Genomic DNA, 41519 nt, shown 5'->3' with positions numbered 1-41519 from the left:
GCGGGGATTGCCGCGATCATCTCTTCGATTCGGGTGCTCAGATGTTCGATCTGGCCGGTCAGGGTGTCGACCTGGTCCAGCAGGACCCGGGCCAGTTCGCCGTGGTGGTCGTCGAACCGGCCGGTGAGGGCCTGAACCAGCGCGGCGTGTTTGACCCGCAGCCGGCCCCTGGCCAGGTCCGCCGGGACGAGGGGGTCAGGTTGCCCGGCGAGCTGTCATGACCGTGACCCTGGCAGGTGCCTTTGCATTTTGCGCTGGCGTGGCCGGTGTTCGGCGCCGGCACAGAGAGTGCCTCGACCGTCTGCTCCTCAGCTGGCTTAAGTGGCAAGCCAGCCGCCGAGGAGGTCGGCGGCCTGAGCATCCGCGATGGCGGCCAGTCACCGGGCAATCTGACCGCGCGGCAGTTGAGCGTGGCTGGCGATTACATTTCAGTAGGGAAGCAGCAGGGGGTGCTTCGAGATGGCCAGATCATCGCGATAATGATTGCGCTGCAGGAATCCAGCCTCAGGGTTCTGGCCAACACGAGCGTCTCTGCATCGCTTGGCTAACCGCATGACGGTGTCGGGAGCGATCACGATTCCCTGGGTACCGCTCAGCACCGTCCGGCTGCCGGCTGGGGGAGCGTTGAACAGCTGATGGACCCCATCTATAAGGTGCGGGCCTTCTACGGCAGGACTGCCGGTCCCAACCACGGAAGCCCGCGCGGGTTGCTGGACATCCCAGGATGGGAAACTATGAGCAAAGGCCAAGCGGCGCAGGCTGTTCAGGTGTCGGCGTTTCCCGAGCTGTATGCGCGATGGGAGTCCGAGGCGACTGCCATTGTTGATGCGATCAACGGCGGGACAGCGCCGGCTGCCCTATCGAACGTGTTCAGGTCAGCCAACCCGGACTTTTTAAACACCTGGAGTGTCAGTCCACCTGTGCCGTCAGGCCGGCGGCAGTGATCGCCGTCGATGCCGCGGTCTCGTCGTTGTCCGAGCTGTCGCCGCTGATGCCCACGGCGCCCACGATGGCGCCATCGGAATCCCGGACCAGCACGCCGCCGGGGACCGGGATCAGCCGGCCACCCAGCGCAGCGGTGGCCGCGGCGATGAAGTAGGCCTGCTGCTCGGCGCGCTCCATGATGGCACGCGATCCCATCCCGAGGGCCAGTGCCCCGTAGGCTTTGCCTTGGGCGATCTCGAAGCGGTTGTTCGAGGCTCCGTCCTGGCGGGCCGCGGCGCTGACGTGCCCGCCGGCGTCAAGCACGACGACGGTGAGGGGTTTGAAGCCGTGCTCCTGGCCCGCGGCGACGGCTTTGTCGATGATGGTCCGGGCTGATTCCAGTGTCAGGTTCATGGTGCGTTCCTTGCCCGGTTGCCGGCGTTTTTGTGCGCGGCCCGGCGCCGGTGAAGCACGAGCTCGGTGTAGCCGGACGGCTGGGCCGCGCCCTCGAGGACGAGTTCACGGGCGGCGAGGAACGCCTCGCCGTCGAACGCGGGGGACATTGGTGTGTAGCTCGGGTCGGAGGCGTTTTGTTCGTCGACGACGTTGGCCATCCTCCGAAGCGATGCCTCCACATCCTCCTGGGTCACTATGCCGTGCAGCAGCCAGTTCGCGACGTGCTGGGAGCTGATGCGGCAGGTGGCGCGGTCCTCCATCAGGGCGGTGCCGTGGATATCGGGCACCTTGGAGCACCCGACGCCGTCGTTCACCCAGCGCACGACGTACCCCAGCGTGCTTTGGATGTTGTTATCCAGTTCGTTGCGCCGGTCCTCCTCCGACCAGCCCGTAGGGTCGCCCACCGGGATGGTGAGCAGCTGGCGGAGGGTGGAGCGGCGCTTTCCGGCGAGTTCGGCCTGCCGGGCGTCGACGTCTACCTGGTGGTAGTGGATGGCGTGGAGAGTGGCGGCGGTGGGTGAGGGGACCCAGGCGCAGTCCGCGCCCGCGAGCGGGTGGCCTGCCTTCTGGGCCAGCATGTCTGCCATGTTGTCCGGTGCGGCCCACATGCCCTTGCCGATCTGGGCGCGGCCGCTGAACCCGCAGGCAAGTCCGATATCGACGTTGGCGTCCTCGTAGGACTTGATCCAGCTGGAGTTACGCATGTCCGCTTTGCGGACCATCGGTCCGGCGAGCATGGAGGTGTGGATCTCATCGCCGGTGCGGTCCAGGAACCCGGTGTTGATGAATGCAACCCGTTCGCGGGCCTCGCGGATGCAGGCCTTCAAATTGGCCGATGTGCGGCGTTCCTCATCCATGATCCCGATTTTGAGGGTGAGCGGGTCGAGGCCCAGCACTTTCTCGGTGCCGGCCAGGAGCTCGCAGGCGACGGCGACTTCGGCGGGGCCGTGCATCTTCGGCTTGACGATGTAGACCGAGCCGGCGCGGGAGTTGTGCCCGGCGTGGGGGCCGCGCAGGTCGTGCACCGAGCCGAGTCCCGTGAACAGGGCGTCGAGGATTTCCTCGGGCACCGGAGCGCCGGCGGCGTCCAGGACGGCGTCGCTGGTCATCAGGTGGCCGACCTGGCGGATCAGCAGCAGTGAGCGCCCGGGCAGGGTCAGCTCTGAGCCGTCGGCTGCGGTGTAGGTCCGGTCGGGGTTGAGCCGCCGGGTGTGCATGCGGCCGCCCTTGGTTACTTCGGCTGTCAGGGTGCCCTGCATCAGCCGGAGCCAGTTGCGGTAGCCCTCCACCTTGTCCCTGCCGTCGACGGCGGCGACCGAGTCCTCCAGGTCCATGATCGTGGTCAGCGCGGCTTCCAGCACGATGTCCTTTACCCCGGCCGGGTCGCCGGAGCCGATCGAGTGGTTGCGGTCGATCTGGATTTCCACGTGCAGGCCGTGGTGGACCAGCAGCACGGCCTCGGGCTGGCCGGCCTCGCCCCGGTAGCCGGCGAACTGGGTCGGGTCTGCCAAGCCCAGTTCGCCGTCCGGTGCTTCGGCGACGAGGGCGCCGTCCGTGATCCGGTAGGCGGTGACTGCGGTGTGGGATCCGCCGGCCAGGGGAGTGTGTTCGTCCAGGAAGCAGCGTCCGAACGCAACGACGGCGGCGCCCCTGACCGGGTTGTATCCGCCCGTGCGCCCGCGGCCCTCCGCATCGTCGATGGCGTCGGTGCCGTATAGCGCGTCGTAGAGCGAGCCCCACCGGGCGTTGGCCGCGTTAGCGGCGAACCGGGCATTCAGCAGCGGGACCACCAGTTGGGGTCCGGAGACGGTGGCGATCTCGGTGTCCACGCCGTCGGTGCTGATGTTGAAATCGGCCGGTTCCTCGACCAGGTACCCGATGGACCGCAGGAAGTCCTCGTAGGCCTCCGGATCCAGGGGCATCGAGCCCTGCGAGCGGTGGTACTCGTCAATCTGGCTTTGCAGCAGCTTCCTGACATTCAGTAGTTCCAGAACCCGTGGCGAAAAGTCGGAAATCAGGGCGGCGGCGCCGGCCCAGAACTGCTCGGCGTCGAGGCCAATCCCCGGCAACGCCTCGTCCCGGACGAAGGAGAAGAGCTCCTCCGCGACGTGGAGTCCGTTCGTCTCCAAGTGATTCGGCATTCCGGTCACGCTCCGTTCAACTTTCATAATGCGAAAGAAAAATATCGATCTATAAAGGTAGCCAGGGGCTCCATGGCTGTCAACGCCGTTCCGCGGGTTCATTGGCGGCAGCCCGAATGGCTGACATCAACCATTGACTGTGATCTAAATCTCACATATGGTCTATCCACAAAACAAGAGACAACCTTCACCATGTGGAATTTGTGCCGTTGTTGGATTCTCACCTCGGGCCGCCCGGCCCACTGTTGCCCAAAAACAAAAGGAGTTTTTGTGAGTCCAAGGTTTGAGTCTTTTCAGCAGGTCGTCGATCCGATTGCCGGGTCTCTTGCTGTCTCGGCGGTGGTTGCCGCGCTTCCGCTGCTCCTGCTTTTCGTCCTCCTCGGCGCCTTCCGGGTCAAAGCGCACAAGGCCGCCATCGCCAGCCTGTTGCTCTCCATCGTGCTGGCCATCGTGGGCTGGCGGATGCCGTTCGGCCAAGTGCTCAGCGCCACCGCCCAGGGCGCCTTCTACGCCATCTTTCCGATTCTCTGGATCCTCATCAACGCCTTGTGGGTCTACAAGCTGACGGTTGCCACGGCATGGTTCGAGGTTCTGGGCCGGACCATCCGCTCCATCTCCAACGACCTGCGCATCCTCGCGATCCTGGTTGCATTCTGCTTCGGCGCGTTGCTGGAGGCGCTGGCCGGTTTCGGCGCGCCGGTGGCCATTTCCGCTGCCATGCTCGTAGCCGCCGGCATGAAGCCGCTGAAATCGGCCATCGTGGCACTCCTTGCCAACACCGCCCCCGTCGCGTTCGGAGCGATGGCAGCTCCGATCATTGCCCTCAACGGCGTGACAAACATCCCGTTGCATGACCTCGGCTCCATGGCCGGCCGCCAAACCCCCTTCGTCGCGGTGCTGGTCCCGCTGATCCTCGTCTTTATCGTCGACGGCAAACGCGGCCTGCGGCAGACCTGGCCGGTGGCGCTGGTATCCGGAATAGTGTTCGCTGTGGCGCAGTTCCTCGCCTCGAACTTCCTGGTCGTCGAACTCACCGACGTCGTCGCCGCCATCGCGACGGTTGCAGCGGTGCTGCTGATGCTCAGGTTTTGGCAGCCGGCCGAAATCGTCGGAATGCACAACGTCAAAGGCAGCGGCCCCGCAGAGGTGTCGCTGGTCAGCGCCGGCCCTCCCGCCCGCACCGGCTACGGCACGTCCTCCGGCCTGGGCGGTGTCAGCCGCAACGGCGAACCCGTCGGCGCCGGCCGTGCGGACACGCCAGCGGGCGCCGCCGTCAGGCCGCCGAACCGGGAGGTATGGATGGCAGTCGCCCCGTACCTGATCATCATGGCCGTGTTCTCCATCGCCCAGTTGCCGGATGTGAAGACCTGGCTGACCGCCGTCGGCTCCGTCACCTTCGAATGGCCCGGCATTGACGCAGTGGACTCCGCCGGGCACCCGGTCGCGGCCCACAAGTTTAAACTGGACCACCTGAAGGCCACAGGCACGTTGCTGCTGATCTCGGGCATTATCACCATGGCCCTTTACAAGCTCAAGCCGCTGCAGGGATTCCGTACCTACCGCGACACGCTGTTCCAGCTGCGCTGGACCATCGTCTCGGTCACGTCCGTCCTGGCGCTGGCGTTCGTCATGAACGTGTCAGGCCAGACGAACTCGCTCGGCATCGCGCTGGCCTCCGCGGGCGGGTTCTTCGCCTTCCTCTCGCCGCTGCTCGGCTGGATCGGCGTGGCACTCACCGGCTCGGACACTTCCTCGAATTCACTCTTCGGGCAGCTTCAGGTCACCGCCGCGCAGCAGACCGGCCTGTCGCCAACGCTGATGGCAGCCTCGAACTCCTCAGCCGGGGTGCTGGGGAAGATGCTTTCGCTGCAGAACCTGGCCGTCGCGTCGGCCGCCGTCGTCCTGGACGGGGCCGAAAGTGTCCTGTTCCGCAAGCTGCTGGGCTGGAGTCTGGGGCTGTTGGCCTTCATCACCATCCTCATCCTCCTGCAGTCCACCCCCATTCTGGGCTGGATGGTTCCGTAGGAAACGGCCTTTCCCTTTACGCCGGCGTCCCGGCCGCGGACAGCCTGCCCGGCGGAGCCGGGAGGAGAGCGCCAAGCAACCATAAAGACCTGCAAACGATAGAGAGCAGACCCTGTGAGCACTACCGCTAACCACACGAAGGCCCAGGCAGGCGCGGAGCTTCTCGCCGCGGCCCGGCACGGCACCGCCGACGAAGCCGACCGGATGAGCGTAAATACCGACCGGTCCGGGTACACGCCCGGGACGCTGCCGGACGGCGTTGTGTACGCCACCAGCGTCGACGACGTCGTCGAGACCATGGTCCATGCGACAGCGGGACGCATCCCCATCGTCGCCCGGGGCGCCGGGACCGGCCTCGCCGCCGGTTCCTCCGCCCAGGCTGGCGAGATCGTCCTGGACCTTTCCAAAATGAACCGTATCCTGCGTCTGGATCCGCTGGAACAGATCATCGTCGTCGAACCCGGTGTCCTCAACGCCGAGGTCAACGCCGCCGCGGGCGAGCATGGACTGTTCTACGCCCCGGATCCCGCCAGTACCGCCATCTGTTCCATCGGCGGAAACATCGCCACCAACGCCGGAGGCATGCGGTGCGCCAAGTACGGCGTCACCCGTGAGTCCGTCCTGGCCCTGAAAGTTGTCCTACCCGACGGGCGGCTCCTCGTGACTGGCCGCGCAACGATCAAGGGCGTCACCGGCTACGACCTCAACGCCCTAATGATCGGGTCCGAAGGGACACTGGGTGTGGTGGTTGAAGCAACTCTTCGCCTCCGGCCGCTCCCCGTGGCGACGGCAACCGTCGCAGCGTTCTTCCCGGACATCGTTACCGCCGCCCAGGCCGCCTCGGCTGTCATATCCGCGCGCATCACGCCTTCGGTGCTCGAACTCATGGACGGGCCGACCCTGGCCGCAGTCGACGCCGCCCTGGGCACGGACTATCGAAGCCGCGGCGGCGCATTCCTTTTGGCCCAGACGGACGGATACGGGGCCTTCCTAGAACAGGAGGTGCTGATTCAGGCCATTGAGCCTTTCGCTTCGTCCTACGAAAAAGCCACAGACCCGCAAAGGACGTCGGAACTCCTGACTCTGCGCCGCGAGGCCATTCCTTCGTTGGAACTGCTGGGCAACGTCTGCATCGGTGACGTCGGAGTTCCACGCGGACGTCTCGCCGAGATGGTCACCGGGATCGAGGAAATTTCCCGCCGCACCGGTGTCCGGATCTTCACCGTCGCGCACGCCGCCGACGGCAACCTGCACCCTATGATCGTGCTGGACGAGGGCCAGCCCTCCACGGAAGGACCGGCGAAGGACGCGCTTGGTCAAATGTTTCATTTGGCCCGCGGCCTCGGCGGCACACTGACGGGAGAACACGGAGTAGGAATCCTCAAGCGCGACTGGCTGCGAGACGAACTGGGCAGCGACTCCCTCGAACTGCAGCACGCCATAAAGAATGTATTTGACCCGCTCGGCATCCTCAACCCAGGCAAGGCAATCTAGCCGGCGTCAAGGAGGAGCTGGCCGCCGCACGCACCGGGGAAAACCAACTGGCCCGGGACCTGGAGCGAGCCCAAGTATCGGCTGCCACTGCACAGCAAGAAGCGGAAACAGAGATTGTCGGTCTACGGGTCGACGTGGAGGCTGTCCGCGTGCGACTGAACCATGGGGAGCAACGAGTCACAGACCTCCACGACACCTACAAAGGCCTAATCACCCAGTTACGCGATGAACTAACCCAGGCCCGCGCGGCGGAGACCAAATAACCGAGGCCGCGACCACGATCTGACGCAGAGAGCTAACGGGCAGGTAGCGCAAGCGGGAAACTGACAAAAGTTGCCAGGTACGCGAGACCGGCACGACCGGATGCACGGAGACGGGGTATTACTGCGACGGCCATCCTCAGAAGTCGTCTGCTGTGAATCCAGTGGGAAGCCTCGGGCATGTCCAGTTCCAAAATGGCCTTGCTGAACCGCCACGCGGCCCCGCCGGGGAGAGAACAGCACCAGAAGCACCAGTGAGTGTCCGACAACGATTGTTACCGTACATGGCCCGGTACTCCTGAGCGTGTCCCCAGGGGCAATCTAGGTGCGTCCGGGTTCCGGCCCCGGAAACGGTAGAGTCGCCGGCATGCGGGATCTGTTTGAGGATGAAGAGAACGACGTCGAGATCAAGCACGAATTTGAGACCCGGGATCTGCTTGCCGCGGTTGATGTCTTCGATGAGATGCGCACGCACCTGAACGACATGGGTATCGCCAGGCCGCCGCAGATGCGCGGTGAGCTCCTTGACCTGCATCAACTGGCAATGGAGGCTTATCCGAATGGTTCCAAGGAAGACCTCATCAAGCTCTACGAAGACGCCGAAAACCTCGAAAGCGCGGCTTTTGAGCTGATGGAACAGGCCGAAAAGCTCCATCAACTTCTGGAATCCCTCATGGCCACCGAACCTGAAGACCTCCGCGGCTACTGAACGGACCGGTTCAGCAGGGTGTCATACACTTCAACATCCAAGGGTAGGCCTGTGATCTGGTGGCCGCGAAGCAATAACCACCCCACGACGATCGCAGCAGCTGTTCCCTGGGAGCCCAGCCTTCGTGTACGTTCTGCCCTGAGATAATGGCCACCGTACCGGCGGATGCTCAATCAGTCGGTACGGTGGCCATTATTCCAAGGAGAGGAGCTGTATCCCCTGGTCCCGCGCCGGCAAGCCCTTATGAAGACGCCAGCGATTAGAGTTCGCTGATGTGTCGGAGCTGGTTGTCGTCAAAGCCCTCCGGTCCGGCCATTGGCTTGCCGGGTTGGGGGTTGTAGCTTCCGTACAGCCGTTGGCGCTAAGGATGTTCCGGCATGGGTTTGGCGGTCTGGATGTTGCGATAGATGGTCATGGGGGTGACGGCGCAGGAAGCTGCGATTTCGGCCATGGTGAATTGTCGGGCGTCGTACATGCGCTGGGCTTTGTTGATGAGCTCTGGGGTCATTTTGGGTTTGCGTCCGCCTTTGCGTCCTCTGCTCCGGGCTGCGATGAGTCCGGCCTGGGTGCGTTCGCGGATGAGGGCGGCTTCGTATTCGGCCATGAGCGCGAACATGCCGAAGACGAGTTTGCCGTGTGCGGTGGTGGTGTCCACGATGCCGTTGGTCAGTGATTGGACGCCGATGCCGCGTTCGTCGAGGGTGGCGACGATGTCGATGAGGTTGCGCAGGTTCCGTCCGAGTCTGTCGATTTTCCAGACGACCAGGGTGTCGCCGGGGCGCAAGTCGTCCAGACACAGTGCCCACTGTGGCCGGTCAGCTTTGGTGCCGGTCGCCGTGTCTTTGTAGATCTTCAGGCAGCCTTCGGCGTTGAGTGCATCGAGCTGCAGCTGCGGGTCCTGGTCGGTGGTGCTGACCCTCGCGTACCCGATTTTGTGTCCCATGCCTGCCAATCTAACAAAATCCATGAATCCTGGCCTGTTTAGTTATCTAGATTTCGTTGCGGGTTTTGTGAGCCTGCAACCGCTGGTTGGGTATCGAGATGGCGGATCGGTGTGGGGTCTACCGCAGACGACCGTTTGTGATAGCCGGCAGACGCATCGTGGACGAGCCCGATCCGGCCCAGGTCTAATGGCGATTACTTCCGAAAGACCTGCCCATTAAACAGGTCACAGGAATGATTTATCCAACGATTGTAAAATCGCATACCTTTTGCTAGCGTTTGGGTCGAAGTTGCCCGGTGCAACCATTGTGCGGGCGGCTTGGGTGGTGGGGGACCTGACAGGGCGACTGCAAAGTCGTTGGTGAGTGGCCAGCGTCTTAAATGGTGAGACGATCCGGTGGTGGCTGTTAAAGAGCGGGAACCCCTGTTAAGCATGTGAATGTTCAAGCCCACATGTTGCCAGGAGTTCCCTGTTGTCATCTTCTCATCTTGCCGCGTTCGTCGACGAATTCACCGGGGCAGGACCGGCCGAGATCGATCCCGGCAAGGTGCTTGCCGCCCTGTGTGAACTATCCGATCCGAGGGCCCGACGCGGTGTCCGGCACCGCTTCCCCCACTTGTTGGTCATCATGGTTTGTTCCGTGCTGGCCGGGGCGAAAACTTTGGTGGAGATGGCCGAGTGGGCCTCCGACACGGCCCGGTTCCAGCTCGCAGCCCTGGGTATCGGAGCCCCGCACGCGACTACCCTCGGTCGGGTGCTGGAGCGGCTGGATGCGGATGCCCTGGACCGGCTGGCAGGGGCGTGGGCGCAGGCCCAGGCCGCCGCGAGGGCCATTGCTATCGATGGGAAGGAGGCCCGTGGAGCGAAGAACGGCGGCGGTGACCGCGTGCATTTGATGGCCGCCATCGACCAACGCACCGGGGCCGTGCTGGGCCAAGTCGACGTCGGCATCAAGACCAATGAAATCAGCATGTTCAAGCCCCTGCTGGAGAGGATTCCTGCCCTGGACGGGGTGATTGTGACCGCGGATGCCCTCCACACGCAGACCGGGCACGCGAAGTATCTGGCGGAGCGGGGCGCCCACTACGTCCTCACGGTCAAGGGAAACCAGCCCACGTTGCACAACCAGCTGCGGTCCCTGCCCTGGGAAAAGGTCCCTGCCGGGGACCGGTCCCTGGCCACGGCGAACGGCCGGGAGATCACCCGCACCGTCAAATGCGTCAGCGTTGCCGCCGGCATAGGCTTCCCGAATGCGGAACAAGCTGTCCAGATCACCCGCAAGTCCCGGCCCCTCGGGACCCGCAAATGGCATATCGAAACCGTCCACGCGGTCACCTCCCTACCCTCGTCCGAGGGCAAACCGGCCCAGATCGGAGCCTGGATCCGGGGACATTGGGCCATTGAAAACGGTCTTCACTGGCGCCGGGACGTGACCTGGAATGAGGACCACAGCCAGATCCGCAACGGTCAGGCGCCTCGGGCCATGGCGTCGCTACGAAACCTGTGCATCACCATCCACCGACTCGGGGGCCAAACCAACGTCGCCAAGGCCACCCGAGCCGCTCGAAACCACCCCGACCGCGCCCTCCAGCTCGCCGGCATCACCACCGTCTAACGACTTTGCAGCCGCCCTGGGGGACCTGATAAGGCTGAGTTCTCTGTCCGCGTGACCTGGAATATCCAACATCCGAAGCAGGGGAATTTCGTGACTCAGCGCAGATTCAGAACAATGCCACTTCCAGCGGCACTCGTATTGTTGCTGGCTTCGTCGGCAGGCATCACTGCCGCGCAGGCGGCACCCGCGCCGGCGCACGGTGACTTCAGGACATCTGTTCCTGCTGCTGCTGCCAAAGACGGATTTGCGGATCGGCTCTCCGTCTGGGGAGAGAAAGACGGCGTGCTTCAGGTCGGTCTGACCAGCATCCACGGGAACGAGTTGGCTGCGCTGAAAGCGCGGCTGGGGCCAGACGTCAGTGTATTCCAACACGACGCTGTTGAGTCTGCTGTGAAAAAAACGCCTGTCCCGGCCGCAGTGCCCGTCCATACTGTAACGCCAAGCCGTAAGAAGCAGTCCCCTTCTGTGACCAGCACTCTTTCCGCGTCAACGACCCCGAGCAATATCCCGCCATTCATGGACAGCTTGCCGTACTACGGCGGCGACCGGATAGTCCGCACTACGGTGGAAAACGGGGTCAACTATGTCATTCAGTGCACCGTTTCAGCCCCCTACGTGAATAGCTCGACCGTCTACATGATGACTGCCAGACACTGCGGGCCCGCAGGAACCGCTTGGAATCAGGGCTACTTCGACGGGACGAATATCTACATTTCAGGATCGATGGGAACGGCATCTTCAGTCCAGTGGGGCAACAACAGAACTGACGGAGCCCTCCTGACCGGCACTAGCTACGCCCCCTACATCTGGACCGACGGCGCCAACTATGCCAGCGCACATGTCACAGGTGCTGCCACGGTCGTGCCCAAGGGCGCCGGCCAGGGAACGCCCGTTTGTACTGATGGTTCCTTTACAGGGTATGCGTGCGGTGGAACAGTTAGCTTCACCAATGCTTGCGCCAACATCTCCGAAGGAAGCGTCGTCTACTACGTTTGCGGGCTCGATATCGCAGATTCAGCGACTCCCATCGTGCAGTCGGGAGACAGCGGCGGGCCTGTCGTTGTGCCCGCATCCGGAGGGGTCCTGATGGCCGGAACAATCAGCGCCCAGTCCAACGGCGGGAAAGAAGTGCTGTTCTCCGATGTCAACTATCTTCAGCAGGTCTTCGCTGTCTCAGTGGCCTCCTGACTTGCTGCTCCTGCGGCACGTGACGAAAGGGGCCGCCGCGGTGATCATCACCGCTGCGGCCCTGTTCGGTCTTCTGTCCTGCGGAGCAGACACGGGCAGCCCCGGCCAGGGGGGCGGCGTCACCAGCCCGTCAACAACCAATCCTGGGCCGCCTGCCCCAGTGAAGACCGGCCCGGCCATCCAGACCGTAACCCCGGACTTCTCCGAGCTCCGCGTCGACACCTCACCGGCGGCGGCGGGCGACACGGTGCCATGGAAGCTGGTGAAGGTAGATACGGTGAACAACCGCATTTACCTTTCTTCCGAGCAAGTCAGCTGCACGGTCCCAGAAGTTGTCCACCTTCAGGAGACCCGCACGGAGATCGTCATCGCCGTGGCTGGCGCGCCGACCTCAATGACATGCGCTGCCCGGAAGGTAAGCCTGATTGGCTACGTGCAACTAAACGACCCATTAGCCGGCCGCCGTGTTGTCGGGAACAGCCAGTAAATTCCATGGCCTTGTAGTTCGTGGTGACCCCGGCGGAACCGTTGGAGGTGAACTGGTCGAAAATGTTGTAGGTCTGGGTGGTGGCCCCGGCGGCGGTAGTGTTGCCGTTCGCGTCGTAACTGTAGGTAGTGGCTCCGCCCGGGGTGTGGGGCAGTTCGGGGCTTGAGGACCAATGCTCGGAAAAGTCACGCTAAGCCGATCTCCAGTGGTAACAATGGTTGCCTCGGTTCATCTGTATGGCTAAACACAAATATTTGACTGCGGCCGAGGAGGCCTCGTACGGGCGATTCGAGGCGCAGGCCCCGGCGCAGGCGGTGTTGGAGCAGTTTTTCTTTCTGGACGATGTGATCTTGTTGCGAACCACCGGCGGCACCCCTAACTCGGCGCAACAGCAGCTCCGACCTGCCTTAGCGGACGATTCCGTTCCATTACTACTCAGACCCCTACAGCCTGATTCCGTCCTCGGACGAACCCTCAACTTTCGAAACCGTTGACGCCTCTTTCTAGGATTCGCGAGGGTGATGCACATTCAGCCTTGGTCGTTGATGGCTCGGAGGAAGTAGCTGACGGGCTTTCTGAGGTGCACCCAGGCCGCTAGCGCGAAGGAAACAAGGACGGCAGCCCCAGGACGAAGCTCGGCCCGGCAATAGGGTCCTTTCCAATGGCTTTCCCGTGGCGTAGAAGCACCGCATGTCGAGCATCGGAAACACAGGAAGCTCACGATCTTCGTTGCCAACGCGGCCGCATACCCACGGGATACCGCTAGTGCCCGGCGAGTCGTGAGGTGGGTACCGTAGGCCGCTCTGCCAGGCAGCGATCAGATTGACATATTCATCCCGCGGCGGCGGTTTGAGGTGGACCCTCCGGTGTTGTCGATCCTCAACCTGAGAAATCCTCGGCATTGTTTGGGGCCATCGAAATCCTTTCACAAACTTGCGTAAATCCATGGGTTCTACCCCCTGGCCGTGTGTAGGCTCCCAACAGCGACCACCTTCAAGGAGCAAAATGAAACGCACTCGGTTGTGGCAATACACGGTTCCGCTCCTATTTCTCGGCTTGCTGTTGACGTCTTGCGGAGACAGGAAAACGGGCGGACCAGGAACTGCTGTGCCCACGCCCAGCTCCACAAGCTTCGCCACCCCCACCAACTCCGCAACGCCCACCGACTCAACCCCTGGCTCGACCGGCACCGCGGCACCCCAGGAGACATGTGCGGCGTTCCTGCCGTCGACCCCGTGCACTAAATACACAAGCGTCTCCGGCACGGCCAGCGGCAAAGATTTACCTTGGGTGGCCTCCGGCGGGGTCAGGGCACAGTTGACCTCCGTGAACGGAGAACTTCAGCTGACCGTGACGACCAAATGCGGCCCCATGAGCGGGCAAGCGACAGTCACCGGTAACACGCTGAACGCCCGGAACATAGCCACCGGCGCTGTGGGGTGCTCCGGCGATGTCGGCGAACAACATCTGTGGGTACTGGAATTCCTGAAGCGGCCCATCGAACTGACATTCAGCCAGGGCACTCTCACCTGGAAGAGCGGAACAGACACACTCAGCTTCAAAAGCGAGTGACCGCTCGCCTATTTTCGAATCGCCACCCTCACGGGTGGTGCCCATTCACGACGTAATCAAATATCGATGAACTAATCCAAAATTGGGGGAACAGTGAAGTTCATAACTCATGCCGTCCGCGTGACGGCAGTAATCATGCTCGCCTTGACAGGCATTGGAGGAGGCACAGCAGTCGCCAGCCCAAATCCGCCCACAAGCCCGGCAGGGCTCGACGAAATCGACCGCTACGCACAAGCGCAGGGCGCCACATTCATCGCCAACCAACAGCAACTGTCAGATTTCAAGCACTGGGTCATCATGGTCCCCGGGATTGAAGACGCCGGGTACGTGGAGCAGGTCAACGACGCATCCAAGCTGGCCACGAAGTTCCTCTGGAAGGGCCAGTCACTGCTGCGTGACACAGTCCTGGCTGAAGCCAAGGCCCGCGGAATCACCGCAACGTTCGCGGAGAGGCCATACTCTCTGCCGCAAATCCGTGCAGCAATTAAGAAAATCGACGCAAATAAGGCTGCATTCGCTACACTCGGGTTCCAAGTCGAGGGAATCGTCGGAGTCCGTGACGACGACGGCTCCATTGCCATCGAAGGCCACGCCATCGACGGTGCGGCGCCTGACATAACCAAGGTGTCAGCAACCGCCAGCCAAGCTTCTGGTGTAGCAGTGCGTGTGGCCGACAAGCAGCGAGCCACTGCCACCACGGCGACACGATCCAATGACACCGCACCCTTCAACTCGGGCGGCTACATGCTCCGTGTTGGCGGGGGCACCTGCAGTACAGGGTTCGCAATAGCGGACGCCAGCCGCACCTACACGGTCACGGCAAGGCATTGCCCTCAGGGGTCGTACTACGACCGCGACAACTCAGGGGTCTACGTCGGCTACGAGTTGCGCGATTCGCCAGACGGCCAGGCGTCACTGCTGGACGGAACCGGAAGCAAGTGGATGTTCGACGGAGCATGGAACAACAGTGGGGGCTACGCCAAGGGAGTTTCCGGATTCCAGGACGTGTCCGTTGGCGATTATGTCTGCACAAGCGGAGGGAACTCCGGGGTGCACTGCACTATCAAAGTCGTCAGCACCAATCGCTGGTGGAACGACGGGTGGGGTGGCGCCTGGAACATCGAGGGCTACCAGCAGACTGCCGGTGCAATCTCCGCTATCCAAGGTGATAGCGGAGGCCCAGTCCTCATGCCCCGCTCAGACGGCACTGTCGGCGCGGTCGGTATGATCCAAGCTGTCCTCAACGCTGACACCAACAACTGCGGGTCAGTTCACGACCAGGGGACGAACGTCTGTTCCCCCGACGTACTATTCACTTCAACCAGGACAATAGCCAACAGCCTCGGTATGAGCCTTGTCACCTGGTAGACGAAATCTGAAGGCTTCCCGGACCCGCTCTCACAGGCGGCCGGGGAGCCTTCTTTGCGAGCGGAACTCCCCTGGCAATCTCTGAACGTCTCGGGGGTGCGGTCCCGGCTGGAGTCCTAGCCAGCCTTGATCCTGGGTTATGAGATCCAGCCAGCCGGGAGCTGCGAAAAGTAGACTGACCAGTGGATGCGCATCGTCGAACAGGTCAAGCTCGGGCAGCCGCCGGGACGGAGGGCTTGAGGACCCCAATGCTCGAAAAGTCACGCTAGAAGCCTGTCCCTAGTCAAGTGGTAACGATGGGTGCCTCGGTTCGTTGAGCCTGTATGGCTAAACATAAATATTTGACTGCGGCCGAGGAGGCCTCGTACGGGCGATTCGAGGCGCAGGCCCCGGCGCAGGCGGTGTTGGAGCGGTTTTTCTTCCTGGACGACGCCGATCTGGACCTCGTGGCGAAACGGCGCGGTGATCGGAACCGGCTCGGGTTCAGTCTCCAGCTGGTGACTGTCCGACACTTGGGCACGTTTCTGGAGGACCCCCTCGACGTGCCGAACACGGTGGTGGATTATGTGGCCGGACAAGTGGCGGTGGCGGATCCGTCGTGCGTGAAGGGGTACCTGGAGCGGCGGCCGACGCGGTTTGAGCATCAGGCGGAGATCGCCGAAGTATACGGTTATGTCTCCTACGCCTCGGCGGAGGCGGAGTTGATCGGTTGGCTGGACGGGCAGGCGTGGACGACCGGTGATCAACCGAAGCCGCTGTTCTACGCGGCGGTGGGATGGTTACGCGCACGGAAGGTGCTGCTGCCGGGGGTCACGACGTTACGGGACGAGGTGGCCAGCGTCCGCAAGAAGGCGGAAACCAGGCTGTAGGCGGCCCTGGCGGGGGCGGTGACCGGCGAGCAGGCCCTTGAGCTGGAGAAACTGCTGCAGGTGCCCGAGCGGAGCCGATGGTCGCAGTTGGAGATGTGGCGCAAGGCGGGGAAGAACACGACCGGGCGCGGCATGGTCAAGGCGCTGAACCGGGTATCGGAGATCGCCGGGCTGCACCTGGGCGAGGTCGACGTGTCCGGGGTGCCCAAACGGCGGTTGATCGCACTGGCGAAGGAAGGCCGGAACGAAACGGCGACCAAGCTTGACCGGTTGCCGTACGAGAAGAAGATCGCCACGCTGCTGGCCACGGTGCGGTGGCTGGAGGTGTCCGCCACCGACGACGCCCTGGAACTGTTCGACGTATTCATGTCCAACGAGCTGATCGGGCGGGCAAACAAGGCCGCGGAGAAGGCCACAATCAAGCGGGCGCCGGTGGTCGCCCGGGCACGCCCGGGTCCTGAAGTCGGTGGTGGAACTTCTGCTCGAGGCCGAGGGGGCGAGTGAGACCATGCCGTTGGGCATGGTGTGGGAAATGATCGAGCACCAGGTGGGCTCCCGGGCGCAGATCGCCGCGGCCGTAGAGGGAATCCGGGAGATCATCCCGCCGCCGCAGGCCGAACCGGAAGGGCAGTGGCGGGAGGCGGTCGTGGAGCGGTACGCCACCGTACGCGGCTTCGCCAGGATGCTGTGCGAGGTAGTCGGGTTCTCGGCGACCGCCGACGCACACAAGATCCTTGCGGCGATGCAGGACCTGGCGCATCTGCTGGACCTGAGGGAGAGCGTGAAGGTGCCCAAAGGGTACCTCGATGCCCGCAAGGTCGACCTGTCAGTGGTGCCGAAGGGCTGGTGGCAGAAGCTCGTGTTCCCCGCCGGCAGGCCCGGGGAAACGGTGGACCGCAACGCCTACGTGTTCTGCGTTCTGGAGCAGTTCCACACCGCGCTCAAGCACCGCGACATCTTCGCGTCCACCTCCGACCGCTGGTCAGATCCCCGGGCCCGGCTACTGTCGGGCCCGGCGTGGGAGAACGCGAAGGGCCCGGCGCTGGGCGCGTTGCTGCTGCCGGAGCAGCCCGACTCTCTGCTCGCCGAGCATGCCGGGACCTTGGATGCGGCATGGCGGACGGTGTCCGGCGCGATGACCGCCGGCGGGGACATCACCGTGGACGCCGACGGCCGGATGCACCTCGGCAAGGACGACGCCCTGGAGGAGCCGCCCGGCCTGAAAGACCTGCGTACCCGTGTGGCGGGCATGATCCCGCGCGTGGACCTGTCCGAGCTGGTGCTCGAGGTGATGGGCTGGCACCCGGACTTCGCCGCGTCCTTCACCTCGGCAGCCGGCGTGTCCTCCCGGCTGACCGACCTGCACGTCTCGGTCGCCGCGCTGCTGACCGCGCACGCGCTCAACATCGGGTTCGGGCCGGTGATCGCCGACGCTACGGCGCTGACCCGCGACCGGCTCTCCCACGTCGACCAGCACTACCTCGGCTCGGACTCCTACGCCGCAGCCAACGCGGTGCTCATCGATGCCCAGGGAGCCAGCGACCTGGCGCAGGCATGGGGTGGCGGGCTGGTCGCCGCCGTCGACGGGATGCGGTTCGTCGTTCCGGTCCGCTCCGTCGACGCCCGCCCAAACCCGAAGTACTTCCACCGGAAGAAGGGCGTGACCTGGCTGAACATGATCTCCGATCAGTCCGTCGGGCTGGCGGCCAAGGTGGTGTCGGGCACGCCGAAGGACACCCTTCACTTCGTGGACCTGCTCTACAACCCCGACGGCAGCCAGCGGCCCGAGATGCTGATCACCGACCAGGGTTCCTATTCCGACATCGTGTTCGGACTGGTCACCTTGCTGGGGTTCGACTACCGGCCGGTCCTCGCGGACCTGCCCGACGCCAAGCTGTGGCGGATCAACCGGTCCGCCGACTACGGCCGGCTCGACAGGACCGCCCGGGGAAAGATCGACGCGGAGAAGGTCCGCCGGCACTGGCCGGACATCTGTCGGATTGCCGCTTCGATCCACACCCGCGAGGTCTCGGCCCACGATGTGATCCGCATCCTGCAACGCGACGGCCGTCCGACCGATCTGGGCGAGGCGGTGGCGCACTACGGACGGATCTTCAAAACCCTGCACGTCCTCACCTTCGTCGATGACCCGGGCTACCGCCGGGAGATGAAAGCGATGCGCAACCTCCAGGAGGGCCGCCACGCCCTGGCCAGGCACATCTTCCACGGCCGCGAGGGCAAGCTCCACCAGGCGTACCGTGATGGGCAGGAGGACCAACTCGGCGCCCTGGGCCTCGTCTTGAATTGTGTGACGTTGTGGAACACGGTCTACCTCGACCATGCCCTGACCGCGCTGCGGGAACAGGGCCACCCGGTGCTCGATGCCGATGTCGTCCGCCTATCGGCGTACGTGCGCCGGCACATCAACGTCCACGGTCACTACTCCTTCCAACTTCCGGACCTCGCCGGCGGCCGGCGCACTCTGCGCGATCCCGACCACCGCGACAGCAACGAGGAGTGAGAAGAGCCTGAGAGGCAACGGAACGAAACCGGGCATTAAGGGGTGTCGGGCACCGAAACCTGCAAGGCAACATAGTCCAAAGCACCTGCAGGAAGCTCAGCCGGCCCGGATGGAAACCTCGCATGCTGCTGGAAAAACTTCAGGAGTACCGCGAACCCGGCTCGGGTCACCCCGGACTTTCTCGACAACAGGAATGCATCTTCTTCAACCAGCGTCCACGCATCAAGGAGCTCGCTGCTCAGCTCGAAACCCATAGCCAAACTCAACCACACCTAGATTGCCCTGGGGACACGCTCAGGAGCACTGGGCCTACATAGGAGAGCTTGCGTGTTGCCGCCGTTCCGCGCTTGGCTCGGTGATGCCGCGGAACGATCGGGTGGGTAGATGTGCGGCCATGCTGATGGAGGTTACCGTACCTTTAGTCCGAAGTGTCAAGAGAGTTGAATGACCAATAAGTGTTTACCCCCAGCATCAGCGCGGTACCTCCGTCGTGGTGCGGTGGCCGCGGCCGTGACTTCGGCCGCGTTGGCTGGCTGCAGCGCGCAGTCCATGCCACCGGGTTAAACGTCGGCTGCTTCCACGACGGCCGGGTCCTTGGCCGCGGCGCGGGTGCCGTATCAGCTGCATATGGACTTCTTCTCCCGTGAATCGAAAATTGGTGCGGTGATCGATTCCCAGGTGTTCCAGAGTTCCCCCGGAGCCCCGGCCGGGTCCGGCCCCCAGGGCATTACTCATGCTGCCGGAACGGCGCCGGCCGCCAAGTCCGCTGACCCCGGGAGCGCTTTGCTGGCAGCGGACGGCACCGCGCTGAACATCACCCTGGGCCAATGGGAGAAAGCTTCCGGAGCGGTGTCGTTCAGCTGCACCGCCGGCGGCGAAGTTGCCGCCAGTGACCTGACGGGCCTGATTCCCAACGGCTCCTACGGCACCTTCGTGGTCCACCTGGATGTCCAGGGCGCAGGCCGCTTCACCCCCTGGGGTGACAGCCAGGGCACCACCAATAACTTCACCGCCGACGCCGCCGGGACAGCGACGATAACAAACACGGTCCCGGGCTGTCTGAGTAACCGCGAAGCTGCGGTCATCATCTGGCACGGCGACGGAAAGCCAAACGGGCCCACCCCCGGAACGCTGGGTGTGACGTGGCACAACAGCCTCATCACCCCGCTGCTTTAAGGCGGGACACACCTGGTGTCCTTCCGCGCCCCTGCCCGGCCTGTAGCCATGGTCCCGACCGAGTCCTTCATTCCTTCCCCGACCGTCAGCGCGTTCCAGCTGGGCCCGTTCACGATCCACTTCTATGCCCTGTGCATCATGGCCGGCATCGTGTTGGCCATCTGGCTGGGATCCAGACGCTGGCAGGCGCGCGGAGGCTTGCCCGGTCAAGTCCTGGACGTCTGCCGGTGGGCCGTCCCGGCCGGGATCATCGGCGTCCGCATTTACCATGTCATCACCGACCCGGAACTGTACTTCCTGCCCGGGAAGAACCCCTGGAATGCGTTCGCGATCTGGGACGGCGGGCTGGGGATCTGGGGTGCCATCGCCCTGGGCTGTGTGGGCGCGTGGATCGGCTGCCGGAGGGCCGGGGTCTCCTTCGTTGGCTTCGTGGACTCCGTAGCACCCGGCGTTCTCTTCGCCCAGGGACTGGGCCGGTGGGGTAACTGGTTCAACAACGAACTCTACGGCGACCCGACGACCCTGCCGTGGAAACTGCAGATCCACCCCATGGACCCCCAGACGGGGGCGGCCCTCACGGACGCCTCCGGTGCGCCCGCCGTCCTGGGCTATTTTCAGCCGATGTACCTCTATGAATCCCTGTGATGCCTGGCAGTGGGGCTGCTGATCCTGTATCTGGACCCAAGGTTCCGCCTCGGCGCCGGCAGCGTTTTCGCCCTTTACGTCGCCTCCTACACCGCGGGGCGGTTCGCCTTCGAGCTCATGCGCTCGGATTATGCAAATCTGATCCTGGGACTGCGGGTGAACACCTGGGTCGCCGGGATTGTCTCCCTCGCCGGCGCCGTCGGATTCATCCGAAGGTTCCGCCGCGGACGCTCGGTCGCCATACCCGCCGCCGATGCTGCCCAGCCATCGCCTTCCCCGGACCAGCGAGCCACGTCGAAGGAACACACCGATGTTCACTAGAAACGGTTCCTGGGGGAGGACTCCTGCTTTGGTAGCCGCCGCACCCTTTGCCCTACCCCCGCCCTCCATGCTGGGACGTTGAGGTCGGTGGGCACAGCTGCCACCAGATACGTCAGGACCGTGGCGGCTGCTGCAGCAAGCCACCTGTGTGCCTGCCACCGGGCCAGGGCCGCATAGCATGTCATGGAATATTCACCGCAGGTTTTGCCCGTTCCGAGGGCTGGCTCTGCCGATGTTGAAGGAGTTGTTATGACGGACACCGATTTTTCGAACGGTACCCCGGATGCCGATGCCTCGAGGGGTCTTCTGGTCCACTGCGCAGGACCGGCCGAGAGCGCCGGGCTCGCCGGAGCCCTGCGCAGTGCGGCCAACGCGGTGGCAGCACTCGCTCCGGGTGTCCCTATTGAGGTCGTGGTCCAGGGCCCGGGCGTGGGTCTGTTGGCCAGAGGTTCAACGCTGGGGGAGTCCATCAGCGAAGCCCTCGGCCAAGGCATCCGGGTTCTTGCCTGCGGGAACAGCCTGCGTTCGGTCGAACTGGCCCCGGGGCAGCTTCTTCCCGGGGTCGGTTCTGTGTCGGCGGCCATTGCCCACATAGCGACGCGGCAGTGGGAAAGCTGGGCCTACATCCGTCTGTGATGCCCGGGCCCGTCAGGCGGACGCGTCCTTTGACGAGACAGTTGGAAGGCTATATATGACGCGCCTCGGATATGCCCGCGTGCGCTCGGCGGAGCAGGACACCGCGCGGCAGATCCGGGGACCTGGAGCCCGTCGGATGCGAACGCATCTACCGCGACCACGGCGCCAGCAAGATCAAACCCGGCAAATACAGGCCTGGACCCAGGCCGGGGGAGGCACGAACCTTGGTGGTTGGCGAACGCCGGGGTCGCTGCCTTGGTTCCGGGAGCACCGCGGCCGCCGTGGCATGGGCGCGTGAAAGGCGCTGCGCAGATGTTTTAGCCGACAGTCGTTTGCGCGGTGGCGGTGTGAACCGTCCGCCGCACTGTTGTCCGGCTGTTTGTGTTAGTGCTTCTTGAAGGCGTCTTTGACTTTCTCGCCGGCCTGCTTGAGGTCGGCTTTGACCTGATGGCCTTTGCCCTCGGCCTTGAGCCGGTCGTTGCCGGTGGCGTCGCCGGCGGCTTCTTTGCCCTTACCGTGGAGCTTCTCGGCAGCGTTGTGGATCTTATCTCCCAAACCCATCGCGGTCCTCCTTATTTGGACGCTCCCGCGACGTGAATGCCGCAGAAGCCGACAACTAATTGTAGGGATGAAACCGACACGAATGGGTGCCATAGACAACCCGAGTATCCGGTTGTCCAGGGCCTCACCGGGGGTCGTTGCCGCCCGGAGGATCCGGGCCGAGATTGCCGGAGGGGGGATTCGCTGCCGTCTTGAGGGCAATAGGCGATCAGGGTGTGCAGATCGACCCCGAAGGTGGCCATGAGGGGCCAGAGCACGATCGCGACCAGGCCTTCGAGGATGTTGCCGGGAATGTTCCATGCCACAAAGTAGCCGTGGGTGGCGGCGACGACTACTCCGATGGCCAAATACACACATCCGATCAGGCCAATTCCGCGCCTGCCTGTTGGACGTCTGCGAATCCGCGCCTCATCGCTTATCTTCCTACGCGGGTGTAAACAAATTATAGGTGCGCCCGACGCATTCGGGGAGACCAGCCGGGAGCGTCCGTTTAATGAACCTTCGCATTTGAGCCCGGTTGGGGCCGGTCTGAGACCGGCGCCGCGGCGTAGGCCGTTCCCCGCCCGGCGTGGTGAGGCGGAAAAGAGGTCAGGGCCGCTTCGAATTGGTATCGAGCAAGCAACCAAAACCCAAAAGAGACCCTGACATGAATAGCCCTATGTGAGGTGTAAAGAAGAGAACGCCGGTCACCACGTAGTTAAGCGTCTTTCCGTTTGCCGTGAGCGTTATTTTGAGGTTTGGAGAGGTGCTGATGATGGTCCCGTCAGGTTTCACTATGTTCTTTGCGCTGCCCGTGACCACTTCAGTGACGTCGAAGCCGCCGTTTGTGGGACCGCAGTGGACAGTGAACGTTCCGGCGACGGGGACGGGGGGACCGGAAGGCGCGGCGTTGGCCGTCGGACCAATTCCGAGGATCAGCCCGGAAATCAGGGCTGTGAGGACACGCAAGCGCTTCATGATGATCTCCTTGCATCGACTTGCAGAAGGCGCACCATCAGAATTGACGGAGGAGACCGCTCGCCGTAAGAAGTTCGGGATTGCCCCTGACTGCAGCGTAGGTTTTATGGCCGCTCAACGACGCCGGGTCCAAGGCCCCGCTCACGTGGGTGATTACTCCGCACCGGCCGCGGGCACTAGGGTCCGACGAGACTCACCTATAGTGCTCGCGAAACGGGGTGCATACCTCATTTGAGAAACGCTCGCGAAATTACGGGCCGCTACGGGCACGGCGGTGACGATGAGGGATGGACCTGTCGATGGCAACGCGCAGGGAAATCACGAAGAAGTACGCGACCGATTATGCGAAGTCGTCGAAGAACGCCAAGGGGTTGATTCTGGACGAGCTCGTGGCGGTTACCGGGTCGTCCAGGGCCGACGCCCGCCGGGCCCTGTCTATGGCCCGGAAGCGTAGAGGCCCGGCGAAATCGGTCGTACTTAAGCCGCGGGGGCGGACCTATGGCTATGAGACCGTAAAGGTCCTGATCAGTGTGTGGCGGCTCGCGGGGATGCCCTCGGGGAAGTATCTGGCCGCGACCATGCGCATCTGGTTGCCCAAGCTTCAGGCCTTCGGGGAACTCGACGCGAAGAGGCTGACCCCGGCGGTCAGGGGGCAACTGCTGAAGATCTCCGGTGCCACGATCGACCGGCTCCTCAAACCCACCAAGGACGCGGACAGACCAACGGGCTCTCTGCGACCAAGGCCGGCCCGCTGCGCCGGAACTCCATCACGATCCGTGAGGCCGGCGACGAACACGAACAGGCCCCCGGGTTCATCGAAGCGGACATGATCGTTCACTGCGGCCCCACCCTGGCCGGGGAATTCATCAGGACACTGACCGCCACAAACGTGTTCACCGGCTGGACCGAGAACATCGCGGTCCGTAACGGGGCGCACAAATGGGTGCTGGAAGCGATGGATGAGGTCGTGGACCGACTGCCATTCCCCCTGGTCGGTCTGGACACCGACAACAGCGGCGAATTCATCAACCACGCCTGATCAACTGGGCCGCCGACAAAAACCTCTACTTCACGCCTTCCACTACCGCTACGACACGGCCGCCGCACTGGATCTATGACAACCGCGGACCCCGTACCAACGCGTCATCAATTCCAAAATCCTGACCGAAGCCAAAGCCGCTGAACTCGCGGACCTCATGGCAATCACCAACCCGGCCGACCTCACCCGAGGCAGCACCACCATCCAGACCCAGCTGATCGCCGTCGCCGCCGCGAAAACACGGGCCCTAAAAACATCATCCACGCGAGCATAAATAACTGAAGCACGCACAACACTTTCGCGAGCATCGTGACATGAGTCGCTACGACCCTCATGGAACCACTGACCATCGTGAACTTCGTGCTCTCGCGGACAGCGCTTGGAGCTTCGATCATGGCCTACCGCGCCAACTCCAAGGTCCGCAACGACGAAGGAAGCTGACCGGGGTCAGGGCGGGTCTGCCACGCGGCAGGCCCGTCCCTACCGCGCCGGACCGTCCTGGAGACCGTCGGCAGTGTACTTCTGGGTGCGCCTGATCGTGTCCGTCATGGCCCGTACGGACTCCGGGTCGTCTTGCCAGCGGCATCGTCCCGTGTGCAGGCATGGAACGAGGTCACCCCTGACTCTTTAGCCGCCTGACGCAGCTCGGCCCACGCCCACTGCCACCGTACCAAGCCGGTCCAACAAATCTCAGCCCAGATGCATGCTCGCGGGGCTCGCACCCGTTTTGGGCGTCCGCTGGCGCGGCCGGCTGTTGGATGGTGCGGGTCCGTCGCAGAGCTCCTGCCCGTCATCACCTGTTTGTCTACGACGATGCTCCTACAGTCGTCAAATCAGGCGTCGCGGGCTCGCATACGTGGGCTGAAGCTGGTAGTTGTTCTGGCCTCAGGGCCAGTCAGCAGAGAAATCCTGTGGAGGCCACCATCGGGATCGTGGGTGAACCGCGAATCTGCGTCCGCTGACCTCTGTAGGCCTGATCTGCACGAGATGCTCTTTGAGGCCAGGCTCCCATGGTTCACGGTCAGGGCCCGCCTCTTCCAGGCTGGTCGGGTCACCGTTGAACGGGGCTGGTATTCCTTTGACTACAACGCTCCAGACCTCGGTGCCATAGGGGTTAAGGCCGTCAGTTTCCAAGGCCACCGCAACGCCGGTAAGGAGTGCCCGCAGCTTCGTTCCCGGCGCGGTGCGGAAAACCAACATTTGCCCTAGGGTCAGGAAGTTCACTGGGAAGATTTCGGGGCTGGTGCCATTGATCACTGCCAGCCTCCCGATGTAGGAGGACTGAAGATATTCCCAACAATCGGCCAATGCAAGGGTTTCCGTTTGAGGTCCTGGCTGGAAAGTGCTCATGAGGCTGATCCTAAACCTTCATGTGGTGCGGTCAGCGCTGGGCACCGGCGAAGGATCGGCGTCTTCGGGTGCCCTTCCATTGAAGTGAAGCTTGCCTTCGCCGGGGGTCGGCGGGGCGCCTTTATGGCCTGCGCCGTGTAGACGATCCGCCGCGACCATAACCATCGCGCGCCCGATCAGCCCCGGCCCCTTGGCGACGGAATGGACGAAGGGTTTCGCTTCCGTCATATGGATTGTCGGTAGCCGAAGAACTCGTGGTCGTTGTTGTAACCGCCCAGCCCGCCCCCGATGTCGGCAAAGCTTTCGACGAACTCGATCGCCTGGATCCACTTCACCATTTTGAATCCGAGTTCGACTTCGTTGCGGAGGCGCAGTGGTGCACCGTGGCCGAAGGACACGGGTGCGCCGTTCATGTCGTAGGCGAGCATCGTCAGGTGGTAGCTCATCTGCCCGATCGCGTGGGCGTCATAGTAGAGACCGCCCTCCGGGCCGCTGGCGAACGAGTAGAAGATCACCCATTTCGCTTCGGGTTTCGGGCGGACGGTGTCCAGGATGGTCTGCATGGAGACGCCGCCCCATTTGGCCACGCCGGACCAGCCTTGGATGCAGAAATGCTGCGTGATCTGCTCATGATTAGGAAGTGCTCGAAGTTGCTTGAGGGACAATTCGACTGGGTTCTCGACGAGGCCGCCGACAGCGAGCTTGTAATCGACGAAGCCGTTCGCCTGGAGTTGCTTGTAGTTCGCGCTGTCGGGGTAGTTGCCGTTGTGCCAGAAATAGGGCGAGATGTCCTTCTCTGTGTACTCGCCGGGCGTCGAGTCGACGTGCTCGAACAGCCGCTGTGCGGGTCCGACGAGTGCGAACCCCACGCGTTGCACGACCCTCGGATGGCGATACGTGAACGGGGTCGCGGCGACCCACGCGATGATGATCACGACCATCGAGGCTGCGAAGATCCAGAACCCGGTCCAGGATGAGGTGTTCTGCGACGCGTACATGTGGTTGAGATTTCGCAGGGCGCCGGTGGTGAACACAAGAGTGACATGGATGACGATGAAGAGGAGGAACCAGCACAGCACGAGAAAGTGCAGGGACCGGGCGACCTGGATGCTGAAGAGTCGGCTCACCCAACGGAACCGGGTGGACAGTGCCGGGGACATGCCCAGCCCGGTGAGGAGCGCTACAGGCGGGGCGATGAACACCGTGATGAAGTATGCGAGCAGTTGCAGGCTGTTGTAGTTGTTCCACCCGCTCTCGGTCGGCCACTGCAGCGAGAGGTACTGGATCGCGACCGAAACGGCGTTTGGAAAAACATCCCACCGCAGCGGAACCAGCCGCATCCATTGGCCGGTGGTGAACAGCAGGATGTAGAAGACAAGACCGTTCGCCAGCCACAGCGTGTCGATGCCCAGATGCCACCAGCGGGCCAGACCGATCGAGTGCCGCCGACCCGGCAGGCCGACACCGTCCGGGAGCGTGATGGAGTCCTGTTTCGCGGTGTAGAGCGGGGTTGTGGGCACTGGTTTCTGCACCCGGAACCAGTCCTTGCCCGGCGTCGCGTGCCGAGTCCAGTAGAGCCGCGGATGGTCCGCGATGATCGTTACTCCGGACCGGATGATGAAGATCATAAAGAACATGTTGAGGAAGTGCTGCCAGCCGACCCACGCGGGGAATCCAACCGGAGCATCCCCCGGCGGCTGTGACTCGCCGGGATAACGCTGCATGAATGCCTGCACGGTAGGCAGTTCACGGATGCCCTGGGCGACTGCCACACCGACGATCAGCATCAGCAGCCCGATCGGGATCAGCCAGAGAAGGTTGAACCATTTGTTCTGTCCGATTCTGATCCTTGGCGCCACCCCGTATTGCGGCTGGACCCCTCCAGCCCAATGCTCGTCAACTGCCGAATACCGGGCGGCGTCGAGCTCGCTGCGCAAACGCATCCGTGCCTCCGCCCCGAAATCGGCGGCGGGAGGCGGCGGTTCATTCAAAGATTCACCCATACGCCTAACCTAGCCCTCACGAGAACAAGCGGCGCATCGCTCCATGTCCCCGCAGTCGCAGCAAGCCGGGAACGGATTGGCGGCATTCATGGTCTACCGGGATGCCACAGACGCGCCAGGGCACCAGCGCTCCGGGAGTCCGCGGGAGCGGCTGCGCCGCGAGTTCGCCGGCCTCGGCCACGCCGTCGACCGGCTGCTGGAACTGTGCCCCGAGCATCCGTACGACGACGTCGTCGCACAGGTTGTCATGCCGGGCTGGCAGAGGGGCGGACCGTTCTCGTGGGGGACGCCTGCGGGGCCGTGTCGCTCCTCGCGGGTCAGGTATGGGACAGCTTCACATACATACAGCGGGGTTACTCCGTCCTCTGTGAACGAGTGCATCCCGACCGCTCCCGCCTGTGTCCAACAGCCACGCGACCTAGGAATCCTTCAACAAGCCTGGTCACCGCGGGCTGTGCCCGAAAGAATTCCCGGCCTTCCCGGTATGTACACGGTCCGCTATATTCGATTCCCGATGAGAGCAGTTATGCGGGCCAGTGTGTCGGTTGACCTGCCCTTCCTGCATACAGCGTTTCATTCAATTGAACCAGGGAAAAGCCCGATGAATTAGCTCAACGTGTCGGCAGCGAGGCGTGGGCGTGCCTCGAAAGTTGGACTGAAAAATTTAGTTCTGGAATTTCGGGGGAGCAGTTTCATGGATAAGAGAAGGTCGCTATCGCAGGAACGACCAAAAGGGAGTTGATACTGGTGAGGCCAACCCCACCCCGGTCGGGAATCGAGTACTACAGTGGAGACATGGCTGCCAGCCGCAATCCGCTCGAAGACCTGCGCGAAACCATCGGCCATCTGGCCGATCAGCTCAAGCTGCCCGGTTCGGGGCGCGTCGACGACCTGGTCGGCGATCTCATCGGTGCGAGGCCCGGGCCGGCCCGGCCGCTGTCAGAGGTGCAGGCCGAACTCGACGCGCTGGTCGGACTGGAGACCGTGAAGGAACAGGTGCGGGCCCTCGTCGCACTGCTCCAGGTCCAGGCCCGCCGTAAGACGCACGGTCTGCCGGAGGTGGCCACATCACAGCATCTGGTGTTCCTCGGAAACCCGGGCACGGGCAAGACCACCGTGGCGCGGCTCCTGGCCGAGATGTACCGCGCGGTCGGTCTGCTGCAGAAAGGCCACCTGGTCGAGGTCGACCGTTCGGGCCTGGTGGGGCAGTACGTCGGCGCGACGGCCATCAAGACGGACCGGGTGATCCGGCGTGCGCTGGACGGCGTCCTGTTCATCGACGAGGCCTACGCGCTGGCCCCGGAGGACGGCCGGATGGACTTCGGCCCCGAGGCGATCGAGGTCCTGCTCAAGCGGATGGAGGACCACCGCCACCGTCTGGTTGTGATCGTGGCCGGGTACCCGCGGCTGATGGAGTCCTTTCTGCTCTCGAACCCCGGACTGCGCTCCCGGTTCGCCCGCGAGATCACGTTCCCTGACTACTCCGTCGACGCACTCCAGACGATCTTCCACCAGATGCTGGCCCAGCACGATTACACGCTGGAGCCGGGTGCGGACCAGATGCTGCGCCGCATCTTCACCGGGCTCCACGCGGGCGAGGACTCCGGCAACGCACGGTTCGCCCGCACGCTGTTCGAGCAGGCGCTCAACCGCCAGGCGCTGCGGCTGTCGCTCGACGAGGAACAAAGTCTCGACGCGCTCGATCGTGAGGCCGTCATGACGCTCACCGCGGACGACATCGTCGAGGCCGCGCTGGCCTTGGGCGAGGAGCCGGAGCCGGAACCGACGCCGAAACCGGAGCAGTCACGCTGGTGGCGCTGGCTGGTCTGACCGGATCTGCGGCGGCTGTCAGACGAATGCTGCGTTCGCTGCGGCTGGTCTGCAAGGTCCGGCGGAAGAAGCGCTACAACTCTTACCAGGGCGAGCAGGGCATCGTTGCGCCGAACCTGCTTAACCGGCAGTTTGATGCGACCTCGGACTTCACGGCCGGGCGGGGGATCCGGGCCCATCTCTTCCTGAATCCTGGGCTCCGCGCGTCCTAGACCAGCATCGGCTCCTCGCAGTGCCAGCAGGAGGTGAGGCTTCCCCCGACAAAAGTGTCCATTTCAGCCCGGATGGGGTGGGCGCCAACGGCTGATTCCGGGGAGGAAGAGCGGTCGTTCATCTCTGCAATCGACTGCTCGAACGCTTCGGCCTTTTTGCGTTCAGCGTCAGCGGCCGCAGCTTCCCGTTCCGCCGCGGCCTTCTGGACAGTCGCTTGGTCACTCGGTGATCCACGGTTCCAGGACGGACCGCGGCGGAGCAGGGCCTCCACAAATGCGCCGAGCTTCCCGGCGGCCCCTGATCGAGCCCCAGGTTAGCAGTCCACCTGCTTGCCGATCGCGGCTTCTACGGCTTCCGGCTCTGGGGCCAGGCCGCCGGCACGGGCGCGGACCTGATCTGGCGCATGACGACGTCGAAGCGGCAGCGATGCCGGCACGGCCCAGAACGGCAAACGTACAGCCCGCGGCCACAACCGCGAGCGGCTTGCGGCCGCGAACGGACCTTGACAACTTACGCAGGACGGAGGCGCTGGCTACATGCTCGTTGGTGGATCTACTGACTGTTTTTGGAGTTTTTGTCATCCCAGCGAACCTACGGGCCCCAGCTTAAATCCAGGTAACACTCTTGGTTATTCCAGGCAACCATTTGTCACCCAATCCACAATTCGTCTTGATGCCCATGGTAGAGAGTTCAAGCCCATGACGCATACGCAGCCGCATCGATGATGGCGTGATTCTGAGCTGCGGTCGCTGACGTCCCGGCATCGTCACCTGAGGTTCACCAAGCCGTCGCCCGTGGTTAATTACCGGTTAGTAACCATTGGAGGGCGCTTATATAGCACCCGAAATCCTCACCCGCGAAAGACTGGATTACTCATGCCTCACCTTCAGGCAAAACGCAGGTTCGCCCGCAAAGCCGCCGCCGCCGCAGGCGCGGCGGCCCTGGTCGCCTCGGCCCTGACATCGGGGCTGCTCGGCCTCGGCACCGAATCGGCGACCGCCGCCGAACATTCCTTAGAAACGGCAACACCGATCAAGCATGTGGTAGTGATCTTCCAGGAGAACGTCTCCTTCGACCACTACTTCGCCACCTACCCCAAGGCGGCCAACACGCCTGGGGAAACCCAGCAGGGCTCCGGCACCCCGGCGGCGGCCTTCACCGCCGGCAAGGACACGCCCAAGGACATCAACACCCTCGCCGGCGCCAAGCTCCTGGCACCGAACAACCCCAACTCGGTCCAGCCTGCCCGGTTGTCCCCGATGCAGGCCGTCACTTGCGATCAGGACCACGGATACAAGGCTGAGCAGAACGCCTACAACGGTGGGGCGGTGGACAAGTTCGTCCAGTTCACCAGCCGGGACGCCTGCGGCCCCAACCAGTACGGGCGTCCCGGGCTGACAATGGACTACTACGACGGCAACACCGTAACCGGGATCTGGAACTACGCCCAGAACTACGCGATGAGCGATAACCACTTCAGCACCGTCTTCGGGCCCTCCACCCCCGGCGCGCTGAACCTGATCTCCGGCCAGACCCACGGAGTGAAGGAATACAGCCCGGCCGGCCAGCCCGTCGCCACCCCGGCTACGGGAAGCAACACCGTCCGCCAACCGGACGCTAACGGGGTCGGCACCGTCATCAACGACCCGGACCCGGTCTACGACGACTGCTCGAACAACAGCCACACCAAAAAAGAGCCCGGCAACCTGGCTGGCATGACCGGTAAAAACATCGGTGACCTGCTCAACGCCCAAGGCACCTCCTGGGGCTGGTTCCAGGGCGGCTTCACGCCTACCACCGCCGCTACCGGCACCACCCCGGCGTCATGCCTGGCCAGCCACACGAACGCCGCCGGCGCCAAGGTCGTCGACTACTCCCCGCACCACCAGCCGTTCCAGTACTACGCCTCCACTGCCAACCCGCACCACCTGGCACCGGCGTCGGACGCAGAAATCGGCCACAACGGCCGGGCCAACCACCAGTACGACCTCACAGCGTTCAACAAGGTCCTCAACACTGACGACATGCCCGCGGTGTCCTTCCTGAAGGCGGGAATGTCCCAGGACGGCCACGCCGCCTACTCCGACCCGATCGACGAGCAAAAGTTCATCACCAACACCGTGAACCAGATCCAGAACTCCAAGAACTGGGAAAATACCGCCGTCGTGCTCGCCTACGACGACTCGGACGGCTGGTACGACCACGTCGCCGCACAGGTGAAGAACTCCTCCAATACCGCCCAGAACGCCGACAAAAAAAACCCCTCCACCGTCGATGACGCAGCCTGGTGCCAGAACGCGGCCGCCAAGGGTGTCCCCATGGCCGGTGGCTACGCCGACCGCTGCGGCCCCGGCCCGCGCCAGCCGTTGGTCGTTATCTCGCCGTACGCGAAGAAGAACTTCGTGGACCACACCCAGACCGACCAGGCTTCCATCCTGCGCTTCATCGAAGATAACTGGCATACCGGCCAGATCGGTGACGCTTCCGCCGACGCCACCGCCGGCTCCGTGAATGCGATGTTCAACTTCCACCACCAGCGGGACGAGAAGGTCCTGCTGAACGAACAAACAGGCACCGTCGTCTCAACCACCCCGACCCGCGACGGCAACGAAGACAACAACTCCAAAGAGGACAACTCCCAAGACAAAGACTCCAAAGACTAAGTCCCCTCGCCGCTCTGCCCAGGGCTGTCCTAAGCAATAACAAAACAAGCGCTGCCCGGCACCCCCGCCGGGCAGCGCTTCTCTTGTTAGTCCTCACATCCGGCGGGCTATCCGGCCGTAGTGCCGTGAAGGGGAACGAACCGTTCCACAGGGGATCCTCCAAGGGTCACTGTTCTCTTCTATAGTTATATGCTCCCAATCACGTGCTTGGTTCATAATCGTGGTACGAGAAGGACAGGAATTCTCCCCGAAGACGCGCCCGACCCTCGTGTCGAGCAGGCTGAGCGCCTGAAACGCATGCCCATCCCGGTGATGAGACTGGTGTCCCAGCCCTCGCTGGAGGACACGGATACCGTCGGTCCTGGGATATGGTCAGGACGCTCAGCGGATACAGTGAAATGACAGCGGGCGTCAGCTATACACTCTGGCGAACCCGATTGACCGCTTAGACCCAATAAATCTCACCGACGTCAACCAGCAGGCGCGCAGGGCGATCGAGGATGTTCCGCCGTGGCCCCGACCCGCGCGGCTGGTCGAGCAGGTAAAGCGAATGCTATACCGCAACTGTGGGAGCCCGTGCGAACTACCTGGCACCGTGACCCATCCGAGCGTACTTCGGTCCGCAGAGTGCTGGTCGACCACGTCAACTACATCCTCATGAACCAGTACCGGCACGAGCTCGGACTAAGCGACAACCCCTGGGACCAACCCGCACCCGCAGTGACCGACCGGATGGTCAGCGGTCAGGTGAGTGTCTTCGTCAATGGAGTCGAAGTACCCGGTGCTGAGGTCGATACGGACCCGTTCGTATACGGCATCGGCGCGGAACTAGCAGGCGGTGGCGTCGTGACCGCCGTGCTTTCCAAGCGCCGAGCCCAAGCGCATTCAGGTCCAGTTCACGACTCGGGGGTAAGGCGGCACGTCAGGAGCACCCCTCCCTCTGCCCAGCCGCAACGGGAGACCAAGTCTCGCCGGCGGATCTTCGCCCAGAACCACTGGGCTCCGTCTCCACGAGTAGGGAGCCGGTGGTTCATTTGGCGGTAAATCCATGTGTAGGCGTCCGCCATGCGCGGCGTTGCCTGCGAAGGGTTGGGCACGATGCGCCCTGTGGCGCAGAGTTCGTCATAGGCCTCGACGGACTGCACGGTTTGAAGGAGCAGAACGGGCGCGTGGATGTCGTAGGCGATCCTCCCTGCTGGAATGGCGTGGGTGCTGGGTGAAGTGCGAATGGGAAAGTGCGTGTGCCCATCCTGTCTGCACCCTCTGACATGGTGGTTAGGAATTGCTTCCGAGTGCTGGTCCATTCCGAGCCAAAGAGGCTCGTGGGGTTTTTGCTGCAGCCGATCTTCGCTTTTGCGGACTGCGTAACGTGAGTCAGTTCAATCGCTTTGTTCTACGTCCAGACGCCCTGGTTGCCGGATCCAGCGGCCCCGCTGTAGAGCGCTGATTCAGTTATCCGCCAGAAGCACGCAGTTACCCTGTGGGAGAAAGTGTGGCCCTCCGTGTGGCTGATTTGACCTGTCGGTGATTAGGATCAGGGTTGTAGTCCACATACTGCGCTGGCGAGAGCTTATCCCTGAAGAGGTACACGCGTGAGGGTTCAGAACTGTCTTGACGCATTGAAGGATGCTGCTCGTCTCGTTGATGCCCTGCGACTGGCCGACGATCTGGCAGTCCAAGCGAGTCAAAACGGCGGTGTGCGAAACATCCGCATACTCCGCAGCGCCATCAGTTCCAAGGACCAGATTGTCGCGATTGCAGCAACTCATGCGCTGGCGCAAATGGTTGACGAGGAGGCCGACATTGTCCTTTCCGAACTCCTCTCCAGCGAACATGGTTTTATTCGCGAGCACGCGGCGTGGGCGCACAGGTCCCGCCTTCCTCGCCCAGAATCCATGGGACGGCTTGTTGGGCTCGTCGCTTCGGGCGGATTTGCGGGGATGTTGTCCCAGCGAACCCTTGAAGCGTGGGGTTTTTCCGCGCCAGAAATCGTCTCCGTCTCCCTGGAAAGCGCGCTCCTTGGCGTCACGGAAGTAGAGAGCCGCTATCGGTTGGTGGAGACACTTGGCTTAGTGCAACACTCCATCGCCACGACGTTGTTGCTGCGCCTGGCAGATGACAGTAGCGAGGATGTGCCCGTCCGCATTGCCGCCGTCGCGGCCCTGGGACAACGAAAGGGCCAGCCAAAAATAGTCGATCTGCTGACCATTTTGGTGGAGGGCGGAGGTCATCTCGCCGAGGTAGCCAAGCTCTCCTTGCTGGACCTCGATGTCCTTGAAGTTCCAGATATAGGCGAGGCCATTCCGCAACAAGAGTCAAACCTGACGGTCGCCCAGCTTTTTCTGCACGCCGACATCGACGCGCACCTAAGCCATTCCGGCAGTGGAGACAACGGCGGAATCGCCACCTTGTTGGTGCGTCTGGGTGACGCCCTCGTGGCCGGCCAGCAGCGCGATCCGGATGACTTCCGTGTGAGCGAGGGCCATTGCCTGCAGGTTGACCGTGTGCTCACCCTTTCAATGGGTGACACGCAAGCGGCATCACAGAGTATGACAGCACTGGGGAACACCGAGCACGGTCACCTCTACGGCCGTATCCCGTTGCTGCAGGACCCCAAACAATCAGCGAATGCCTGGCCGTTTTTGGTCGCTGCCCGTCGTGGCATCAGCCGCATACTCAGGGCCGCCGGAGGCGTTGACGTGATTCACCTTCGGATGGCGGATATAGGCAGCCTGGCTGCCTTCGACGTCGCCCGGACCCTCGATATCCCGGTGGTCTTCACGGTGGCACCGGATCCGCACTCAGTCATCAACTCCATGGATCATGCAGGAACCCTCAACCGGGAGAACTTCGGGACCACTGATGAAATTGAACATTTTTGGTTTCGTGCCCGACTCGTTCAACGACTCGCCGCCAATTCAGCCCATACCGTGTTTTTCCCCCGACCAAATCTTCGGCACGACATCATCGAGCTGATTGGAATTGATATCGGCAAGGAACCCCAGCGGCACACCATTGTCCCCGAAGGCATCGATCTGGGAGTGGTTGACCGTGCGGTTCTTGAAGCCCAGTCCTTGGTTTCCGGGCAACCAGCGAGTCCGGCATTGCTGGAACTTCGAGACCTCCTCAACGATCTTCCAGCCGAACGCCGCGGGCTGCCCTTGCTGACCAGTGTTGGCAGGTTGCACCGGGTCAAGGGGATGTCCACCATTGTTGAAGCGTGGGCAGGCTCTGATCTGCGTCACCGGACCAACCTTTTGATCATTGGTGGAAATCTCCAAAACCCGTCAGCGGACGAACGCGAACAGCTTCAGCTGATCAACGGAACAGTCAGTCCAGAGGAACAGCGCCAGGAGGGTTTGTTGATTGCCGGTCACCGCCCGAACGACACCGTGGCCCGATGGGTCGCCGCAACCCGCACTGGAATGCCTGGTTTCGCGGCTCCGAAAGGTGTGTACGTCTGCGGGAGCCTCAAGGAAGAATTTGGCATAGCGCTGTTGGAGGCCATGGCCTCAGGTTTGCTGGTGGTTGGGCCGGATGCCGGTGGTCCAGCGACGTATGTGGAACAGGGGCTAACCGGATTTCTCACAACAACCTGGGACACTGCGTTGCTGAGTGAGGCCATCAGTGTTGCACTGGCGTGCGCAGCCAATGAAGTCACAGATGCCCGGGCTGCCTACGCGCGCAGTGTCGTCCAAGATCGTTTCACGATCGAAGCGATGGCCCACACGCTGACCCGGGTGTATTCCGACGTGCACCACAACGATGTTGAACTGCGACGAGAATTGATTGCCAACCCATGACACTTTTGATCATCAGCCCCGACTACGCCTCTCACCTCTATCCTCTGGCTGCCTTGGGAACCAGCTGGTTGGCCGCTGGCGAGCGGGTTGTGGTCGCGACCGGACCCGCCACGGCATCCATCGTGGAATCCTTTGGGTTTGAACATGCCTCCCTACAACTTAGCCGTGGCTCAAACCCTGGGGTGATCCGCGCCGAAGAACAGCCTGAAGGTGAGGATGATGCACTTCGCGGTTTTTTCTCGGCCACGCGCAACGGCATGATTGGGACTCTTTCCTTCCAGGCGGAGGCCCGCATGAACGACCTGATGTGGGAGCCTGTCAAGACGGCCAGGGCAGTGCAGTCGATCATCGAGGACATTGAACCGCAGACAATCATTGTCGATCATTTGGCTTTCAGCGCGCGTCTGGCCATGGTTGCCGCAGGGATCCATCATATCGACGTCGTCCTGGGCCATCCCACGGCATTGCCATTGCCCTTGGCAGCGGAGGTCTACGGGTATCCTCCGGCGTGGCCGGCTTCATTCTCTCCGGGTGAGACCGAACTGGAAGAGCTGAAGAACTTATGTGTGCAGGTCAGTGAATCGTTTACCGCTGAGTGGAACCTGGCGTTGGCCCAGCTGGCTCCCACGCTCCCGCCCTCACCCGACGCCTTCGCCGAGCACGGGGACCTGCTCGTTTTTAACTATCCTGCAGAGTTGGTGCCAACGCAACGGATGGGTCTCCTTCCGCAACACATATTCCTGGGCTCCTCCGTGCGTGCCGAGCCCACCGTCCCGCACGTCGCAGAGTGGATTGCCTCCACCAATGAGCCTTTTGTCTATGTGAGCTTTGGCAGCTTTCTTTCGGTGCGCTCCGACGTCCTCACCAAGGTCGTCACGGCACTGCGGGAATCCGGGATCCGAGCTGCCGTGGCTTACGGTTCAGCGGATTTTACGGCGCTCGGTGAAATTCCGGAGCATTGGCTGGTGGGTGAATTCCTGCCGCAGGTGACTTTACTGGAATCTGCCGCCGCCGGCGTAACCCACGGGGGCAACAACAGTGTCACTGAGTCCATGACGTTCGGCGTGCCGTTGGTGGTTCTACCCTTCTCCACGGACCAGTTCGCCGGCGCCGCGGCCCTTGAATCCACCGGCTTCGGAGCAGCCCTTGCACCGAATACTGCCACCGTGGAAGACATCAAAAGTGCTCTTGGAACCATGCTGGACCTTCCAGAGGACAAACGTGCGGCGCTGCATGAACTTGGGCGGACCCTGCGTCAAGGAGACGGGCCTACCCGGATTCGGACTGCAAGGAATGCATAGTTTGTGGCCGCTGCCTAGGCTCGCTGCGGGGTTCGCACCGCAGCGAACCCGTGCTCTCGCATCTGTTGCTCGCAGGCACCAATCGCGCCAATGAGCGTGACGGCCGCCGTCGTTTGCAGTTCCTGGCACAACACGCCGGCGTCCTGTCATGGGCGGAGGGGCTCCCTTCCAGTCCAGGCTGCCATCATACGAGTCTGTTTTCGACCCGAATGTCGTGAGAATATCCATGACCTTGGTTCAATCGGTAGTCGGTATCGAAAGTGATTCGTTTTCCCTGATTCTTTTGGACAGGCGCTGGCCTGAGGTCGGCGGCGCGGAAGTGGAGGAGTGGTATGTTCTAAATCCGCGGTTGAGCACGTCCTTGAGTTGGCCATGGGCGATTGGCTCCGGATGTGATCGTTCCAGACGGGAAGGGAAAGGAGGGTGGCCAACTGCGGGGAGTCAGGTCCTGATACTTCGTAACGCGTTGTCATCTCTTCGCTGGCTTTCTTGCTCCCTTTGGCTGCCGTCCCCTGGTCTCATCGCAGATGGCATTCGATCATGTAGCTTCCTGCGCTTTGGCCGATGAAATGTTTGGGAGAGGATGACCGAAATGAGGAAATTTCAATGTAGGCCTATGCCGCCGACTAAGACGGCCAGACACTACGGTGCCGCGACGTTGCCGCGGTCCCTGAACGGGCCGCAGTCGTTGGAGGGGTATGGAATACGGCAAAAGGACGTGTGGACAATGTCCACACTTTTAGCCTCGGATCGGGTCGTGCTAGGACCGTGCTGATTTAGGCGGTTCTGTGACGTCCGGGATTTCGGGAGGGCCATTTTTTGTGCCGGAGCCGGATGTCGGTTGGGGGCGCTGCGGGCTGAAATCCTGGTCCGTGGCCTGTCTTGGGCGCTTCGCGGGGTTTCTGGCCGTCGTTCAGGCCGGTCGGAGCCTATCGTGGGGGTGGATCAGCATTTTCCGCCCGTTCTTCGCCGTCGTGCACCGGCCCATCAGCGGGCAGCCTCCGCAGGCACTGCCGAAACTTGCCCGTCCTTTCGCGCTGACCGGGCGGGTGATCTTCGCCGGGCACGTCACGGTGTTCGCGGCATCGTCGATGGTGAAGTCTTCAACGGTGAACCCGTCGGGGACGGCACGGCCCAGCGGCATCGGTTTGATCACCGGGGTGTGCCCGGCGGCCTGAGCGCGGCCAGCAGGTCACCGCTGCCGTAGGCGGAATGGCCCAGCACCTGGACCTGTACGGTTCCGATGCTGGTGTCGGCGGCAATGAGTTCGGCACCGCGGGCCGCGTCGCTGTTCTGCGGGCCGGCCGCCGTCGATCTTCTTTTGCCGGCTCTTATGCGCGTGCCGGGTATCCGGGTCAACGGTGGAGATCACCCGGTCCGGGGCGACCTTGCGGGCGATCCTCTACCGACCGTCCGTGCCGTCGGAGCCTTCGGCCGGCTCGACGTCCTGCCCTGCGACCAAGGCCAGCAGGGCAGGTGTTTCCTGCTGCGCCTCATCGAGATATTCGGCATCGATACTGCCCAGCAGGGTCAGGGCGTCGGTAACCAGCGCCGACACGAGATCATCCCGGGCACCCCTGTCATCCCGGGCACCCCTGTCATCCCAGGCGATGTCCGGTTTTCCCGGTTTGGAGTAATCATGGCCCCTCAGACCCGTCACCACCAGGTCCGCGCCGGGGATTTCCCGGCCGACCCGGCGGATCTGCGCGATCAGCTGGGTGACCGTGTTCTTCACAACAAGGTTCCAGCCGCGCACTTTGGCGTTGACGATCAGGTCGGCGTTTTCGATCGGGGTGACAGACGTGACGGTCTCAACGGTGACGAGCGCGCGGACGGCACTAAAGGTTTTTATGCCGCTGCCTGAATTGTTTCCCCGGCAGCAGACTAAGGGTGCCGGAAAGAATCCGGGTGAGACTGCCCATGAGGGGTAGTGGCGGCGGTCAAATCTCGGGAATCCTGTCCCAACCCGCGCCGCGGCACTAGAGTGGCACCAACCACCGCCGAGCCGGCGGACGCCGATCAAAGGAGATTTTGCGTGTTCTCGAGCCCGTTCCCCTCTGTTGATATTCCCGACGTCAGCCTCTACGGGTACCTCTTCGGCGGTTTGAAGGAGGACGACCTGGACCGGGTCGCCGTCGTCGACGGCAGCAGCGGCGCGGAAACGAGCTACCGCGAGCTGCGCGACCGGATCAACGCCCTCGCCGGCTCCGTCGCCGCCCAAGGACTGGGCATCCACGGCGTGGCCGCCATCCTCTGCCCGAACATCCCGGGGTTCACCGTAGTGTTTCACGGCCTGCTCCGGGCGGGCGCCACCGTCACGCCCGTCAATTCGCTGTATACGGCCGACGAGATCGAAAAGCAGCTCACCGACGCCTCAGCCAGCTGGCTGTTCACGATCTCCGCCATGCTGCCCGCCGCCCGCGAGGCGGCCGGCCGGGCCGGGATCCCGGCGGACCGGCTGGTGGTGCTCGACGGCGCCGAGGGTCACCCCTCGCTGCAGGACCTGCTCACCAGCGGCGCGCCTGCCCCGGATATCAGCTTCGACCCCGCCACCCACGTCGCCGTGCTGCCGTACTCCTCGGGGACCACCGGACGGCCCAAGGGCGTGCGGCTCAGCCACCGGAACCTCGTCGCGAACGTGGCACAGTCGCGCGGACTGCTCAAGGTCCGGCCCGACGACCGTATCCTGGCGCTGCTGCCGTTCTTCCACATCTACGGACTGACCGTGCTGCTGAACCTAGCCCTTCGGGAGCGCGCCCGCCTGGTCACCATCCCGAAGTTCGAGCTCGCAGAGTTCCTGCGGATGGTCCAGGACCACAAGTGCAGCTACCTCTTCATCGCTCCCCCGGTGGCCGTGGCGCTGTCCAAGCACCCGCTGGTGGCGGACTATGACCTCAGCTCCGTGCACACCGCGCTGTCCGGAGCGGCTCCGCTGGACGGGGAACTGGGGGCGCGGCTGGCCGAGCGGCTGGGCTGCCGGGTCCTCCAGGGCTACGGCATGACGGAGATGAGCCCCGTCTCCCACCTGATCCCGGTCGATGCCACCGAGGTGCCGGTCAGCTCGGTGGGCTACACCGTGCCCAACATGGAATGCCGGCTGGTCGACCCTGCCACGGGGGAGGAGATCGAGGTCCCCGCCGAGGGAACCAGCGCCCCGGGCCATCTGCTTTGCCGCGGGCCCAATGTGATGCTCGGTTACCTGAACCGGCCCGAGGAGACGGCGGACACCCTCGATGCGGACGGCTTCCTGCACACCGGTGACATCGCGACGGTGCGGGCTGACGGTGTGGTGTCGATCGTGGACCGGCTCAAGGAGCTGATCAAGTACAAGGGCCACCAGATCGCACCGGCCGAGCTCGAGGCGCTGCTGCTCACACACCCTGGCATCGCCGACGCGGCCGTGATCGGAACCACCGACGCCGACGGCCAAGAGGTGCCGATGGCCTTCGTGGTCCGGCAGCCGGGCGCGGACGGCGAGCAGTTGGACGAGGCAGCCGTGGAAGAATTCGTGGCCGCGAGGGTGGCGCCGTTCAAGAAGATCCGGCGGGTCAGGTTCATCGACGCCGTGCCGAAGTCCTCCTCGGGCAAGATCCTCCGCCGGATGCTGAGGACAGCGGAGCCGGCACCGCAGCCCTAGACGCATGGTCCGGGAGTATGTCACCGATCCTGAAAAGCTGCCCGCTTCCAGTTCTTCCGGTGCTGCATTGCGTTGGTCCGGGCCGTAGCGAGCTTCACGACGGGTAGTTTTAGACTGCAGAGTCGCTTCACGTGGCCCGCTGCCCTTCTAGTCGCGGCCGGGGCGACGCGTTGGCGTCTGGGTAGAATTCGCCAACTGGTGTTCCGTGTTAATGGCTTGTTTGCGTTTCATCTTGCCCAGGAGATAATCCGCTGATTTGGTCCAGGTGAATGGTTTGGCGTCCTGGTTGTAGTTCTCGATGTAGCGTTCCATGGTTTCTTCCAGCTCTTTCACCGAGCTGAAGGTCCCGGGTTTGCGGCACTGGCGGGTGATGATCCCGAAGAAGATCTCCACCATGTTCAGCCAGGAACAGCTGGTCGGGGTGAAAAGCAGGCGCATGCGCGGGTTGTCGGCCAGCCAGTCCTTCACGTTCTGGTGCTTATGCGTCGCATAGTTGTCGCAGATGACATGCAGCTCGATTCCGGGGTGGGCGTCGGCGACCCGGCCCAGAAAATCGACGAACTCGATGTTGGTGTGCTTGGGATAGAAGGCGTTCGCGCTGAGTTTGCCCGTGAGGACCTCAAGGGCGGCGAACAAGGTGGTGGTGCCGTTGCGCTTGTAGTCATGGGTCTGCTGCAGCGGGTGCGTCGGGGACAGCGGTTGGTCAGGGCCGGTGCGGGAGCTCGCGGAGGATGCCGTAGAGACTCAGGCTGCCCCAGGCGCTTTTGGGCGTGTCAGGCGCAGTGTGGTGATGAATAAGTGGGCGGCGGTGA

The 41519-nt window shown here is 63.1% G+C and carries 36 protein-coding genes and 2 pseudogenes; 24 read left to right on the top strand and 14 right to left on the bottom strand.

The window, feature by feature from the left end; translation table 11 throughout:
• On the top strand, nt 1-221 hold a 221-nt coding region (locus ABIB27_RS17955), incomplete at its 5' end, for a hypothetical protein (protein ID WP_354254526.1).
• Nucleotides 222-242: 21 nt separating this feature from the next.
• A complete protein-coding gene (locus ABIB27_RS17950) occupies nt 243-548 on the top strand; it encodes a hypothetical protein (protein WP_354217786.1) in 306 nt (101 codons plus the stop codon).
• A gap of 361 nt (nt 549-909) precedes the next feature.
• Here the strand turns inward: ABIB27_RS17950 and ABIB27_RS17945 are convergent, their stop codons facing one another.
• Both ABIB27_RS17945 and ABIB27_RS17940 read right to left on the bottom strand, forming a co-directional pair.
• Nucleotides 910-1338 carry a GlcG/HbpS family heme-binding protein gene (locus ABIB27_RS17945; RefSeq protein ID WP_354217787.1) on the bottom strand — a complete coding sequence of 143 codons (429 nt, stop codon included), beginning with the start codon at nt 1336-1338 and terminating at the stop codon, nt 910-912.
• Entirely contained in the window at nt 1335-3521 is a 2187-nt protein-coding gene (locus ABIB27_RS17940) for a malate synthase G (RefSeq protein ID WP_354217788.1), read from the bottom strand. Before ABIB27_RS17940 ends, ABIB27_RS17945 begins: the two co-directional genes overlap by 4 nt.
• Before the next feature lie 270 nt (nt 3522-3791).
• On the opposite strand from ABIB27_RS17940, the gene ABIB27_RS17935 reads away from it, so the two are divergent.
• The 3 genes from ABIB27_RS17935 to ABIB27_RS17925 all read left to right on the top strand — a co-directional run bounded on the left by ABIB27_RS17935 (nt 3792) and on the right by ABIB27_RS17925 (nt 8009).
• Nucleotides 3792-5546 (top strand): L-lactate permease, encoded by a 1755-nt coding sequence (locus ABIB27_RS17935; protein ID WP_354254524.1) that lies wholly within the window; start codon nt 3792-3794, stop codon nt 5544-5546.
• A 114-nt stretch (nt 5547-5660) separates the two neighbouring features.
• Nucleotides 5661-7040, top strand: a complete 1380-nt coding sequence (locus ABIB27_RS17930; protein WP_354217790.1) for an FAD-binding oxidoreductase — start codon at nt 5661-5663, stop codon at nt 7038-7040.
• A gap of 627 nt (nt 7041-7667) precedes the next feature.
• Entirely contained in the window at nt 7668-8009 is a 342-nt protein-coding gene (locus ABIB27_RS17925) for a transposase (protein WP_354217791.1), read from the top strand.
• A gap of 361 nt (nt 8010-8370) precedes the next feature.
• Here the strand turns inward: ABIB27_RS17925 and ABIB27_RS17920 are convergent, their stop codons facing one another.
• Complete coding sequence (locus ABIB27_RS17920; RefSeq protein ID WP_354217792.1) at nt 8371-8952, bottom strand: recombinase family protein; 582 nt, start codon at nt 8950-8952, stop codon at nt 8371-8373.
• 472 nt (nt 8953-9424) lie between these two features.
• On the opposite strand from ABIB27_RS17920, the gene ABIB27_RS17915 reads away from it, so the two are divergent.
• From ABIB27_RS17915 to ABIB27_RS17880, 8 genes are all read left to right on the top strand, one after another.
• Nucleotides 9425-10567 carry an ISAs1 family transposase gene (locus ABIB27_RS17915; protein WP_354217793.1) on the top strand — a complete coding sequence of 381 codons (1143 nt, stop codon included), beginning with the start codon at nt 9425-9427 and terminating at the stop codon, nt 10565-10567.
• A gap of 51 nt (nt 10568-10618) precedes the next feature.
• The gene (locus tag ABIB27_RS17910; RefSeq protein ID WP_354217794.1) at nt 10619-11755 is read left to right on the top strand and encodes a chymotrypsin family serine protease; all 1137 of its coding nucleotides are present in this window, start codon (nt 10619-10621) and stop codon (nt 11753-11755) included.
• 19 nt (nt 11756-11774) lie between these two features.
• On the top strand, nt 11775-12242 hold the full coding sequence (locus ABIB27_RS17905) for a hypothetical protein (protein ID WP_354254522.1): 468 nt from the start codon (nt 11775-11777) through the stop codon (nt 12240-12242).
• Nucleotides 12243-13349: 1107 nt separating this feature from the next.
• On the top strand, nt 13350-13814 hold the full coding sequence (locus ABIB27_RS17900; RefSeq protein ID WP_354217796.1) for an META domain-containing protein: 465 nt from the start codon (nt 13350-13352) through the stop codon (nt 13812-13814).
• A 93-nt stretch (nt 13815-13907) separates the two neighbouring features.
• Entirely contained in the window at nt 13908-15182 is a 1275-nt protein-coding gene (locus ABIB27_RS17895; RefSeq protein ID WP_354217797.1) for a chymotrypsin family serine protease, read from the top strand.
• A 341-nt stretch (nt 15183-15523) separates the two neighbouring features.
• Nucleotides 15524-16051: a DUF4158 domain-containing protein gene (locus ABIB27_RS17890; RefSeq protein ID WP_354254520.1), complete on the top strand. Its 528-nt coding sequence runs from the start codon at nt 15524-15526 to the stop codon at nt 16049-16051.
• A gap of 18 nt (nt 16052-16069) precedes the next feature.
• On the top strand, nt 16070-16555 hold the full coding sequence (locus ABIB27_RS17885; protein WP_354254518.1) for a hypothetical protein: 486 nt from the start codon (nt 16070-16072) through the stop codon (nt 16553-16555).
• A complete protein-coding gene (locus ABIB27_RS17880) occupies nt 16521-18572 on the top strand; it encodes a Tn3 family transposase (protein WP_354217799.1) in 2052 nt (683 codons plus the stop codon). Before ABIB27_RS17885 ends, ABIB27_RS17880 begins: the two co-directional genes overlap by 35 nt.
• 35 nt (nt 18573-18607) lie before the next feature.
• On the opposite strand, the gene ABIB27_RS17875 is transcribed toward ABIB27_RS17880, so the two are convergent.
• On the bottom strand, nt 18608-18826 hold the full coding sequence (locus tag ABIB27_RS17875; RefSeq protein ID WP_354217800.1) for a DUF4158 domain-containing protein: 219 nt from the start codon (nt 18824-18826) through the stop codon (nt 18608-18610).
• Between the two features lie 409 nt (nt 18827-19235).
• Here ABIB27_RS17875 and ABIB27_RS17870 point away from each other — a divergent pair, with 409 nt between their 5' ends.
• The 3 genes and pseudogenes from ABIB27_RS17870 (at nt 19236) to ABIB27_RS17860 (ending at nt 21350) form a co-directional block, all read left to right on the top strand.
• Nucleotides 19236-19748 (top strand): hypothetical protein, encoded by a 513-nt coding sequence (locus ABIB27_RS17870; protein WP_354254516.1) that lies wholly within the window; start codon nt 19236-19238, stop codon nt 19746-19748.
• A gap of 48 nt (nt 19749-19796) precedes the next feature.
• Nucleotides 19797-20714, top strand: a pseudogene (gene lgt / locus ABIB27_RS17865) (prolipoprotein diacylglyceryl transferase).
• 249 nt (nt 20715-20963) lie between these two features.
• On the top strand, nt 20964-21350 hold the full coding sequence (locus tag ABIB27_RS17860) for a DsrE family protein (RefSeq protein ID WP_354217802.1): 387 nt from the start codon (nt 20964-20966) through the stop codon (nt 21348-21350).
• A 384-nt stretch (nt 21351-21734) separates the two neighbouring features.
• Here the strand turns inward: ABIB27_RS17860 and ABIB27_RS17855 are convergent, their stop codons facing one another.
• Complete coding sequence (locus ABIB27_RS17855; protein ID WP_234754158.1) at nt 21735-21911, bottom strand: CsbD family protein; 177 nt, start codon at nt 21909-21911, stop codon at nt 21735-21737.
• Nucleotides 21912-22499: 588 nt separating this feature from the next.
• Nucleotides 22500-22868: a hypothetical protein gene (locus ABIB27_RS17850; protein WP_354217803.1), complete on the bottom strand. Its 369-nt coding sequence runs from the start codon at nt 22866-22868 to the stop codon at nt 22500-22502.
• Nucleotides 22869-23167: 299 nt separating this feature from the next.
• Between ABIB27_RS17850 and ABIB27_RS17845 the strand changes: the two genes are divergently transcribed.
• Both ABIB27_RS17845 and ABIB27_RS17840 read left to right on the top strand, forming a co-directional pair.
• Nucleotides 23168-23698 carry a hypothetical protein gene (locus ABIB27_RS17845; protein WP_354254515.1) on the top strand — a complete coding sequence of 177 codons (531 nt, stop codon included), beginning with the start codon at nt 23168-23170 and terminating at the stop codon, nt 23696-23698.
• A complete protein-coding gene (locus tag ABIB27_RS17840; protein ID WP_354217805.1) occupies nt 23695-23907 on the top strand; it encodes a hypothetical protein in 213 nt (70 codons plus the stop codon). The genes ABIB27_RS17845 and ABIB27_RS17840 overlap by 4 nt, the downstream gene beginning before the upstream one ends.
• 885 nt (nt 23908-24792) lie before the next feature.
• Here the strand turns inward: ABIB27_RS17840 and ABIB27_RS17835 are convergent.
• Nucleotides 24793-25257 (bottom strand): pyridoxamine 5'-phosphate oxidase family protein, encoded by a 465-nt coding sequence (locus tag ABIB27_RS17835; RefSeq protein ID WP_354217806.1) that lies wholly within the window; start codon nt 25255-25257, stop codon nt 24793-24795.
• 224 nt (nt 25258-25481) lie between these two features.
• The gene (locus tag ABIB27_RS17830) at nt 25482-27260 is read right to left on the bottom strand and encodes a molybdopterin-dependent oxidoreductase (RefSeq protein ID WP_354254513.1); all 1779 of its coding nucleotides are present in this window, start codon (nt 27258-27260) and stop codon (nt 25482-25484) included.
• Between the two features lie 795 nt (nt 27261-28055).
• On the opposite strand from ABIB27_RS17830, the gene ABIB27_RS17825 reads away from it, so the two are divergent.
• Together ABIB27_RS17825 and ABIB27_RS17820 are read left to right on the top strand one after the other, a co-directional pair.
• The gene (locus tag ABIB27_RS17825; protein WP_354217808.1) at nt 28056-29090 is read left to right on the top strand and encodes an AAA family ATPase; all 1035 of its coding nucleotides are present in this window, start codon (nt 28056-28058) and stop codon (nt 29088-29090) included.
• A 26-nt stretch (nt 29091-29116) separates the two neighbouring features.
• On the top strand, nt 29117-29302 hold the full coding sequence (locus tag ABIB27_RS17820) for a hypothetical protein (protein ID WP_354254511.1): 186 nt from the start codon (nt 29117-29119) through the stop codon (nt 29300-29302).
• Here the strand turns inward: ABIB27_RS17820 and ABIB27_RS17815 are convergent.
• Entirely contained in the window at nt 29299-29574 is a 276-nt protein-coding gene (locus tag ABIB27_RS17815; protein ID WP_354217810.1) for a hypothetical protein, read from the bottom strand. The two genes, ABIB27_RS17820 and ABIB27_RS17815, sit on opposite strands and share 4 nt — an antisense overlap.
• A gap of 604 nt (nt 29575-30178) precedes the next feature.
• Here ABIB27_RS17815 and ABIB27_RS17810 point away from each other — a divergent pair.
• The 3 genes from ABIB27_RS17810 to ABIB27_RS17800 all read left to right on the top strand — a co-directional run bounded on the left by ABIB27_RS17810 (nt 30179) and on the right by ABIB27_RS17800 (nt 37070).
• Complete coding sequence (locus ABIB27_RS17810) at nt 30179-31966, top strand: phospholipase C (RefSeq protein ID WP_354217811.1); 1788 nt, start codon at nt 30179-30181, stop codon at nt 31964-31966.
• Between the two features lie 1592 nt (nt 31967-33558).
• Nucleotides 33559-35769: a glycosyltransferase gene (locus tag ABIB27_RS17805; protein WP_354217812.1), complete on the top strand. Its 2211-nt coding sequence runs from the start codon at nt 33559-33561 to the stop codon at nt 35767-35769.
• Nucleotides 35766-37070, top strand: coding sequence for a glycosyltransferase (locus ABIB27_RS17800; RefSeq protein ID WP_354217813.1), 1305 nt, complete (start codon nt 35766-35768; stop codon nt 37068-37070). The genes ABIB27_RS17805 and ABIB27_RS17800 overlap by 4 nt, the downstream gene beginning before the upstream one ends.
• A gap of 913 nt (nt 37071-37983) precedes the next feature.
• Here ABIB27_RS17800 and ABIB27_RS17795 read toward each other — a convergent pair.
• From ABIB27_RS17795 to ABIB27_RS17780, 4 genes and pseudogenes are all read right to left on the bottom strand, one after another.
• Nucleotides 37984-38226 carry a hypothetical protein gene (locus ABIB27_RS17795; protein ID WP_354254509.1) on the bottom strand — a complete coding sequence of 81 codons (243 nt, stop codon included), beginning with the start codon at nt 38224-38226 and terminating at the stop codon, nt 37984-37986.
• A complete protein-coding gene (locus ABIB27_RS17790) occupies nt 38223-38429 on the bottom strand; it encodes a hypothetical protein (RefSeq protein WP_354217815.1) in 207 nt (68 codons plus the stop codon). The genes ABIB27_RS17795 and ABIB27_RS17790 overlap by 4 nt, the downstream gene beginning before the upstream one ends.
• Before the next feature lie 43 nt (nt 38430-38472).
• Nucleotides 38473-38805: a hypothetical protein gene (locus ABIB27_RS17785; RefSeq protein ID WP_354217819.1), complete on the bottom strand. Its 333-nt coding sequence runs from the start codon at nt 38803-38805 to the stop codon at nt 38473-38475.
• A 3-nt stretch (nt 38806-38808) separates the two neighbouring features.
• Nucleotides 38809-39093, bottom strand: a pseudogene (locus tag ABIB27_RS17780) (hypothetical protein); the annotation flags it as partial.
• A gap of 12 nt (nt 39094-39105) precedes the next feature.
• Between ABIB27_RS17780 and ABIB27_RS17775 the strand changes: the two are divergent.
• Entirely contained in the window at nt 39106-40707 is a 1602-nt protein-coding gene (locus ABIB27_RS17775; RefSeq protein WP_354217816.1) for an AMP-binding protein, read from the top strand.
• Nucleotides 40708-40854: 147 nt separating this feature from the next.
• Here the strand turns inward: ABIB27_RS17775 and ABIB27_RS17770 are convergent, their stop codons facing one another.
• The gene (locus ABIB27_RS17770) at nt 40855-41385 is read right to left on the bottom strand and encodes an IS630 family transposase (protein ID WP_354254528.1); all 531 of its coding nucleotides are present in this window, start codon (nt 41383-41385) and stop codon (nt 40855-40857) included.
• Between the last annotated feature and the right edge of the window lie 134 nt (nt 41386-41519).

The organism is Arthrobacter sp. UYEF21, assembly GCF_040546085.1.
Classification (GTDB): Bacteria; Actinomycetota; Actinomycetes; order Actinomycetales; family Micrococcaceae; genus Arthrobacter.
The sequence above is the reverse complement of the archived record's forward strand: the minus strand, read 5'-3'. Positions and strand labels throughout refer to the sequence as shown.

Coding starts and splice junctions, on each gene's coding strand:
- ABIB27_RS17855 (WP_234754158.1), bottom strand. CDS start 21,911: ATGGGTTTGGGAGATAAGATCCACAACGCTGCCGAGAAGCTCCACGGT.
- ABIB27_RS17925 (WP_354217791.1), top strand. CDS start 7,668: ATGCGGGATCTGTTTGAGGATGAAGAGAACGACGTCGAGATCAAGCAC.
- ABIB27_RS17810 (WP_354217811.1), top strand. CDS start 30,179: ATGCCTCACCTTCAGGCAAAACGCAGGTTCGCCCGCAAAGCCGCCGCC.
- ABIB27_RS17830 (WP_354254513.1), bottom strand. CDS start 27,260: ATGGGTGAATCTTTGAATGAACCGCCGCCTCCCGCCGCCGATTTCGGG.
- ABIB27_RS17945 (WP_354217787.1), bottom strand. CDS start 1,338: ATGAACCTGACACTGGAATCAGCCCGGACCATCATCGACAAAGCCGTC.
- ABIB27_RS17860 (WP_354217802.1), top strand. CDS start 20,964: ATGACGGACACCGATTTTTCGAACGGTACCCCGGATGCCGATGCCTCG.
- ABIB27_RS17820 (WP_354254511.1), top strand. CDS start 29,117: ATGCTGCGTTCGCTGCGGCTGGTCTGCAAGGTCCGGCGGAAGAAGCGC.
- ABIB27_RS17875 (WP_354217800.1), bottom strand. CDS start 18,826: ATGGGTTTCGAGCTGAGCAGCGAGCTCCTTGATGCGTGGACGCTGGTT.
- ABIB27_RS17845 (WP_354254515.1), top strand. CDS start 23,168: ATGGCAACGCGCAGGGAAATCACGAAGAAGTACGCGACCGATTATGCG.
- ABIB27_RS17840 (WP_354217805.1), top strand. CDS start 23,695: ATGATCGTTCACTGCGGCCCCACCCTGGCCGGGGAATTCATCAGGACA.
- ABIB27_RS17940 (WP_354217788.1), bottom strand. CDS start 3,521: ATGCCGAATCACTTGGAGACGAACGGACTCCACGTCGCGGAGGAGCTC.
- ABIB27_RS17835 (WP_354217806.1), bottom strand. CDS start 25,257: ATGAGCACTTTCCAGCCAGGACCTCAAACGGAAACCCTTGCATTGGCC.
- ABIB27_RS17825 (WP_354217808.1), top strand. CDS start 28,056: ATGGCTGCCAGCCGCAATCCGCTCGAAGACCTGCGCGAAACCATCGGC.
- ABIB27_RS17800 (WP_354217813.1), top strand. CDS start 35,766: ATGACACTTTTGATCATCAGCCCCGACTACGCCTCTCACCTCTATCCT.
- ABIB27_RS17850 (WP_354217803.1), bottom strand. CDS start 22,868: ATGAAGCGCTTGCGTGTCCTCACAGCCCTGATTTCCGGGCTGATCCTC.
- ABIB27_RS17920 (WP_354217792.1), bottom strand. CDS start 8,952: ATGGGACACAAAATCGGGTACGCGAGGGTCAGCACCACCGACCAGGAC.